Source organism: Nonomuraea sp. NPDC052116 (genome assembly GCF_040680035.1).
Classification (GTDB): domain Bacteria; phylum Actinomycetota; class Actinomycetes; order Streptosporangiales; family Streptosporangiaceae; genus Nonomuraea; species Nonomuraea angiospora_A.
In genome coordinates, this window is sequence record NZ_JBFAWA010000022.1 from 114,013 (window position 1) to 171,683 (window position 57,671).

The 57,671-nt window shown below is 71.6% G+C and carries 42 protein-coding genes (2 of these 42 only partly in view); 12 read left to right on the forward strand and 30 right to left on the reverse strand.

The window, feature by feature from the left end:
• The 3 genes in view from AB0L65_RS36525 to AB0L65_RS36535 are tightly spaced (each overlapping or abutting the next) and all read right to left on the reverse strand, a layout consistent with a single transcriptional unit that may run on beyond the window.
• Positions 1–451 carry the 5' end (the start) of an amidohydrolase family protein gene (locus tag AB0L65_RS36525; protein ID WP_364255005.1) on the reverse strand. Its footprint begins 776 nt before the window's first position, so only the first 451 of its 1,227 coding nucleotides appear in the window; it begins with the start codon at positions 449–451; the stop codon falls past the left edge of the window.
• Complete coding sequence (locus tag AB0L65_RS36530; protein ID WP_192791433.1) at positions 448–876, reverse strand: GAF domain-containing protein; 429 nt, start codon at positions 874–876, stop codon at positions 448–450. Before AB0L65_RS36530 ends, AB0L65_RS36525 begins: the two co-directional genes overlap by 4 nt.
• Positions 873–2,246 carry an MFS transporter gene (locus tag AB0L65_RS36535; protein ID WP_364255008.1) on the reverse strand — a complete coding sequence of 458 codons (1,374 nt, stop codon included), beginning with the start codon at positions 2,244–2,246 and terminating at the stop codon, positions 873–875. The genes AB0L65_RS36530 and AB0L65_RS36535 overlap by 4 nt, the downstream gene beginning before the upstream one ends.
• Before the next feature lie 113 nt (positions 2,247–2,359).
• On the opposite strand from AB0L65_RS36535, the gene AB0L65_RS36540 reads away from it, so the two are divergent.
• The 4 genes from AB0L65_RS36540 (at position 2,360) to AB0L65_RS36555 (ending at position 7,586) form a co-directional block, all read left to right on the forward strand.
• Positions 2,360–3,259 carry a MurR/RpiR family transcriptional regulator gene (locus tag AB0L65_RS36540; RefSeq protein ID WP_364255011.1) on the forward strand — a complete coding sequence of 300 codons (900 nt, stop codon included), beginning with the start codon at positions 2,360–2,362 and terminating at the stop codon, positions 3,257–3,259.
• 81 nt (positions 3,260–3,340) lie between these two features.
• Positions 3,341–5,143: an ABC transporter ATP-binding protein gene (locus tag AB0L65_RS36545; protein ID WP_364255014.1), complete on the forward strand. Its 1,803-nt coding sequence runs from the start codon at positions 3,341–3,343 to the stop codon at positions 5,141–5,143.
• Entirely contained in the window at positions 5,140–6,858 is a 1,719-nt protein-coding gene (locus AB0L65_RS36550) for an ABC transporter ATP-binding protein (protein WP_364255017.1), read from the forward strand. Before AB0L65_RS36545 ends, AB0L65_RS36550 begins: the two co-directional genes overlap by 4 nt.
• 47 nt (positions 6,859–6,905) lie before the next feature.
• Complete coding sequence (locus AB0L65_RS36555) at positions 6,906–7,586, forward strand: TetR/AcrR family transcriptional regulator (RefSeq protein WP_364255020.1); 681 nt, start codon at positions 6,906–6,908, stop codon at positions 7,584–7,586.
• 7 nt (positions 7,587–7,593) lie between these two features.
• Here AB0L65_RS36555 and AB0L65_RS36560 read toward each other — a convergent pair whose 3' ends face one another.
• The 3 genes from AB0L65_RS36560 to AB0L65_RS36570 form a co-directional block, all read right to left on the reverse strand.
• Complete coding sequence (locus tag AB0L65_RS36560) at positions 7,594–8,130, reverse strand: hypothetical protein (RefSeq protein WP_364255023.1); 537 nt, start codon at positions 8,128–8,130, stop codon at positions 7,594–7,596.
• Positions 8,131–8,204: 74 nt separating this feature from the next.
• On the reverse strand, positions 8,205–8,765 hold the full coding sequence (locus tag AB0L65_RS36565) for a hypothetical protein (protein WP_364255025.1): 561 nt from the start codon (positions 8,763–8,765) through the stop codon (positions 8,205–8,207).
• Positions 8,766–8,838: 73 nt separating this feature from the next.
• The gene (locus AB0L65_RS36570) at positions 8,839–10,125 is read right to left on the reverse strand and encodes an ArsB/NhaD family transporter (protein WP_364255028.1); all 1,287 of its coding nucleotides are present in this window, start codon (positions 10,123–10,125) and stop codon (positions 8,839–8,841) included.
• A 322-nt stretch (positions 10,126–10,447) separates the two neighbouring features.
• On the opposite strand from AB0L65_RS36570, the gene AB0L65_RS36575 reads away from it, so the two are divergent.
• Together AB0L65_RS36575 and AB0L65_RS36580 are read left to right on the forward strand one after the other, a co-directional pair.
• Positions 10,448–11,440, forward strand: a complete 993-nt coding sequence (locus AB0L65_RS36575) for a histidine kinase (RefSeq protein WP_364255031.1) — start codon at positions 10,448–10,450, stop codon at positions 11,438–11,440.
• Positions 11,437–12,093: a response regulator transcription factor gene (locus tag AB0L65_RS36580; RefSeq protein ID WP_185072310.1), complete on the forward strand. Its 657-nt coding sequence runs from the start codon at positions 11,437–11,439 to the stop codon at positions 12,091–12,093. Before AB0L65_RS36575 ends, AB0L65_RS36580 begins: the two co-directional genes overlap by 4 nt.
• A 17-nt stretch (positions 12,094–12,110) precedes the next feature.
• Here AB0L65_RS36580 and AB0L65_RS36585 read toward each other — a convergent pair whose 3' ends face one another.
• From AB0L65_RS36585 to AB0L65_RS36600, 4 genes are read right to left on the reverse strand one after another with little or no spacing between them, the layout of a single operon-like run.
• Positions 12,111–13,502 (reverse strand): glycoside hydrolase family 28 protein, encoded by a 1,392-nt coding sequence (locus AB0L65_RS36585; RefSeq protein ID WP_364255034.1) that lies wholly within the window; start codon positions 13,500–13,502, stop codon positions 12,111–12,113.
• A 9-nt stretch (positions 13,503–13,511) separates the two neighbouring features.
• Positions 13,512–14,507: a hypothetical protein gene (locus AB0L65_RS36590; protein ID WP_364255037.1), complete on the reverse strand. Its 996-nt coding sequence runs from the start codon at positions 14,505–14,507 to the stop codon at positions 13,512–13,514.
• Positions 14,504–16,996 carry a family 78 glycoside hydrolase catalytic domain gene (locus AB0L65_RS36595; RefSeq protein WP_364255040.1) on the reverse strand — a complete coding sequence of 831 codons (2,493 nt, stop codon included), beginning with the start codon at positions 16,994–16,996 and terminating at the stop codon, positions 14,504–14,506. Before AB0L65_RS36595 ends, AB0L65_RS36590 begins: the two co-directional genes overlap by 4 nt.
• A 15-nt stretch (positions 16,997–17,011) precedes the next feature.
• Positions 17,012–18,508 carry an alpha-L-fucosidase gene (locus AB0L65_RS36600; protein WP_364255043.1) on the reverse strand — a complete coding sequence of 499 codons (1,497 nt, stop codon included), beginning with the start codon at positions 18,506–18,508 and terminating at the stop codon, positions 17,012–17,014.
• Positions 18,509–18,640: 132 nt separating this feature from the next.
• Here AB0L65_RS36600 and AB0L65_RS36605 point away from each other — a divergent pair, with 132 nt between their 5' ends.
• Both AB0L65_RS36605 and AB0L65_RS36610 read left to right on the forward strand, forming a co-directional pair.
• A complete protein-coding gene (locus AB0L65_RS36605; protein WP_364255046.1) occupies positions 18,641–21,568 on the forward strand; it encodes a glycoside hydrolase family 2 TIM barrel-domain containing protein in 2,928 nt (975 codons plus the stop codon).
• 14 nt (positions 21,569–21,582) lie between these two features.
• Positions 21,583–23,241, forward strand: a complete 1,659-nt coding sequence (locus tag AB0L65_RS36610) for an acyltransferase (RefSeq protein ID WP_364255049.1) — start codon at positions 21,583–21,585, stop codon at positions 23,239–23,241.
• Here the strand turns inward: AB0L65_RS36610 and AB0L65_RS36615 are convergent.
• The 3 genes from AB0L65_RS36615 to AB0L65_RS36625 are packed head-to-tail and all read right to left on the reverse strand — an operon-like array spanning position 23,178 to position 28,764.
• Entirely contained in the window at positions 23,178–24,401 is a 1,224-nt protein-coding gene (locus tag AB0L65_RS36615; RefSeq protein ID WP_364255052.1) for a GDSL-type esterase/lipase family protein, read from the reverse strand. The genes AB0L65_RS36610 and AB0L65_RS36615 overlap by 64 nt on opposite strands.
• Positions 24,398–27,064, reverse strand: a complete 2,667-nt coding sequence (locus AB0L65_RS36620; protein ID WP_364255055.1) for a family 78 glycoside hydrolase catalytic domain — start codon at positions 27,062–27,064, stop codon at positions 24,398–24,400. Before AB0L65_RS36620 ends, AB0L65_RS36615 begins: the two co-directional genes overlap by 4 nt.
• Positions 27,058–28,764, reverse strand: a complete 1,707-nt coding sequence (locus AB0L65_RS36625) for a hypothetical protein (RefSeq protein ID WP_364255058.1) — start codon at positions 28,762–28,764, stop codon at positions 27,058–27,060. Before AB0L65_RS36625 ends, AB0L65_RS36620 begins: the two co-directional genes overlap by 7 nt.
• 338 nt (positions 28,765–29,102) lie before the next feature.
• Here AB0L65_RS36625 and AB0L65_RS36630 point away from each other — a divergent pair, with 338 nt between their 5' ends.
• Positions 29,103–30,974 carry a beta-L-arabinofuranosidase domain-containing protein gene (locus tag AB0L65_RS36630; protein ID WP_364255061.1) on the forward strand — a complete coding sequence of 624 codons (1,872 nt, stop codon included), beginning with the start codon at positions 29,103–29,105 and terminating at the stop codon, positions 30,972–30,974.
• A gap of 72 nt (positions 30,975–31,046) precedes the next feature.
• Here the strand turns inward: AB0L65_RS36630 and AB0L65_RS36635 are convergent, their stop codons facing one another.
• From AB0L65_RS36635 to AB0L65_RS36715, 17 genes are all read right to left on the reverse strand, one after another.
• A complete protein-coding gene (locus AB0L65_RS36635; protein WP_364255064.1) occupies positions 31,047–32,360 on the reverse strand; it encodes a glycoside hydrolase family 28 protein in 1,314 nt (437 codons plus the stop codon).
• A complete protein-coding gene (locus AB0L65_RS36640) occupies positions 32,357–34,411 on the reverse strand; it encodes a hypothetical protein (protein WP_364255067.1) in 2,055 nt (684 codons plus the stop codon). The genes AB0L65_RS36635 and AB0L65_RS36640 overlap by 4 nt, the downstream gene beginning before the upstream one ends.
• Positions 34,408–35,403, reverse strand: coding sequence for a DUF5605 domain-containing protein (locus tag AB0L65_RS36645; RefSeq protein WP_364255070.1), 996 nt, complete (start codon positions 35,401–35,403; stop codon positions 34,408–34,410). Before AB0L65_RS36645 ends, AB0L65_RS36640 begins: the two co-directional genes overlap by 4 nt.
• A 2-nt stretch (positions 35,404–35,405) precedes the next feature.
• Positions 35,406–36,794 carry a DUF5060 domain-containing protein gene (locus AB0L65_RS36650; RefSeq protein ID WP_364255073.1) on the reverse strand — a complete coding sequence of 463 codons (1,389 nt, stop codon included), beginning with the start codon at positions 36,792–36,794 and terminating at the stop codon, positions 35,406–35,408.
• The gene (locus AB0L65_RS36655; RefSeq protein ID WP_364255076.1) at positions 36,791–38,221 is read right to left on the reverse strand and encodes an ABC transporter substrate-binding protein; all 1,431 of its coding nucleotides are present in this window, start codon (positions 38,219–38,221) and stop codon (positions 36,791–36,793) included. Before AB0L65_RS36655 ends, AB0L65_RS36650 begins: the two co-directional genes overlap by 4 nt.
• Positions 38,218–39,399, reverse strand: coding sequence for a sialidase family protein (locus AB0L65_RS36660; protein WP_364255079.1), 1,182 nt, complete (start codon positions 39,397–39,399; stop codon positions 38,218–38,220). Before AB0L65_RS36660 ends, AB0L65_RS36655 begins: the two co-directional genes overlap by 4 nt.
• Positions 39,396–40,430 carry a sialidase family protein gene (locus tag AB0L65_RS36665; protein ID WP_364255082.1) on the reverse strand — a complete coding sequence of 345 codons (1,035 nt, stop codon included), beginning with the start codon at positions 40,428–40,430 and terminating at the stop codon, positions 39,396–39,398. The genes AB0L65_RS36660 and AB0L65_RS36665 overlap by 4 nt, the downstream gene beginning before the upstream one ends.
• Positions 40,427–41,467, reverse strand: coding sequence for an oligopeptide/dipeptide ABC transporter ATP-binding protein (locus AB0L65_RS36670; RefSeq protein WP_364255085.1), 1,041 nt, complete (start codon positions 41,465–41,467; stop codon positions 40,427–40,429). Before AB0L65_RS36670 ends, AB0L65_RS36665 begins: the two co-directional genes overlap by 4 nt.
• Positions 41,464–42,459 carry an ABC transporter ATP-binding protein gene (locus AB0L65_RS36675; RefSeq protein ID WP_355201091.1) on the reverse strand — a complete coding sequence of 332 codons (996 nt, stop codon included), beginning with the start codon at positions 42,457–42,459 and terminating at the stop codon, positions 41,464–41,466. Before AB0L65_RS36675 ends, AB0L65_RS36670 begins: the two co-directional genes overlap by 4 nt.
• Positions 42,434–43,564: an ABC transporter permease gene (locus AB0L65_RS36680; RefSeq protein ID WP_364255090.1), complete on the reverse strand. Its 1,131-nt coding sequence runs from the start codon at positions 43,562–43,564 to the stop codon at positions 42,434–42,436. Before AB0L65_RS36680 ends, AB0L65_RS36675 begins: the two co-directional genes overlap by 26 nt.
• A gap of 6 nt (positions 43,565–43,570) precedes the next feature.
• Positions 43,571–44,569, reverse strand: a complete 999-nt coding sequence (locus tag AB0L65_RS36685; protein ID WP_364255093.1) for an ABC transporter permease — start codon at positions 44,567–44,569, stop codon at positions 43,571–43,573.
• Between the two features lie 9 nt (positions 44,570–44,578).
• Complete coding sequence (locus AB0L65_RS36690) at positions 44,579–46,561, reverse strand: ABC transporter substrate-binding protein (RefSeq protein WP_364255096.1); 1,983 nt, start codon at positions 46,559–46,561, stop codon at positions 44,579–44,581.
• A 16-nt stretch (positions 46,562–46,577) separates the two neighbouring features.
• Positions 46,578–48,749, reverse strand: coding sequence for an Ig-like domain-containing protein (locus AB0L65_RS36695; RefSeq protein WP_364255099.1), 2,172 nt, complete (start codon positions 48,747–48,749; stop codon positions 46,578–46,580).
• Positions 48,750–49,777: 1,028 nt separating this feature from the next.
• Positions 49,778–50,800 carry a sugar-binding transcriptional regulator gene (locus tag AB0L65_RS36700; protein WP_364255102.1) on the reverse strand — a complete coding sequence of 341 codons (1,023 nt, stop codon included), beginning with the start codon at positions 50,798–50,800 and terminating at the stop codon, positions 49,778–49,780.
• Between the two features lie 544 nt (positions 50,801–51,344).
• The gene (locus AB0L65_RS36705) at positions 51,345–52,241 is read right to left on the reverse strand and encodes a nucleoside hydrolase (protein WP_364255105.1); all 897 of its coding nucleotides are present in this window, start codon (positions 52,239–52,241) and stop codon (positions 51,345–51,347) included.
• 56 nt (positions 52,242–52,297) lie between these two features.
• Positions 52,298–53,584, reverse strand: coding sequence for a hypothetical protein (locus AB0L65_RS36710; RefSeq protein ID WP_364255108.1), 1,287 nt, complete (start codon positions 53,582–53,584; stop codon positions 52,298–52,300).
• A gap of 204 nt (positions 53,585–53,788) precedes the next feature.
• Positions 53,789–55,108, reverse strand: a complete 1,320-nt coding sequence (locus tag AB0L65_RS36715) for a pectinesterase family protein (protein WP_364255111.1) — start codon at positions 55,106–55,108, stop codon at positions 53,789–53,791.
• Positions 55,109–55,271: 163 nt separating this feature from the next.
• Between AB0L65_RS36715 and AB0L65_RS36720 the strand changes: the two genes are divergently transcribed.
• From AB0L65_RS36720 to AB0L65_RS36730, 3 genes are all read left to right on the forward strand, one after another.
• Positions 55,272–55,736 (forward strand): hypothetical protein, encoded by a 465-nt coding sequence (locus AB0L65_RS36720; protein ID WP_364255114.1) that lies wholly within the window; start codon positions 55,272–55,274, stop codon positions 55,734–55,736.
• A gap of 166 nt (positions 55,737–55,902) precedes the next feature.
• Positions 55,903–57,186, forward strand: coding sequence for a sugar ABC transporter substrate-binding protein (locus tag AB0L65_RS36725; protein ID WP_364255117.1), 1,284 nt, complete (start codon positions 55,903–55,905; stop codon positions 57,184–57,186).
• Between the two features lie 101 nt (positions 57,187–57,287).
• On the forward strand, positions 57,288–57,671 hold the start of the coding sequence (locus AB0L65_RS36730) for a sugar ABC transporter permease (protein ID WP_355201073.1). The gene runs 477 nt beyond the window's last position; the window shows 384 of its 861 coding nt (coding positions 1–384); the start codon lies at positions 57,288–57,290; its stop codon lies beyond the right edge, outside the window.

Sequence of the window (57,671 nt, forward strand, 5' to 3'; positions counted from 1 at the left end):
CGTCCTGCTGGTGCTCGCCCCGGCCGCGGAAGTCGGCGTGGCCGCCGGTCTGGCTCAGCCCTTTGCCGCAGAACAGCAGCCGCGGCCCCCGGATCAGCCCCTCCGCCTGCGCGTCGGCCAGCCCGAAGTCGGCGCCGGACGCGTCGCGCACCGTGGTGAAGCCCCGGTCGAGCATCCCGCCCATGATCTGGGCGCTGTGCGCGGCGACGTAGGAGGGGGACATGGAGCCGAGCGTGCCGAGGTTCGCGGTGGAGGCGGTGACGTGCACGTGCGCGTCGATCAGCCCCGGCACCACGTGCGCACCGGCGAGGTCGATCACCCGCGTGCCGTCCGGCGCGCTCAGCCGGGGTCCCGTCTCGGCGACCCGGCCGTCCGCGCAGCGCAGGTCGCCCTCGGCGTACTCGCCGCTCGTCACGTCCAGGACCCGGGCATTACGCAGCAGCAGACTCATGCCGCACCTCCGCGAAGCGCCGGGACGGCGAGCGGCGCGAGCGAGCGCGCCACGGCCACCGACTCTTCGTCGTAGCTTCCCTCGGCGTCGAGGATGTTCAGCACGCCGAGCACCTCCCCCTGGTCGACCACCGGGACGTTGATGATCGTCCCGCAGCCCAGGCTCTCGATCAGCTCGTGGTCGGCGAAGATCTCCCGTACCGCGGCCCGGTCCTTGCCGAAGTACGGCTCGCGGCCCTCGATGCACCGCGCCAGCCAGCCCTGGGCGACCTCCACGGTCTTCTCCCCGCCCACCGGGTACTGCTCGGGATGGCTGGTGTGGACGCGGCGCAGCGCGCGCCGTTCCGGCACCCAGGCCAGGACCGTGAACAGCCGCACTCCCACCTCCCGCCGCACGGTCTCTTCAAGCTCGCTCAATCCGGTCATTTGCTCGCCTCCTTGGCGGGTTCCGTCAGCTCCTCAAGTGATCTCCCGGCCGTGGCCAGGCCGAACACGACCACGCACACCACCCCGACCACCAGCACCGCCGTCGTCAGGCCGAACACCCCGCCGAAGCCGAGGCTCGCCGCCGACAGCCCGATGATCGTCGGGGCCAGGATGCTGCCGACCCGCCCGAACGCGCTCGACAGGCCCGTTCCGGTGGCGCGGATCCAGGTGGGGAAGACCTCGGGGGTGTAGGAGTAGACGCCCGCGTACGTGCCGTTCAGGAAGAACGACAGCACCGCGCCCGCGAGCGTGATGGTGGCGGGCGTGTCCATCTGCGACAGCCAGAACGCGCTGACCGCCGAGCCGGACAGGTAGATCGCGATGGTGTTCTTGCGGTCGAGCCGCTCCGACAGCCAGGCCGCGGAGAAGTAGCCGGGGACCTGCGCCAGGTAGATGATGATCGAGAACTCGAAGCTCTTGGTCACCGTGATGCCGCGCTGCACGAGCAGGGTGGGGATCCACGAGAAGAACCCGTAGTACGAGAACGTGATCACGAACCAGATCAGCCACGTCACAGCCGTCCGCCTGGCCATGGCCGGGCTCCAGAGGAACCGGAGCGCGCTGAGCAGATTGACTTTGGCCGTGTTGGTGGCCGGCTGGGCGGCCGACTCGGGCACCGGCGGGAGCGGCTGTCCGGTGGCCCGCTCGACGCGGCGTTCGAGGTCGGCGACCACCGCCTCGGCCTCGTCCACGCGGCCGTTCTGCAGCAGGAAGCGCGGCGACTCGGGCAGCGAGCGGCGCCACCACAGCAGCATCACGATCGGCAGCGCGGTGATCACCTGCGCGATCCGCCAGCCGTCGTCCATCGTCGGCACCACGAAGCGGCCGATCAGGGCCGCCATCACGAACCCGAACGAGAAGAACCCGGCCAGCGCGCCGATGAACCATCCGCGCCGCTTCGCCGGCACGAACTCCGACAGGAACGGCGCGATGATCGCGCTCTCCGCGCCCGCGCCGGCCCCGGCCAGCACCCGGGAGCCCAGGAAGACCTCGTAGTTGGGGGCGAACGCGGCGACCACGGAGAAGGCGGCGTAGAAGGCGAGCGCGTACATCATGACCTTCTTGCGGCCGATACGGTCGCCGAGCAGGCCGGCGACGGTCGCGCCGAACAGGAACCCGAACGGGGTCGCGGACCCGATGAGGCCGAGCTGGCCGTTGGACAGACCCCAGGCGTCCTGCGCGCTGGGGAGCAAGAATGCCACGACGGCCGAGTCCATGCCGTCGAAGGTGTAGCCGAGGCCGCCGATGAGGAGGAGCAGGTAGTGAGGGCGGCTCAGCGGGAGCCGGTCCAGACGGGCCAACAGGGTCATTGAACAACACCTTCCCGAGGTCATGGCCCCTTCAGGTTGATTGCGCAGCAACATATAGTGCGAAATATCCGAAATGCAATGGTCTTTGCAGAATGGCAATGGAGAGTGACACGGTGACAGAGCAGGCCGCGGACAGCTTCGAGGAGTGGTTGCGGACCCGGGTGCCCCCGCGCGGGCTGCGCGGCAAGGCGGCCGCGGTGCTGGAGATCCTGCTCTCCCAGCCGCGGCGGGCGTCGTTCGAGTCCGCGGCGGAGCTGGCGCAGGTCGCGGGGGTGAACGTGGCGACCGTGACGCGTACGGCGCAGGCGCTCGGGTTCGCCGGGTGGCCGGCGCTCCAGCAGGAGCTGCGGGCGCGCTACCTGTCCTCGCTGAGCGCCGGCCAGGTGGCCGCCGAGCACCGTGGCACGGGCTCGCCCAGCTCCCGCTCGCTCCGGCGCGACCTGGACAGCCTCGCGCTGCTGAACCGCCGCCTCGACGATGGCGTCCTGCTCACGATCGCCGAGGCCGTGGCCGCGGCGGGCCGTACCGTGATCGTCGCCGACGGCAGCTACGCGGCCGTCGGGCTGGCCCTGGCCCACAACGCCCGCCTGGCGGGCTATCCCGTCACGGCCGTGACCAACGGCGACGCGGAGCTGGCCAACGCGGTGGCCGCGCTCGGCGCCGGGGACGTGCTGGTGGCGATCAGCTTCTGGCGCCTGTACGAGAGCACGGTCCTGGCCGCGAACGTGGCCCGCTCGCGCGGGGTGCGGGTGTTCGCCCTCACGGACGCGGCCAGTCCCGCGCTGGCCGAGGCGGCCGAGGAGGTGGTCATGGTGCCGGCGGAGGGGGAGGCGTTCTTCCCGTCGCTGACGGCGGGCATGGCCGTCGCCCAGGCCCTGGTCACCCAGCTCGCCGCCGTGGACCCGGCCCGCACCGGCGCCTCGATCGAGGCGGCGGAGGCCATGTGGACGCGCTTCGGCCTGCTGCACCGCCGCCCGGCCACCCCTACACCCCCCAGTCCGCCGAGGCCTTAGTTATGTGAGCCTTGCCTATTCGAGAATGCCTGTAACAAAATCGGTTCCAGGCGGAAACCCTCGAAGCGCGGAGGCTCACACATGACGATCACCGCCGAACCGGCGGCCCCCGTGGCGTCCCCGCCCGAGGACGGCGGGCCCGCTCCCGACCGCGCCGCGTTACTCGCGCTGCTCGCCCCCATCCGCCCGAGGCTGGTCGCCGCGGCCGTGCTCCAGGTGGTGTACGCCGTCTCGGCGCTCGTGCCGTTCGTGTGCGTGGCCGAGCTGGCCCGGGTGCTGCTGAGCGCGGCCCCCGAGGCCGGCCTGGTCTGGCTGATCGCGGGGATCGCGGTGGCCGGGCTGCTGGTCAGGTTCACGTCGTTCGGCCTGGCCGGGGCGATCACCCACTTCGCGGACGCCGACCTGCAGCTCCACCTGCGCCGCCGGATGGCCGCGCACCTGTCGCGGGTGCCGCTGGGCTGGTTCGGCGAGCGCAACTCGGGCCAGGTCAAGAAGGTCCTGCAGGACGACGTGCGCGAGATGCACCACCTCGTCGCGCATGCCCTGCTCGACCTGCTCGCCGCCGTGGTGACCCCGCTGGCCGCGCTCGCCTACCTGCTGTACGTCGACTGGCGGCTCACGCTCGTCGTGCTCATCCCGGTGCCGCTGTTCGCCGTCGCGTTCGCGGTCATGATGCGCGGCTACGACGAGCAGATGCGGCGCTGGAGCGAGGCGAACACCAGGATCAGCGCCGCCGTGGTCGAGTTCGTGCAGGGGATCGCGGTGATCAAGACGTTCGGGCAGGCCAGACGCTCCTACCGGCGCTTCGCCGAGGCCGCCGACGACTTCGCCGAGTTCTTCGGGGCCTGGGTGCGGCCCATGCTCAGGCTCAGCGGCGTCTCGAACGCGCTCATCTCACCCCCGACCATGCTGCTCGTGGCCACCGCGGGAGGCGTCGTGTTCGCCGCGAACGGCTGGCTGGCGCCGGTGGACGTGCTGCCGTTCGTGCTGGTCGGGGTGGCGCTGACGGCGCCGTTCCTCACCCTGGACATGGGCTCGATGCGGCTGCGGCGCGCGGCCGAGTCGGCGGGGCGGGTGGCCGCGCTGCTGGCGACGCCGCCGCTGCCCGAGCCCGCCGAGCCGACCCGCCCGCAGGGCCGCCGGGTGGAGTTCCACGACGTGTCGTTCTCGTACGACGGGAGCACGCCGGTGCTGCGCGGGGTGGACCTGACGCTGATGCCCGGCACCGTGACCGCGCTGGTCGGGCCGTCGGGCTCGGGCAAGTCCACGCTGGCCAAGCTGCTGCCCCGCTTCTACGACCCCGGCTCGGGCCAGGTGACGGTGGGCGGCGTGGACGTGCGCGACATCGGCTCCGCCGAGCTGTACCACCACGTCGGTTTCGTCCTGCAGGACGTGCAGCTCCTGCGCGCGTCCGTCGCGGACAACATCGCGCTCGGCCGCCCCGATGCGGGGCGCGAGGAGGTCGAGCGGATGGCCCGCGCGGCCCAGATCCACGACCGGATCACGGAGCTGCCGCGCGGCTATGACTCGGTGATCGGGGAGGACGCCCACCTGTCGGGCGGCGAGGCGCAGCGCGTGTCGATCGCCCGCGCGCTGCTGGCCGACGCGCCGATCCTGGTGCTGGACGAGGCCACCGCGTTCGCCGACCCGGAGTCGGAGTCGGCCATCCAGGACGCGCTGTCCACGCTGGTGGCCGGGCGCACGCTGCTGGTCATCGCCCACCGGCTGGGCACGATCACCGGCGCCGACCAGATCGCGGTGCTCGACGGCGGCCGGATCGTCGAGCGCGGCACCCATGACGAGCTCCGCGCGGCCGGCGGGCTCTACACCCGGCTGTGGGCGGCCCACGTACGCGACGACGATCGGGATTGGACCCGGGCATGATCGGAGAACTGGGCGCCGTACTCGGCCCCGAGCACGGGGCGCGCCTGCGCCGCAGCCTGCTCGCGATGATCGTGTACGGCGTGCTGCAGGGCACGTCGTTCGCGATGCTCGTGCCGGTGCTGCGCGCGCTGCTGTCCGGCGAGGCGGCCGGACCGTGGCTCGCGGCCTTCGCCGTCGTGGTCGCCGCCACCGCCGTCGCCTCCTACCAGCAGTCGCAGTACGGCTACGCCGTCGGCCTGGCCGCCCTGCGCACGCTCTACCACCGGATGGGCGACCACGTGGCCGGGCTGCCGGTCGGCTGGTTCAGCGCCGACCGGGTGGGCCGGCTCGGACAGCTCGCGGGCAAGGGTGTCATGGACGTGATGAGCGTGCCCGCCCACCTGCTCCAGGTCGTGGTGACCTCGGTGACCGCGCCGGCGACCGTGCTGGTGTGCATGTTCGTGTTCGACTGGCGGCTGGGGCTGGCGGCCCTGGTCACGGCGCCGTTCCTGTGGCTGGCGTTCCGCTGGACGCAGACCCTGGTGCAGCGCAGCGACACCGCGATGGACGACGCGGGGGCCGAGGGGGCCGACCGCGTGGTGGAGTTCGCCCGGCAGCAGGCGTCCCTGCGGGCGTTCGGGCGCACGGCGGACGGCTACGACCTGCTCGACGACGCACTGGTGCGGCAGCGGTCGGCGCTGCGGGGCCTGCTGCGGACCACGCTGCCCGGCCTCGGAACGGTCGCGCTGACCGTGCAGCTCGCCTTCACCGCGATCCTGCTGGTGGGCTGCTCGCTGGCGCTCGGCGGCGCGGTGGACGTGCCGGAGCTGGTCGGGGTGCTGGTCCTGGCCGTGCGGTTCACCGAACCGCTGCTCGCCGCCGCCGACGTGGGCGGCGAGCTGCGCATGGCGCGCGGCGCGCTGCGGCGCATCCGCGACGTCCTGACCACGCCGCCGCTGCCGTCCGGCGGCACGGCGCGGGCCGGCGAGCCGTCGATCGAGCTGGACGGGGTGAGCTTCGCCTACGACGAGCGGCCGCTGCTGCGGGACGTGAGCTTCACCGTCGCGCCCCGCACGGTGACCGCGCTGGTCGGGCCCTCCGGGTCCGGCAAGACCACGCTCACCCGTCTCATCGCCCGCTTCTGGGACGCCTCCGCCGGGTCGGTCCGGGTCTGCGGGAACGACGTGCGCGACTACCCGCCCGAGGACCTGATGGCCCAGCTGTCGATCGTGTTCCAGGACGTGTACCTGTTCGAGGGCACGCTGGAGGACAACATCCGGCTGGGGCGGCCGGACGCCACGGACGAGGAGGTCCGCGAGGCGGGCCGGCTGGCGCGCGTCGAGGAGATCGCCGCGCGGCTGCCCGGCGGCTGGCAGGCGAGGGTCGGCGAGGCCGGGGCGACCCTCTCCGGCGGTGAGCGCCAGCGGGTGTCCATCGCCCGCGCGATCCTCAAGGACGCGCCGATCGTGCTGCTGGACGAGGCCACCGCCGCGCTGGACCCGGAGAACGAGTCCGCTCTGATGGACGCGCTGGCCACGCTCGCCCGCGACCGGACGCTGCTGGTGATCGCGCACCGGCTGACCACGATCGCCGCCGCCGACCAGATCGTCATGCTGGAGGGCGGCGTGATCGCCGAGCGCGGCACCCACCAGGAGCTGCTGGACGCGGGCGGCCGGTACGCTGCGTTCTGGGAAGAACGCGCGCGGGCCCGCGGCTGGCGCCTCGTACGCGCCTGACCGGTGGACGGCCCGGCGCGACGTGATCGACGGCGGTAGGGGGCTCGATGGGTGAGGAGACGACGGCGCGGGAGTGGCGCGTGCTGGGCCGCCCGCGTGGCCGCCCGCCGCGCATCACCCGGCCCGACATCGCCGACGCCGCGCTGGCCGTCGGGTTCGACAACCTGACCCTGGCCACCGTGGCCGACCGCCTCCGGGTCGCCCACTCGGCCCTCTACCGCCACGTGGCCGACCGCGAGGAGCTGGTCGTCGTGGCCATCAACCGCGCGATCGGCAAGGCGGACTGGCCGGAGCCGACCGGCGAGTGGCGCTCGGACCTGGAGGCGCAGGCCGGGGCGCTGTGGGCGCTGCTGGAGGCGCATCCCGGCCTGATCAAGGAATTCCTCAAGCTCAAGCGCTTCCCCGACGAGGTGATGCACCGCTTCGGCGCGGCCGTCCAGCGCCTGATCGGCTACGGCTTCGCGGTGGAGGACGCGTTCCTCGCCGTCGACATCGTCTTCGACCTGGCGATCGACGTGTTCGGCAGGGGCCAGCAGCTGGACGCGCCCGCGGGCGGCTCCGCCGGCACGGCCAAGGTCCGTGAGAGCTCGGCCGACGCCTGGGCCGAGGCGGTCGGCCCGGAGGTGGCGCCCGTCATGCGGCGGGCGCTGTCGGAGCCGGCCTCCGTGTGGTTCAACCGCAAGCTCGGCCTCGTCCTGGACGGCATCGCCTCCGGCCTGGCCCCCTAGATCGTCCTTACAACCAGCTGGCGCGGACGGCGGCCGAGGCGTCGTCCGGCGGGGCCGCGAGGGCGCCGGAGTGGACGCCGTCGAGCAGGCGGGCGACGGTCTCGACGATCTCCTCGGCGCGCTCGCGCAGGCCGGTCACGTCCGCCGGGCTCACCTCACCGCGGTCCACCCCGACCTCGTCGAGCACACCTTCCAGATCGGCCAGCCGCCCGCTCAGCCACTTCAGCGGCTCGCCGGAGAGCTCCTTGTCGAACACCCGCCGCCCCGGCTCCCACCCGTCGATGCCGGGGTGATGGTGGGTGCGGTCGAAGCTGCCGGGCGCGCTGTTGACCGACTCCAGCAGGTCCACCCGCCACAGGGGGCGTTCGACGGTGATGGGCCGGGCCGAGTAGATCGATCCGTTCAGCTCGCCGGGATGCAGCTTCCGCAGCTCCAGGCGCACGCCGCGCTCGGCGCCCTCCTGTCCCCTGATCGGGTCGGGGTCGACGAAGTAGATGTCGCTGACCGCCACGCCGATCCGTTCGAAGCCGAAGACGTAGAGCATGGGGAACCACTCCTTCATGAAAGCCGGGAGTCGGGACCTTCATGGACGTACCCACTTGAAGCCCCGGCGATCGCTCAGTGGAGCCGGTAGCCGATCTGCCCCGCCGGTTCGGCCGGGCCCCTGCTCAGCAGCAGCGTGCCGAGCCAGATGAGCGCCATGCCGACCGGCGTCAGGGCCGGTTGGAGCAACCCCCCGATCAGCACCGCCACGCCCATGGCCGTGACGGCCGCGCTCAGGACCGTGACCCGCCGCAGCGCCGCGAGCACGGACGCCAGCGCGACCAGGGCGGCGAAGGCGGCCCCGTAGACGAACGGCTCCCACGCCGCGACGCGCGGGCTCTCGAACCTGTTGTAGAGGTCGACGGCGAGACCGACGACGTTGGCGGCCGTGCTGAGCAGCGCCACCGCCGTGGCGGCGTCCGCCGCCGCCCGCCACCCGGCCGTCACGGGCCCGGCCATGCGGCGCAGCCCCAGGAGCAGGACGCCGAACATCAGGAACCCGGCCAGCAGGACCACGTGCGCGGCCGCCCACCACGGCCCGCCGACGGCGTCGGCGCCGGGGAGGCGCGTGAGGAGACTGCCGGCGAGCAGCGCGGCGGGGGCCGCGGTGAAGGAGATCTGGGTGAGGCGGTTCATGAGGCCCACGATGCCTCCTCGGGTCAGGGGCGCTCATCGGTGATCGCCCCTGACTTTCCCCTGATCTCCCCGGTCAGGCGAAGTAGCGCAGCCAGACGTACGCCCAGGCCATCAGCGTGCTGATGACGGTCACGACGATGCCGTACCGGGTGAACTGCCAGAAGGTGATCTTGTGTCCGGAACGCGCGGCGATGCCGAGGGCCACCACGTTCGCGCTGGCCGCCACCGCCGTGCCGTTGCCGCCGAAGTCCGCGCCCAGCGCGAACGCCCACCACAGCGCCTGCCCGGTGCTCGGGTCGGGGATCTGCGCGACCACGCCCTCCACGATCGGGGCGGTCGTGGCGACGTACGGGATGTTGTCGAAGAACGCGCCCAGCACGCCCGAGCCGAACAGCAGCGCCGTCGCGGCGACGAAGTAGTCGTCGCCCAGCGCGCCCAGGGCCCACGTGCCGATCGCCCCGATGACACCCGTGTGGACCAGGCCCGCGACCATGACGAACAGGCCCATGAAGAAGACCAGCGTGGACCACTCGACCTCGCGCAGCACCTCGTTGACGTCCGTGCGCGAGACCATCAGCATCACCCCGGCCCCCACGAGGGCCACGATCGACGGGTCGACGTGAGCCACCGCGTGCAGCGCGAACCCGGCGATCACCAGGCCCAGCACCACCAGGCAGCGGGTCAGCAGCCGCGGGTCGGTGATGGCCCGCCGCTCGTCCAGCGCCATCACCGCCGCGGCGTGCCCGGCGTCATAGTGGAACGACCCGCGGAAGAGCACCCGCGTGAGCAGCACGAACACGGCGAAGACGACCACCACGATCGGCGCCATGTGGACGAGGAAGTCGTTGAACGTCAGTCCCGCCCGGCTGCCGATGATGATGTTGGGCGGGTCGCCGATGAGGGTCGCGGCGCCGCCGATGTTGGAGGCCAGCACCTCCGCGATGAGGTACGGCTGGGCGGGGATGCGCAGCCGGTCGCACACCATCACGGTGACCGGCGCGACCAGCATGATCGTGGTGACGTTGTCGAGGAAGGGCGAGGCGATGGCGGTGATCGCCATCAGCATGACCATCAGCCGGTACGGCCTGCCCTGCGACCGCTTGGCGGCCCAGATGGCGAGGTAGTCGAAGACCCCCGTCTGCTTGATGATCCCCACGATGATCATCATGCCGAAGAGCAGGAAGATGACGTTCCAGTCGATGCCTTCGTGCTCGGAGAAGAACACCTCCGCGCCGGGGACCAGGCCCAGGACGGCCATCAGTCCGGCGGCGATGAGCACCACCTTGACCTTGTCGGCCTTCTCGGTGGCGATGAAGAAGAACGCGACCAGGAAGATCGCGAGGGCTACGTATGCGCTCATCCGTCAAGCCCCGGCGGCCCGGACCGGGCGGCGGGGCATGACGATACAAGGTGGGATTGGCGGCACACGACTATCGACCTCCGGAGTCGGAACGGGTTCGGGCTTGGTGAGCCGCCGCTCCAGGATGATCGTCTCGTCGCGCGCGCCGCTTCGAGGACATCCTTCGCGGGCGGCGGCTCCGTCCCAGTCTCGTGGTCCGGGCGGGCCCGGCACCATCGGGTCCAGCACCCATACCGGGAGGGACGGAGCATGTAGGGACGTCCCGCAGGATGGGGGTCAGGCCGGATCGACAACCGGACCGGGAGACAAAGAGGCTGGTGAAATGACCGAGAGGGCGAAGAGGACGACCGGGAGCCCGGCACAGGCGCTGTTCCGGCGGCTGTTCATGATCAACGGGCTGGTGTTCGCGGTGGCCACGCTCGTCCTCGCGATCTCACCGGCCACCGTGTCCGCGCCTCTCGTGCTGGCCGAGGTGCCGGTGCTGATCGTGGGCCTGGCGCTGATGCTGGCCGCCAACGCGCTGCTCCTGCGCCGCAGCCTGGCCCCGCTGGACGCGCTGACCACGCTCATGCAGCGCGTGGACCTGCTGCGTACCGGTGAGCGGCTGACCGACGGCGGCAACAGCGACCTCACCCACGTGATCGCCACGTTCAACGCGATGCTCGACCGCCTGGAGGCCGAGCGCAGCGCCAGCAGCGGCCATGCCCTGGCCGCCCAGGAGGGTGAGCGGCGGCGCATCGCCCGTGAGCTGCACGACGAGATCGGCCAGAGCCTGACCGTGGTGCTCCTCGGCCTGAAGCGGGTGGTCGACCGCGCGCCGGACGACCTGCGCGAGGACCTGCACGGCGTGCAGGAGACCGTGCGCGCCAGCCTCGACGAGGTCCGGCAGGTCGCCCGCCGGTTGCGGCCCGGCGTGCTGGAGGACCTCGGGCTGCACGCCGCCCTGAGCGCCCTGTGCAGCGACGTCTCGCAGATGAGCGGGGTCCAGGTGACCCGCGCCGTCCAGCACGACCTGCCCGAGCTGGGCGCGGACGTCGAGCTCGTGCTGTACCGGATCGCCCAGGAGAGCCTCACGAACATCGCCAGGCACGCCCGCGCCACGCGTGCCGAGCTGTCACTGGCCACGCACGACGGGCGGCTGACCCTGCGCGTCACCGACGACGGGCAGGGCGGCGCGCGCCAGGACGGGGCCGGGATCCGGGGCATGCGCGAGCGCGCCCTGCTGATCGGCGCCCGCCTGACCGTCGACTCCCCGCTGGGGGAAGGCACCCGCGTCCACCTGACCATCCCGAACGATCGGAGCCCAACGCGGTGAGCACTGCCAAGACCAGGATCCTGCTGGCCGACGACCACGCGCTGGTCCGCCGGGGACTCAAGATGATCCTCGACGCGGAGCCCGACCTGGAGGTCGTCGCCGAGGCCGCCGACGGCGCGGAGGCCGTCGCGGCCGCGTCGGAGGACGCGGTGGACCTGGCCATCCTGGACATCGCGATGCCGCGCATGACCGGGCTCCAGGCGGCCCGCGAGATCTCCCGCCGCGCGCCCGGCATCCGCATCCTGATCCTGTCCATGTACGACAACGAGCAGTACTTCTTCGAGGCCCTCAAGGTCGGCGCCTCGGGATACGTGCTCAAGTCGGTCGCCGACCAGGACCTGCTGGAGGCGTGCCGGGCGACGATGCGCGGCGAGCCGTTCCTGTATCCCGGGGCGGTCACCGCGCTCATCCGCGACTACCTGCAGCGTTCGCGCGAGGGCGAGCGCATGCCCGAGAGCATCCTGACGCCCCGGGAGGAGGAGATCGTCAAGCTGATCGCGGAGGGCAACTCGGCCAAGGAGATCGCGGAGACGCTCGTCATCAGCGTGAAGACCGTGGACCGGCACCGGGCGAACATCCTGCAGAAGCTCGGCATGCGCGACCGCCTCGACCTGACCCGCTACGCCATCCGCGCGGGCCTCGTCGAGCCCTGATCAGGGGCGGAACCGTCTCATCCCCCGGAGTCCACGCGGCGGCCGTTGATCCACACGTCGCGCAGCACGAGTCCCGTCACCTCGCGTACGACGTCGTCCTCGGCCATCTCCTCGAACACGCTGCCGGTCACCCGCACGCCCTTGATCGGGTTGCCCGGGTTGCCGATCAGGTTGAACGCCCTGGGTGCCCGCCCGGCCCGCAGGCGGCGCACGTCGATGGCGCCCACGTCGGGGAAGTACGGGCCGGTGTCCTTGTTCTCGTAGTTCAGGGCCACCTCGATCACCGCGTCGGCCGCCTGCCCCACCGTGATGTCCCTGAAGTAGACGTCCCTGACGTAGCCGCCGCGGTCGGGGTTGGTCTTGACGCGGATCGCGCGCTCCAGGCGGGGGCTGCTCATCGTGCAGTTCCAGGCGTAGACCCAGCGCACGCCGCCGGTGGTCTCGCTGCCGATCGTCACGCCGCCGTTGCCGTCGCGCATCACGCAGGAGTCCACGAGGACGTTCAGGGAGGGCGCGTTCACCCGGCGGCCGTCGGCGTTCTTGCCCGCCTTGATCGCCACGCAGTCGTCGCCGGTGTTGAACTCGCACCGCTCGATGAGCACGTCCACGCAGGACTCGGGGTCGCAGCCGTCGTTGTTGGGGCCGTTCGGGCTGTCCACGGTGACCTCGCGGATCGTCACGTTGGTGCACAGGACCGGGTGGATGTTCCACATGGGGGAGTCCTTGACCGTCACACCCTCGATCAGGACGTTGCGGCAGCGGTAGAGCTGGATGAGGTTGGGGCGCAGGTAGTGGCCTTCCCCGAACACCCGCTCGGCCACCGGCACGCCCTGCTCGGCCATGGCGGCCAGCAGGTTCTTGTCGGGACGCTCGGACGGCGGCGGGTCGCCCGACCAGTCCCACCAGTGCGTGGCGTCGGCCTGGCCGTCGATCGTGCCGCCGCCGGTGATCGCGACGTTCTCCCGCTCGTAGGCGTAGACGAACGGGGAGTAGTTCATCAGCTCGACGCCCTCGTAGCGGGTGTGGACGACCGGCAGGTAGTCGGCGGGGTTCCGGCTGAACCGGATCGTGGCGCCCGCCTCCAGGTGCAGCTTGACGTTGTCGGCCAGGTGGATCGCGCCCGTGAGGTACGTCCCCGCGGGCACGAGCACACGCCCGCCGCCCGCCGCCGCGCAGGCCGCGATCGCCTGCCTGAAGGCCTCGGTGCACATCGCGGTCCCGTCGCCGACCGCCCCGTGGCGGGTGACGGGGAAGGTGCGGCGGGGGAAGCGGGGCGGCCTGATCCGCCGCCGGATCCGCGGCACCCTGGCCCAGCCGTCCAGGTCGGGGGCCGCCTCCGCCCGCCCGGCCAGCTGGGGGGCCAGCACGGCGCCGGCCGCCACGGCCAGGAAGCTCCTGCGGGAGTTCATGGTGCGCTCCTATCCATGGGCCAGGGAGATGCCGCGCCGCTCGACCAGCGTGTGCTCGCCGACCTGGTACGGCTCGACCCGCCGTACCGCCGTGTAGAAGTGGTGGGGCCGCCCGCCGTGGGAGACGAGCGCGGGCTTGTGCGCGTACGTGTCGTCGGCCGAGCCCGGCGGGCCCACGTCGATGAGGATCTCGCCGCTCTTGCGCCAGGTGCGCAGGTCGCGGGAGACCGCGAAGCTCTCCCTCGCGTGCCCGTCGAACGAGAGCCCGAAGTAGAACATCACCCACCAGTCGCCGTCGCGCAGCACACACGGGTCGGAGGCGAAGCGCTCGTCGAACTCGCCCGGACCGCCGTGCGGGACGACCGGACCGGGCTCCGGGCGCTCCCAGCGTTCGAGGTCGGGGGAGACGGCGTAGCCGATCTGCTCGCGCCAGCCGTCGTAGGTGCGGTTCTTGGCGTTGTAGAAGCAGTAGTAGAGGCCGTCGTGGCGGAGCAGCCACGACTTGTACAGGCCGCCGCGCTCCCACGCGCCGCCGTCCTGCGGACGTAGCACCGACCCGACGTCCACCCAGGTACGCAGGTCGTCACTGGTCACGAACCCGATGACCGCCGCGCCCATCTCCATGCCCGCCTCGGGATAGGCGTGGTACGTGCCGACCGCCCGGCCGTCCAGCCGGCTCACCTGGCCGGGGGAGCCGAGGCGGTTGTCGCGCACGATCGACGTGAGCGCCGCGTTGTAGCCCCGGTACGGGTGCGCGGGGTCGCGCGGCAGGATCACCTCGCCCGGCGTCCACGACACGAGGTCCGCCGATCGGCTCAGCGCGGTCTGGTAGCCGGTCCCGTCGAAGCCGACGTACGTCATCAGGTACTCGCCGCCGTCGGAGCACACGAACGGGCAGTCCACGAAGAGGCTGTCGAACCTGCCCGGTTCCCGCGACCCCTCGACCAGCAGCCTGCCGGCCTTGTGCGGGGTCCTGACGCGGGTGGCGTCGTACGTGCCGATCACCTGCCTGCCCCGAACGTCCAGCGCCCGGCCGGCACCTCATAGGCACGGGCCCCGAGCTTGACCGCCGCGTCCGGCACGGCGTGCCGGGCGAGCCCGAGGTCGGGCAGCCGCACCTCGGCCGACGAGCCCGGCGGGACCGCCACGTCGAGCGTGAACTCCCCGTCCGCGCGGGTCCAGGACACCTCGACCCCGCCGTACGGGGTCACGGTGCTCGCCCGCACCGACTCCAGGTCGCCGGGGGCGGCGGGCTCGATCAGCAGCCGGCGGAAGCCGTTCGAGCCGGGGGCCTGGCCGATGCCGCCGAGGCCGCGGTAGAACCAGGCGTCGACGGCGCCCAGCATGTAGTGGTTCTGCGACAGGCCCCTCGTCGGCCCGTCCCACGCCTCGGTGAGCGCGGTTGCGCCGTGCCGTACCTGGTAGCCGTAGCTGGGATGGCTCGTCGAGGTGGCGAACGCCCACAGGGCGTCGTGCCGTCCCGCCCGGCCGAGCACCCTGAACAGGGCGGGCAGCGCGATCTCGCCGACCGTGATGCCGCCGCCCGCCACCGCCTCGGAGATCCGGTCCAGCACCCGCTCGTCGGTGATCACGCCCATGTCGAGCGCCAGGATCTCCGACGCCTGGCTGCGGGACCCGGCGAAGGTGCGGGAGAACGCCGCGGTGATCTGCTCGGTCAGGGCCCGGTAGCGCTTGGCGTCGTCGTCGCGGCCCAGCACGCCGGCGGCGCGGGCCAGCGTGCCCGCGGCCCGCCAGTAGCCCCAGGTCGAGACCAGCGGGACGGGCGTCGAGTCGTCCAGGCCGATCCAGTCGCCCAGCCCGTGGCCGAGGACGCCGTCCTCGGCCTTCGACGTGAGGTAGTCCACGTAGCGGCGCATCGCGTCGTAGTGCGTCTCCATCGCCGACGGGTCGCCGTACCAGCGGTAGAGCTGCCACGGGATGCGGACGATCGCGCCGCCCCAGTTGGGGTCGTCCCTGAAGGGTGCGTCGAACACCAGGAACTCCGGCGCGATGTCCGGCACCAGCCCGTCCCCGGTCTGCGCCTCGGCGATGGTGACCAGCAGCTCGCGGTAGTAGGCGGCCACGTCGTAGTTGTAGGCGACGACGTCGAACAGCAGGTGGGTCTGCTCCAGCCAGCCCAGCTTCTCCCGGTGCGGGCAGTCGGTGAGGACGCTGTACATGTTGCCCCGCACCGCGCGGTCGATGATCGTGTGGATGTCGTTGACCAGGGCGTCGGAGGTCTCGAACGCGCCGGTGGGGGTGTTGTCGGCGCGCAGCACGAGCGCGGTCACGGCCTCCGGGCCGACGTGCTCGGGCAGGCCCTGGACCTCGACGTAGCGGAAGCCGTCGTAGCGGAAGCTCGGGTGCCAGGTCTGCGGGCCGTCCTTGGTGACGTACGTGTTGAAGATCGGCGCGCCGGTGGTGGGCTTCGACTGGATGACCCGGCCGTAGTCGTCGAGCTGGTCGCCGGGCACGAGCCGCAGGTGGCGGCCGGCCGGGAGGTCCAGGCTCAGCTCGGCCCAGCCCGCGACGACCGTGCCGACGTCAAAGACCGGCGTGCCGTCGGTGGCGGCGAGCCGGGCGGTCGCGGGCAGCCGTTCGGTGACCCTGATGGGCGGGCAGGCGCGCGACCTGAGCACGTCCTTCGTGCCGGGGACGACGGTGGCGGGCTGCCAGGCGGAGGCGGTGCGGCGGGCGTCGTGGTCCTCGCCGCCGTACCAGTGGGAACGCACGGTCGGGCCCTCGGCGGCCCGCCAGTCGGGGCCCGTGGCGAACCGGCCGAACGAGCCGTCGGCGTAGTCCAGTTCGAGCTGCGCGATGGCCCGCGGGGCGGCCTTGGAGCCGAAGAACTTCATGTACCGGTCCTGGTGCGGGAAGACGTGCGCGATCCCCGGGCCCAGCTCGACGCCGAGCGTGTTGCGGCCCTCGCGCAGCAGCTCGGTCACGTCGTGGGTGGCGTACACGACCCGCCTGCCGAAGTCCGTGTACGGCGGCTCCAGCACGGCGTCGGTCACCGGCCCGCCGTTGACCGTGGCGACGTAGACGCCGAGGCCCGCCACGTGCAGCCGGGCGCGGACGACCGGCTGGGCCAGGACGAACTCGCCCTTCAGCAGCGGCAGCGGCCTGCCCTCGCCCGCGCGCGGGTTGCCCTCGTCGTGCCAGTCGGGGTGGGTGATCCACGAGGCCGTCCAGTCGTCCGGGCTCAGCAGGCCCAGCTCGAAGCGGGCGGGCGGGCTCCAGCCGGACCATCGGCCGTCGCCGTCGCGGATCCGCACCCGCCAGCGTGCCGCCGTCCGGGAGGTCAGGGGCCGCCCGTCGTACACCACGCGCTGGTCGGCCGACTCGACCTCGCCGGTGTCCCATAAGTCGGGCTCGACCCGTACGTGGTAACCGGTCTGCGTCGTGGTGCCGGTCAGCTGCCAGCTGAGTGTCGGGCGGGTGATCTCGATGCCGAGGGGGTCGATCAGGTCGCACGTTCGCAGGTTGGTCACCATGGCGGGATCTCCAGGTCAGGTGATTTTGAGCATGTACGCGGCCTTCGTGGGTGGCGTCGGGGGCAGGTCGGCGTAGAGGGCCTCCTCGGCCAGCCGCCAGGCGACGGGGCCGTGGCCCAGGAGCTCGACCCGGGTGGGGCGGCGCTCCAGCAGCCCTTCGCCGGTGCCCATACTGGTGATCGCGGCCGTCCCCTCCTCCGGCCAGGCGAGCAGCGTGGCGTACACCGCGTCGCCGTGCCGGGTGAAGCGGATGTCGCCCGGCCGGTAGGCGCGGTCGGCCTCGTTGTAGCCCTCGTACCCCTTGGTCTCGCCCAGGCCCGTGGCGCCCTCGGCGGCGCGCTTCCACGGCGTCGTGCCGTACACGCCCTCGCCGCACACCCGCAGCCAGTCGCCCACCTCGCCCAGCAGGGTGCGGGCGTGCGCGTCCACGGTGCCGTCGGCGCGCTGCGGGACGTTGAGCAGCAGGGTGCCGTTCTTGCTGACCACGTCGATCAGCGTGTGCACGACCTGCTGGGACGTCTTGCGCGGGTGGAACATCGGGTCGTCGTCCGAGCAGTCGAACCACTCGCCGTCGCTGGTGTCGAACTGCCAGGGGTACGGCTGCGCCGCGTCGAGCTGGCGGCGTTCGCAGTCGAGGACGACGGCGGTGCGGTCGGCGTCGGGGACGTCCTTGACGGTCACCAGGCCGCCGGTCGGGCAGGTGTTGTAGTAGTGGGCGAGCAGGTCGAGGCCGCGCGTGCTGACCGGCTCCGACTCGACCACGCTGCCCGCGTCGAACGGCAGGCGGCCGTCGTCGAGGTAGACCAGGTCGGGGCGGTAGCGGTCGATCGCCTCGCGCACGCGGGCGTAGAAGCGGTCGGCCACCTGGGGCGGGGGCTTGGCGCCCGGGGCGTGCCTGGCCGGGTAGAGCTCGGCCGGGTCGAGGCCCTCCCACCAGGTGCCGGCGCCGTCGTCCCTGGTCAGCCCGCCGTCGTGCGGCTCGCCGGTGGCCGGGTCGGCGCCGTGCGCGACGTCGAGCCAGCGCCAGGTCCAGTTGTTGTGGAAGCTGAGCCCGAACGGCAGCCCGGCCGCGCGGGCCGCCCGCTCCCAGGCGCCGACGATGTCGCGGCGCGGGCCCACGCGGGTGGCGTTCCAGGCGTGCTGCCCGGAGTCCCACAGGTCGAAGTTGTCGCAGTGGGCGGCCAGGGCGACGAAGTAGCGGGCGCCGCTGGAGACGTACAGGTCGATCAGCTCGCCGGGGTCGAAGCGCTCGGCGCGCCAGCGGTGGAAGAGGTCCTTCGCGCCGCCCGCGCCGAAGCGGGCGCGGTGGTGGGCGTGCTGGCGGTCGGCGCGGCGGCGCTCCCAGGGCCCGGAGGCGGGTTGCATGCCGTAGAGGTGGCGGGCGTACCAGTCGCCCGAGCTCGCCACGGACTGCGGGCCCCAGTGCGACCAGATGCCGAACTTGACCTCCCCGAACCACTCGGGGATGGGGTGACGGCGAAGCGACTCCCAGTCCGGCAGAAACCCGCGCATGGCCCACCTATCTTATTGAAACGATTTACCTAGGATATATTTATTCAATGGCGGATGTCAATGCATAAAGAGCTGGCAGGCGGGAATCTTCGCGTATAGGGTTAAAACGTTTTGTCGCGGAAGGGCGTGCGGATGGTTGACTTCCACGAAGATCCCGGGCCGGGCTCCGGGCGGCGGACGGCACGCGCGGACTTCCTCTCCGACGCGCCGCGCCTGTCGCTCAACGGCCGGTGGCGCTTCCGGCTCTCCGACACGGCCGAGGGCACCGGCGCCTCGCTGCCCGACCCGGGGCTCGACGACACCGGCTGGGAGACGATCCGGGTGCCGTCGCACTGGGTCCTGGAGGGGCACGACCGCCCGCTCTACACCAACACCGCCTACCCGTTCCCCATCGACCCGCCGCACCTGCCCGACGGCAACCCCACGGGCGACTACCGCCTCCGCTTCGACCTGCCCGAAGACTGGCCCGAAGACTGGCCGGGTGGCAAAGCCGTGCTGCGCTTCCAGGGGGTGGACTCCTGCGGCACGGTGTGGCTGAACGGCTCGTTGCTCGGCCACTCGAAGGGGAGCAGGCTGCCGTTCGAGTTCGAGGTCACCGGGCTCGTCCGGCCGCGCGGCAACCTGCTCGCCGTACGCGTGCACCGCTGGTCGTCGGGCAGCTACCTCGAGGACCAGGACATGTGGTGGCTGCCGGGCATCTTCCGCGACGTGGAGCTGCTGGCCCGCCCCTCCGGCGGCATCGACGACTTCACCGTCCGCGCCTCCTACGACGCCTCCGACGGCTCCGGCACCCTCCTCGTCACCGCCGACGCCCCCGGCCTGGTCGAGATCCCCGAGCTGGGCCTCGCGGTCGCCACCGGGCAGGAGGTCACCGTCCCCGGCGTCGAACCGTGGAGCGCGGAGCGCCCGCGCCTCTACCGCGGCACCCTCACGGCGGCCGGGGAGACGATCGACCTCCCGATCGGGTTCAGGACCGTTGAGATCGCCGGCGGGCGGCTGCTGATCAACGGGGCGCCGGTCCTCTTCCGCGGCGTCAACCGGCACGAACACCACCCGGAACGCGGCCGGGCCCTCGACCGCGACACCATGATCCGCGACATCGTGCTGATGAAGCGGAACAACGTCAACGCCGTGCGCACCGCCCACTACCCGCCGCACCCGGAGTTCCTGCGGCTGTGCGACGAGTACGGGCTGTGGGTGGTGGACGAGTGCGACATCGAGACCCACGGGTTCATCTACGCCGGTTGGGAGGGCAACCCGCCGGCCGAGCCGATGTGGCGCGACGCCCTGCTCGACCGGGCCCGGCGCATGGTCGAACGCGACAAGAACCACCCCAGCGTCGTCATCTGGTCGCTGGGCAACGAGAGCGGGAGCGGGCCGGCGTTCGGCGACATCGAGCGGTGGATCCGGGCCCGCGACCCCGGCCGGCCGCTGCACTACGAGCGCGACCCGAGCTACCGGCACTCCGACTTCCACAGCCTCATGTACCCGTCGCTGGACGACCTGGAGCGCATCGGGCGGCGCGAGGAGGAGCCGCCGGACGGGGTGGCGCCGGGGTCGGCCGACGACGTGCGCCGTCGCGGGCTGCCGTTCCTGCTGTGCGAGTACGCCCACGCCATGGGGAACGGGCCCGGCTCCCTGGCCGACTACCAGGCGATCCTGGAGTCGTACGAGCGGTTCTGCGGGGCGTTCGTGTGGGAGTGGATCGACCACGGGCTGACGGGGCACGACGCGCAGGGGCGCCCGTACTTCCGGCACGGCGGGGACGTCGACCACCAGCCGAACGGCGGGCGGTACTGCCTGGACGGGCTGCTGTTCCCCGACCGCACGCCGTCCCCGGGGCTGGCCGAGCTGCGCAAGGCGATCGAGCCGGTCGGGATCGCGGTGGACGTGGGGGTGGCGGAGGTGGTGGTCGCCAACAAGCACGACCTGATCGACCTCGGGCACCTGGAGTTCCGGTGGTGGGTGGAGGTGGACGGCGTCCCTGCGCCGGGGGGCGGGGTGCTGCGGGTCCCGGGGTGCGGGCCGCGGGAGACGGTGCGGGTGCCGTTGCCGGAGGTGGCGGTCCGCACCCTGGAGGGCGAGACGTGGATCACGATCGAAGCCGCGCTCGCCGCCGCGACCGGCTGGGCGCCGGCGGGGCACGTGGTCGCCTTCACCCAGTCCCGCCTCGGCCCCACCCCCCACCACCGCCCGCCCCCTCCGCCCACCTCCCCTCCGACCCTCACGGGGTTGCGGTTGGGTGGGGCGGTGTTCGAGCCCAGGACAGGGCGGTTGGTCCGGCTGCACGGGGTCGAGCTGGACGGGCCGGTGCTGGACGTGTGGCGGGCCCCGACCGAGAACGACCGCGGCCAGGGTCCCAGGAACGCGCTCGCCGCCGACTGGGAGGCCGTGGGGCTCGACCGCTTCCTGCACCGGACCGGCGCCCTCGAAAGCCCGGACGACCGCACGCTCGTCGTCCGGGGCCGGAGCGGCCCGGCCACCCGGACCCTCGGCTTCCGCACCACGTACACCTGGCAGTGGCGCGACGGCGCGCTGCACCTGCGGATCGAGGCCGAGCCCGTCGGGGACTGGCACGACACCGCGTACGGCCACCTGAACGTGAGCCCGCCGCGCATGGGCGCCAGGTTCGCCCTGCCCGGCGGCTACACCGACGTCACGTGGTTCGGGCGGGGCCCCGGCGAGTCGTACGCGGACAGCCGGGACGCCGCGCGGGTGGGCCGGTTCGCGCTGGCGATCGACGCGCTCCAGACCCCGTACGTGGTGCCGCAGGAGAACGGCAACCACGTCGAGACCCGCTGGCTGGAGCTGTCCGGCCCGGGGCTGCCGACCCTGCGCGTGGACGGCGAGCCGCACCTGGACTTCACCGCCCGCCGCTGGACCGGCGAGGCCCTGCAGGCGGCGGGCAGGCCGCACGACCTGCGCGACTCCGGGCGCGTCTGGCTGAACCTGGACCACGGGCAGCAGGGCCTCGGCAGCGCCTCCTGCGGCCCCGCCCTGCCCGAGCGGTACCGGCTGCCGGTCCGCCGCCACTCCTGGTCGATGACGTTGACCGCCTGAGAGGATTTGTTCGCATGACGAAGTTCGACTTCTGCCCGTGGCTGTTCTGGGATCACGCGACGGAGGAGGACCGCCGCGCCCAGGAGAGCCACCTGGCGGAGCTGCGGGGCAGGTTCGAGCTGGAGGCGGCGGGCAAGGTGTTCGTCTCGCCGCTGGCGGCCGTGTACGCCGACCGCCTGCGCATGGGCGACCACTGCTACATCGCGGCCCACGCGTACGTCACCGACGACGTCGTCATGGGCGACGACTGCACCGTCAACCCGTACGCCGTGGTGCGCGGGAACATCGTGCTCGGCGACGCCGTGCGGATCGGCGCGCACACGTCCCTGCTCGGCTTCAACCACGGCACCGCCCCCGACCGCCCGGTCTTCCGCCAGGCGATCACGTCGAAGGGCATCCGGATCGGCGACGACGTGTGGATCGGCTCGAACGTGGTCGTGCTCGACGGGGTGACCATCGGCGACCACGCCGTCGTCGGCGCGGGCGCGGTGGTCACCAAGGACGTGCCCGCCTGGGCCATGGTCGCGGGCAACCCGGCCCGCCGCATCCGCGACCGCCGGAGCCCAGTGGGCGGCGGGCCATCCGCGGCCGGCCGGCCCTCCGCCACCGGCCCGGGGGACGATCTGGAAGGGCTGCTCGCCGGGTTCGCCGCCCGCGCCAGGGAGCAGGTGGAGGACGTGCTGGGGCGCTGCTGGACGGGGGAGCGGTACGTGGACCGCCCGGACGCCCCGCCGACCGTCCGCGCCTGGTGCGACGCGGTGGAGATCGCCGACCTCCTCCTGGGCGGTCCGCCCCCGACCCCGGCGCGGGAGGAGATCGTCGCGTTCCTGCGGGACCGCCAGGACCCGGCCACGGGCCTGGTCCCGGAGCTCGGCGCCTCCGGGCCGCCGGAGCTGGACGGGGTCACCGCCTATCACGTGCTCTGCGTCGGCTACGCGCTCGACCTGCTCGGCACCCGGTTCCGGCACCCGGTCCACGCCGTCGCGAACGTCACCTCGCAGGACCTGATCGCCTCGCTCGACGCCCTCGACTGGGAGCGCAACGCCTGGACGGCGGGCTCGTGGGTGGACGCGTTCGGCACCGGCCTGCACCGCAACCTCGCCGACTTCGGCGTGCGCGGCGAGACCGAGACCCTGTACGGATGGCTGCTCACCCGATGCAGCCAGGCCCACGGGATGTGGGGCGAGCCGGACCCGGACGCGGGCTGGCTGCAGGTGGTCAACGGGTTCTACCGGCTGACGCGGGGGACGTTCGCGCAGTCCGGGGTGCCGGTGCCGTACCCGGAGCGGGCCGTCGACACCGTGCTCGCCCAGGCCCGCGACCCGCGCTACTTCGGCCCGGACACCGGCAACGCCTGCAACGTGCTCGACGTCATCCACCCGCTGTGGCTGCTGGGCAGGCAGACCCGGCACCGCCGCGAGGAGGGCACGGCGTGGGCCAGGGAGCACCTCGTCCGGGCGGTCGGCGGCTGGCACGACGGGGCGGGGCTCAGCTTCGCCCTGACCGGGGGGAGCGGCGCGGCCCGCACGCCGGGGCTGCAGGGCACCGAGATGTGGCTGGCCATCATCTGGCTGCTCGCCGACTACCTCGGCGTCTCCGACGCGCTCGGCTACCGCCCCCGGGGCATCCACCGCCCGGAGCCGGCGGCGCGCCTGCCCAGACCCGGCCGCTGACCGGCGGCGTCGAGCAACACGCGCGGTTCCAGCGCGGCGGCCATCGCCCGGTGGCCCGCCGCGCTCGGGTGCAGGTGGTCGCCGCAGTCGTAGCGGGGCAGCAGGCGGCGGGGGTCGGCGGGGTCGCGCAGCGCCGCGTCGAAGTTGGCCGGCCCGTCGAACACGCCGCCGTCCCGTACGAACGCGTTCACCGCCTCCCGGGCCCGCTCGCCCGCGGCCGTGTGGTATTCCGCGCCCGCGAAGGGCGGGAGCGTGCCGCCGATCACGCGTACCCCGGCGGCGTGCGCCCGCTCGACGATGCGCCGGTAGGCGGCGACGAGCGGCTCCGCCCGCGCGCCCGCCCCGAGGTCGTTGACGCCCGCCAGCAGGATCACAGCGGCGATACCCGGCTTGGTCAGTACCTCGGCCGTCAGCCGCGCCTCGGCGTCGCGGCCCGTCCCGGAGGCCAGCACCCGGCCGCCGGACACGCCCTCGTTCACCACGGCGAGCGGCCACGACTCCCGCAGGGCCCGGTCGGCGAGGAGGTCCGGCCAGCCGTGGCCGGTCTCGGAGCCGACCCCGGTCGTGATCGAGTCCCCGAGCACCGCCACCGCCGACACCGGTTCGGGTGCGGTGACGATCAACGCGTCCAGCCAGTGCCAGACCGCCACCCCCTCGATGTACGCGGATCCGTCCTCGTCGGCGGTGTGGTCGCCGGGGAGCGACCGGTAGGCCGCGTCGTCCGGCGGGGCCGTGGCCCGGTTGCGGCCGGTCAGGACGCCGCCGTCGCCCCGCAGGTGCAGGCTGACGGCCAGGCGCTGCCGGGGCGCCACCGGGCCGGGCAGCGGGTCCCCGAGCGCGGTCGCGCCCGGGGCCAGCGTCACCTCCGGCCGCCCGCCGAACGTCACCGTCCGGTTCGACCCCGGCACCAGCGCCGCCCCGGAGCGCGGGACGCCCACGCGGACGTGCCCGAACGTCACCGGCCGGTCCCCGAGCGCGTTGGTCAGGCGTACCCGCAGGCCGGTCCCGCCCGCGCTGGTCCGCACGAGGTTGCGTACGGTGAGATCCCGCAGCCCGGCCCCCGCCCGCTCGGCGGCGGCCGCCCACGTGGTCACCGGACGGCCTCCCCCGGGCTGCTCGGTGGCGGTCGCCCACGTGGTCACCAGGCGGCCGTCCGTCATCGCTCCCACGCCGCGGTGAACTCGTAGCGGCCGGACGCGACCCGGCACACCAGCGCCTCGCCGTTGACCTCGCCGGGCACGGGCGCGCCGGACTCGCGGACCGACGCCGGATCGGTGGTCGGCACGTGCACCGCGGCCTCGGCCCCCGGCGGGATGCGGACCTCCAGCCGGAGCGTGTTCCCGTCCACCTCCCACCGGCTGCCCAGCCGGCCCAGCGGCGTGTCGTACGAGGCCGCGGCCCACTGGAGCCGCCCGCCGGGCAGCGGCCGGATGAGCGGGCGGCGGAACCCGACGGACCCCTCCTCCTGGCCGATCCCCGCGACCCCGCCGTACAGCCATGCCCCGACGGAGCCCAGCGCGTAGTGGTTGAAGGAGTTCATGGCGACGGGCCCGAAGCCGCCCTCCTCCGTCCACCCGTCCCACCGCTCCCAGATCGTGGTCGCGCCCCGCTTGATCGAGTAGCCCCACGACGGGTAGCGGTCGTCGTGCAGCAGGGAGTAGGCCAGGTCGTGGTGGCCGTGCGCGGACAGGACCGGGCCGAGCAGCCCCACCCCGGCGAAGCCGGTGGTCAGGCGTCGCCCACGCCGTTCCAGGTCGGCCACCAGGTGCCCGACGGCCGAAGGGACGAGGGGCTCGGGGATCAGGCCGTGCGCGAGGGCCAGCAGGTAGCCCGTCTGCGTGTCGCCCGTGACCTGGCCGTCCGCCGACACGAACGCCCGGACGAAGGCGTCCCCGATCCTCGAACGCAGCTCGGCATAGTGGGCGGAAGCGGCCACGTCGCCCACCACGGCGGCGGCCTTCGAGGTCAGCTCCGCGCTCAGGGCGAAGTACGCGGTGGCCATCACCTCGCGCGAGGTCCGCACGCCCGCCTGCAACCAGTCGCCGTAGTGGCTGCCGGTCCGGTTGCGCCAGATCAGGTCGGGATTGTGGCGTTCGACGTGGTCCACCCAGCGTCGCATGCTGGGCAGGCTGTCGCGCAGCACCCGCTCGTCCCCGTACACCCGGTACAGGTGCCACGGGACGACGGTGGCGGCGTCGCCCCAGCCCGGCGTGCCGTGCCGCTCGGTCATGACGTGCGGGATCACGTCCGGCACCGCGCCCTCGCCGGTCTGCGCGTACCGCAGGTCCGCCAGCCAGCCGGTGAAGAACGCGGCCACGTCCGCGTTGTAGCAGGCGGTCGGCAGGAACACCTGCGCGTCGGCGGTCCATCCGAGGCGTTCGTCGCGTTGCGGGCAGTCGGTCGGCACGGAGACGAAGTTGCCGCGCTGGCTCCACCGGATGTTGCTCATCAGCCGCCGCACCATGTCGTCCGAGCACGAGAACTCGCCCGCGACCGGCGTGTCGGAGTGCAGCACCCGCCCCACGACCTCGACGTCCGCGTGGCCGCTGACCTCGACGTACCGGAAGCCGTGCACGGTGAAGCGCGGCTCGAACGTCTCCACTGCCGCCCCGGCCGCCACATAGTGGTCGGTGGCCTCGGCCGAGCGCAGGTTGGCGGTGTAGAGGCCGCCGTCGTCGTCCAGCGCCTCGCCGTGGCGCAGCGTGACCCGGGCGCCCTCGGGGGCGCCGCGCACCACCAGGCGGACCCGGCCGGCGATGTTCTGGCCCAGGTCGACGATGGTACGGCCGTCGCCCCGGCGGACGTCCACCGGCACGAGGTCCTGGGTGACGCGGACGGGCTCGGCGGCGGACGGGACGAGGACGTCGTGCGCGGTGTCCACGACCCCCGCGGGAGCCCAGGAGGCGTCGTCGAATCCGGGCAGGTCCCAGCCGGGCTGTTCGAGGCGCGCGTCGTACCACTCGCCCATGAGCAGGTCGGCGTGGCGCAGCGGCCCGGTGCTCTCCCGCCAGCGCCCGTCGGTGCCGACGACCGTACGGGAGCCGTTCTCGTGCTCGGCCACGATCTGGACCAGCAGTTGCGGGCGCCGGCCGTACCGCTGCGCCTGCTGCCGCATGTCCCAGCCGAGGCTGCCGGACCACCAGCCGTCCGCGAGGATCGCCCCCACGCAGACGGGGCCGTCGCCGGCCAGGTCCGTGACGTCGTACACCTGGTACGGCACCCGCTGCCGGTAGTCGGTCCAGCCCGGCGTCAGCTCGCCGTCGCCGACCCGGTGGCCGTTGACGCGCAGCTCGTACAGCCCTCGGGCGCTGCACGCGATCCGCACGGCGGTCGCCGGAGGCAGGTCGAGCACGCGCCGGAAGTACCGGGGCGCGGGCAGGCCCGCGGTGCGGGCGGAACGCGGCTCGCCCTCGTCGGTGGGCGGCTCGAACGGCGGCTCGGTCTCGGGATCGTGCCCGATCCACGCCGCCACCCACTCGTCCTGGTGCATCACCCCGGTGTCGAACCACGACTCCGCCGCCTCGCCGGGCCGCGTCTCGACCCGCCACGTGTAGCGCGTGAACGACGCCAGCGGCGCGCCGCCGTAGTCGGCGCTGACGTCCTGGCCCTCGACCCAGCCGCTGTCCCAGACCAGGGCGCCGCGCGCGTGGACCCGGATCCGGTACGCGTTCTGCGCGTCGCCGCGCCGGTCCGAGGCCAGCCGCCAGCTCAGCCGGGGCACCGGCGTGCCGATGCCGAGCGGGGTGCCGCGGTGCTCGCAGCGCAGGTCGTACGGCCGCAGCGAGTCGCCTGCGGGCACCTCGGGGAGAGACCAGTTCACCATGCCCACTCCTTCGCCGGCCGGGCCAGCTCGTAGTCGCGCCGGGGCGCTGTCGGATGGACCTTGCGCCCGCTGTACATCGGCCGGGCGGTCCCCTCCGGGCTGATGCCGATCACGTCGTCCCCCCGCCAGCGCACCCGGTACTCCCGCCCCGCCGCCACCTCGGTGGTCGCCGTCTCGGGCACGGGGAACGTGACCGTGACGCGCTCCCCTCGCCGTGGCGCCGGGATCGACAGGTAGCCGTCCGGCGCCCACGCCCCGGCCTGGGTCCCGTCGAAGTCCCCGCTCTCGCGTGCGACGCGCACCTTGGCGTACCCGGCCCAGTCGGGCACCCGCATCCGCAGCTCGCGCAGGTCCTCGTGGACGTCCAGGTCGACGCGGCCCTCGTGGGGGAGGTGGCTGAGCACGGTGACCTGCCGGGTGGCCCGGGTGAGGAGCAGGTTGACCCGGACGGCCATGGGGTCGGCGGTGACGATCGAGTTCCAGCCCCAGAACAGGCCGCGCAGCCCCGAGCCGACGCAGCACGCCTGCACGTCGGCCGTGTGCCCGCGGCCCAGCTCCACGTCGCAGACGAAGTCGTTGGGCGCGCCGTAGCCGGCGAAGGCGCCGCGCACCCGCTCGCCCACGTTTATGTGCGTCACCCAGCCCGGCTCGTCCCCCGACGCGTCGGGCGCGGACTCCACCCAGCTCAGGTCCAGGAGCTGCGACTCCACGAGGTGGTTGCGCAGGAACCGCTCCACCACGCCCCAGTACGCGGTGTGGCCCGACCCGGCCAGCGTGGTCCCGGTGCCGATCAGGTCCACCAGGGAGCAGCTCTCGTGCTCGTAGCGCTGGTCGGCCAGGTCGCCGGGCGTCCAGCCGAACGCGGTGGCCTGCCCGAGCGCCCAGTCGTAGGCGCGGCGGACGTACGCGGTCAGCTCGTGGTCGCCGACGTGGCGGGCGTAGCGGGCGAGCCCTTCGAGCGTGCCGAGCCGGGTGTGGAAGTGGGCGCTGCGGTACGCGCGGGCGGGGTTGAAGGAGCCGTCCTCGTTGAAGACCCCGCTCTTGCGCACGATCAGCCGGGCGAACCATCCGCACAGCTCCAGCGCGTCCTCGTTGCCCGTCGCCTGGTGGTAGCGCAGCAGCGGCATGATGAGCCGGCCGCTGAACGAGGCCGGGTCGGGGGCGAGGTGGAGCGCGATCGCGTTCGGCGAGGGCCAGCCGCCGGGGGTGTACTCGGAGGCGGGGTAGAACCACACGTCCCGCTCCTTGATCGCGATCCGCTTGAGCGCGGCCACGTGCCGGTCGGCCAACCTTCTGGCCTCGGGGTCGCCGTCGGAGACGTACCAGGTGGTGAGCGAGAGGAGGACCGCCCGCTGGTCGATCAGGTTGGCGTTCGGAGGCCAGCCCACCTCGGGGCGGGCCAGGCGGTAGCTCAGCCCGTCGTCGCCGAAGAAGCCGATCAGCCGCCGCCTGAACCCCTCCTCCACCTCTCGCCAGGTGTCCTTGCCGGTCATCTGGCGGGCGAGCACGCAGGCGTCCAGGAGCCGTCCGTGGCTGGAGCCGTAGTCCCAGTCGCCGTGCCGCAGCGCCGCGGGGCGGGCCAGGAGGTCGGCGCTGAAGTACGGGATGCCGTCCATGTCCTGGTCGGGCAGTCCGGCCACCGCGTTCATGGCCAGCTCGGCCCGTTCTTCCAGCAGCACCGTGTCGGGGATTTCGGGCATGGGCGTCCTTTCGCATAAATATTCATACATGCATAGACGTCCCATCAAGCGTGCTTCGTCCCTCCCGCCCCGTCAAGGTGCACCCCCGCACTTCGGCCGAGGTCCTTCTGGGGAAGGGGGTGGTCGGAGGTACGCGCCCCCGCCCTGGGGTGCGCTCGGCGGCGACGCACGGCCCCGCTCCAAGCGGTGGCGCACGATGGGCGGTCGGTGGTGGGTGGGCGTGCTTTCGTCTCCTCCCCCAAAGGACGGCAACCCCGGTCGGCGGGTCCCGGATGCACAGGGGGGGCATAAATATTCGACACTTGTTGGATATTTTACCCTGAGGCAGGATGAGCAGTATGAGCGATGATCGGATGTCTTCGGTCGTACAGCCCGGTCCCGACGCGACGGTGGCCCTGCGTCCCGTGGCGGGCGGGCGGGTCGAGGGCGGGTTCTGGGGGGCGCGGCAGCGGGTCAACCGCGAGGTCACGATCCCGCTGGGCGGCGAGCGGGTACGCGAGTCCGGCGCGTTCGACAACCTCAGGCAGGCGGGCCCGCATCGCGGCAAGGTGTTCGCCGACTCCGACGTCTACAAGTGGCTGGAGGCGCTCGCCTGGGAGCGCGGCCGGGCGGACGACGACGACCTCGCGCGGCCGTACAAGGAGGCGTCCGAGCTGGTCGCGGCCGCCCAGTGTGACGACGGCTACCTGCACACCCACACCCGGCTCACCGGCGCTGAGCGCTACTCCGACCTGGCCTCCAGCCACGAGCTCTACTGCGCGGGCCACCTCATGCAGGCGGCGGTGGCGGGGAGCCGGGCGGTCGGCGACCGTACGCTGCTGGGGGTCGCCACCCGGTTCGCCGACCACCTGGCGGCGGCGCTGCCCACGGACGCGCTCGACGGCCACCCCGAGGTCGAGATGGGCCTGGTCGAGCTGCACCGGGAGACCGGCACGCGCGCGTACCTCGACCTCGCCGCGCGCCAGGTCACCACCCGCGGCCACGCGCTCATCCCGCTCAAGGGTCACCACGGGCCCGGCTACCGGCAGGACCGGGTGCCGGTGCGCGAGGCCGCCACGGTCGAGGGACACGCCGTACGCGCCATGTACCTGGCCGCGGGAGCGGCCGACGTCGCCGTGGAGACCTCCGATCTCGAGCTGCTCGCCGCCCTGGAGCGGCAGTGGCACGACATGGTGGCGACCAAGACGTACCTCACCGGCGGCCTCGGCTCGAACTGGTACGGCGAGGCGTTCGGCGGTCACCACGAGCTGGCCCCGGACACCGCCTACTGCGAGACCTGCGCGGCCATCGGCAGCATCCAGTGGTCGTGGCGGATGCTGCTGGCCACCGGCGCGCCCGCGTTCGCGGACCTGATCGAGCGCACGCTCTACAACGCCGTCCTGCCCGGCGTCTCGCTCGGCGGCGACCGCTTCTTCTACGTCAACGCGCTGCGCGTGCGCGCCGGCGCGGACCCCGACGACCTGCGCTCGCCGGCGCGCGGCCGCCAGGACTGGTACGGCACCGCCTGCTGCCCGCCCAACGTGATGCGCCTGCTCTCCTCCCTCGACCACTACCTCGCCACCAGGGACGGCGACGGCGTCCAGCTCCACCTGTACGCGCCCGGCACCGTGCGGGCGGGCTCCGTGGTGCTGGAGGTGGCGACCGGTTACCCGTGGAGCGGCCGGATCGACGTCGTGATCAGGGAAACCCCCGACCGGCCGTGGACGCTCTCGGCCCGCATCCCGGCCTGGGCCGACGCCGCCGGCGTGGACGACCGGCCGGCCGAGCCCGGCACCTACCACCGCGTCCGCAGGACCTGGCGGCCCGGCGACCGGATCGTGCTCGACCTCGGGGTCCGGCCCCGGCTGACGGTGGCCGTACCACGCCTGGACGTGGCCCGCGGCCAGGTGGCCGTCGAGCGAGGCCCGCTGGTCTACTGCCTGGAGCAGGCCGACCACCCCGGCGTCATCGTGGACGACCTGTGCGTGGCGGGCGCGGACCTCCGCGACGGGCCCGCCGTCACCGGCCTGCCCGACGAGGTGGTGCCGGTCATCGCGCGCGGCCGGGCCCACGTGCACCGGGAGGAGGACGGCGGCTTCCCCTACCGCACCGCCGCCGCCCCCCGCGAACCGGAGCACGCGGGCCCGGCCGACCTCACGTTCGTGCCGTACTACGCGTGGGCGAACCGGGGGGCGGGCCCGATGACGGTCTGGGCGCCGATGCACGGCTGACACATGATCTCCGGGCGCGCGCGGCTTGACCACGGCCGTCGCCGCGCGCGCCCGGCCGTACCTCCCAGAGACCTACTCCTGAGACGCGTCGGTCACCGTGACGCCGGTGACCGACAGGTTCTCGACGTGCTGTGCCACGTCGGCCCGGAGCACCCCGGTGAACGAGCTGTCCCTGATCGTGATCTCCCGTAGCGGCTGCTCGGGATACCCCCGCAGCAGGTACGCGCTGCGCGTCCGGTCGCTGCGCAGCCCCGCGACGTTGATGTTGCGGATGAGCGGCGCCTCGTCGCCGTTGTGCCCGTCGCCGTGGTAGAGGTCGATCGAGACCGCCTCCTTGGTCAGCCCGCTGATCTCGATGTCCTTGACGAAGACGTTCTCCACGAAGCCGCCGCGCACCGAGTTCGTCTTGATGTAGAGCCCGAAGTACAGGCCGGGCCCGCCCCAGCGGCAGCGGCGGACGAAGACGTTGCGGATCCCGCCGGTCGTGTCCGTGCCGATCGCGACCGAGCCGTACCGGTGACGCATGTCGCAGTCCTCGATCAGCACGTCCTCGCACGGCACCCCGACCCGCCGCCCGTCGGGGCCGCGCCCCGCCTTGATCGCGATGCAGTCGTCGCCCACGTCGAACACGCACCCCGAGATCACCACCGAGCGGCACGACTCGGGGTCGCAGCCGTCGTTGTTGGGGCCGCGCGAGTGGATCGTCACGTTCCTGACCAGGACGTTCTCGCAGCGTACGGGGTGGATCTCCCACATGGGGGAGCGGACTATGCGCACGCCCTCGACCAGCACGTTGCGGCACAGGTACGGCTGGATCAGGTTGGGCCGCAGGTAGTGGCCCGCGCCGAACACGCGCTCCTCGACGGGCACGTTCCGCGCGGCCATCCGCTGCAGCGCGGCCCAGTCGTCGGCCTCGTGCGGCGTGCCCGGCCGCCAGCCGAACTCCGGCGTGCCCACCCACGGCCACCAGTGCTCGGGCCCCGCCCCGCCGTCGAGCGTCCCGGCGCCGCTGATCGCGATGTTCTCCTGGCCGTAGGCGTAGATGAAGGGGGAGTAGTTGTAGCACTCGATGGCCGAGAACCGGGTGTAGACGGTGGGGAGGTAGTCGGCGGGGTCGGTGCTGAACAGGATCGTCGCGCCCGCCTCCACGTGCAGGTCCACGTTGCTGAGCAGGTGGACGGCGCCGGTGGTGTACGTGCCCGGGGGCACCCGCACGTGGCCGCCGCCCGCCTGGTGGCACGCCTCGATCGCGGCGTGGAACGCCCCCGTCCACGTGCCCCCCGACCCGCCGAACTCCGTGAGGTCGAACCACCGGTCGGGGAACTCCGGCGGCCGCACGCGCTCGCGCAGCTCGTCGGCGTACCGCCACGCCTCTTCCTCGTTCATGCCACCTTCCTCATGCGCAGCGCGTGGTAGAGGGGCAGCGCGATCACCCAGGACGGGTTCCACGTGTTCGCCTCGCCCTTGCGCTGCCAGTTGGTCTGGAAGAACCCCTCGCCCTGCTCGCCGGGCGTCCCGAAGCCCCAGTCGCCGGGCTCGCGGCAGATGCCCTGGCCCATGGCGTGCAGGATCGTCTCGGCCCTGGCCGCGTACCGGGGCCGGCCGGTCAGCAGGCCGAACTCCATCAGCTCGGAGGTCGGGAAGAACACGTCGAGGTGGTGGTTCTGCACGCTGACCGACGGCCAGCCGCACGCCTCGAACCCGCGCCGCTCGAACGTGCTGCCCGCGTCGAACTCCGGCGACCACACGTAGACGAACGTCAGCAGCCAGTCCGCCGCCGCCTCCGCCCACCGCGCGTACAGGTCGCGGCCGGTGAGCCGGTAGAGCTCGAAGGCGGCCAGGAAGTAGTACATCCCGGCCTCCTTGTCCTCGCCGGAAGCGTCCAGCGTGGCGTGCGCGAACGGCCGCTCGAACGTGGCCGCGTGCAGCCGGTGATAATGCTCCAGCACCTCCTCGGCCCGCCGCAGCCACACCCGCTCGCCGCCCAGCCGGTACGCGCCCAGCATGGCCTGGACGCAGGCGATGCCGGCCGCGCTGACCATCGCCGAGAACGGCCGCCCGTCCGGCGTCCAGCCGATCGGGACGATGCCCTCCTGTTGCCTGGTCCGCCAGAAGAAGGCGGCGGCCTCCTCCACGGCCTCCTCCCACGCGGGCGGGACCGGCAGCCCCGCCTCCCTGAAGTGCAGCGCGATCCCGGCCAGGTCGGCGACCGTCTCGCCGTGGGCGCGGCTGGAGACGAAGTCCGCGCCGTCCTTGCGGAACGTCTCCCACCGGCCGTCGTCGAGCAGGAACCGGCCGTGCCGCAGCCCCGGGGTCGGCGTCCGGCTGCCCTCGACGTAGAAGTCCGCCGCCCGGCGGGTCCGCTCCGGGCGGCCGAGCAGGGCGTCGCACAGCGCGAGCTTGAGGCACTGGCCGGTCCAGCCGTACAGGTACGACCGGGGCCGCCCGTGGCGGGTGCCCTCGTAGGCGAGGTAGCCGTGGCCGGTCCAGCGCGCGTCCATGGCGTTGGCCTTGAGCCGGACGATGTCCTCCCGGCCGAGCGGGCGGGCGCTCTCGTCCTCCTGGTGGAGCCGCGCATGGACGAGCTTCCTGAAGCCGTGGCCGCGCGGCTCGACCGGGCCCCAGTCGAGGGTGTGCCTGGTGATGATCGTCTCGCCCGGGGCCAGGTTCCGGTAGCCGATCGGGTCGTCCACGACCTCCGCCTTGCTGACGTAGCCGACGTCGGGCCTGCCGTCGAACATGATCACGCCGGTCATGGCCGCCACCGTCAGGCCCGGTTGTCGTACGACGCCGAGGGAGTCGTAGGTGACCTTGCCGTCCGCGTCGCGGCGGGGCTCCGGGTGGGCGAACAGGCTGACGTACCGGCCGGACCAGGCGGCGTTCACGGCGGGGATGGGCAGGCGGTCCTGCTCGCACACGAAACCGCCGCCCGGCTCGATGCGGGGAACCTTGCGGCCGGGGTCGGAGGAGGGGTTGCCGTTGTAGAGGACGCCGGGCATGGTGACGTTCGCGTCGTCGGTGGGGAGGGGGAGCAGGAGGCCCGCCGCCACGTCGGTCGCCTCGTGCGGGGAGTCGTTGTGCCAGGTGGCGGTGAGGGTGAGCAGGCCGTCGGGGGTGAAGGCCAGCTCCAGCCGGGCCCCGAGCGGCCCCGTCCGCGCCGTCACCACCAGCGCCTCGCCCCCGGGCGCGAGGTGGACGGAGCCCGGGTGCTCGATCCGCCAGGGGCGGCCGGTGGAGGCGGTGAGCAGGCCGCGCAGCGGCGCCCGCAGGTGCTGGCCGTCCGCGTCGCGGTGGCGCAGCCGCACCTCGGGGCCGCCCGCACCGGCCAGCACCTCGACGACCTTCCCGCCCGGCTCGGTGAGGGCGGCGACGACGCCCGCCGCGGGCGCCCGCCCGGGTGGTGCCGGGGCGGGCGTGCCGTTCGAGGGGGCCGTCACGGGCGCCGCCTGAGGCGGACGGCCTGCGCCCCGGTGGCCGGCAGCGGGACCGTCAGCGTCCCGCCCTCCTGGACCCCCAGCGAGCCGACCGTCATCTCCCACGTGTCGATCACCTCGACGTCGTACCGCCCGCGCGGCACCTCGTACTCGCGCACCGGGAACCGGTGCTCCCCGCAGTACTCCAGGTAGAACTCGCCGGGCACCTCCAGCATCGGCGCGTCCCGGTCCCGGTACCGCGCCGCCTCGGGCGTCTCCGCGATCACCTCCCGCAGCAGCCCCAGCCGCGCCACGGCCGCGCCCGCCAGCGTGCCGCCCGCCTCCGACCAGGTCAGTCCCTCGTCGTCGAGGTACGACTCCCCGTGCGTGACGTACCGGCGCCGCACCGACCCGTCCCATGCCTGGGCGACGACCTCCTCGGGGGTCAGGCTGTGCCATGGATCGTCCGAGTCCCCCTCGTACCCGCACATGTCCATGAGCACCGGCTTGTGGTGGTCGCGTGTCAGCACCCAGGCGTCGCGCGGGCTGCGCGCGGCCACGCTCCCATGCGTGAACGCGCGCCGCCACAGCAGCGGCGAGCCCGCCTCGGCGGTGATCGACAGCGGGTGGTGCCCGGGGTCCTCCTCGGCGACCAGGTCCGCGAGACGTACCCAGTCGTGTTCGGAAATTTCGGGGAAAAGGGTGGGGTCGGCGGCCAGCGACCACCACACGTTCGCGTGCGCGGCCAGCCGCGGCACGACCTCCGCCACCAGGCGGGCCGCCGCGTCCACGTCCCCGATGCCGTCGGAGGGGTGCAGCAGGACCAGCTCGGCCGTCACGCCGATCGCGCCCAGCTCCGCCACCCGCTCCTCCAGCGAGTCCAGCGAGCACCGCGTCGCGAACGCCGCCATCCGCACCCGGTCGAACGGCGACGACTCCAGCGTGGCCAGCGTCCGCGCCCGCCGCTTCTCGCCGTACAGGTGCCAGCCGAGTGCGGTGGTCGCCAGCGAAATCATGATCACACCCTCGTCATTCGCAGCGCCAGGTACGGCCGGCTTGGCAGCCCGACGCGCACCCGGTCCCGGTGCACCCCGTCCACCGGGATGATCGTCATGTTCCAGGCGTCGATCAGCTCCACCTCGTAGTCCCCTTCCGGGAGTTCGACGGTCGCGGAGGAGGGCCGGCGCCGGCCGAGGTAGCGCAGGTGCACGCCGTCGCGGCGGGCCTCCACGATCTTCCGTAGGAACGCGATCCTGGCCGGGCTCTCCCCGTACAGTCCGCCGCCGTTGCCGATCCACGCCCGTGCCTGGAAGCCGGCCAGGCTCTCGCCATGCCCCACGTAGCCGCCGCGTGTCACGCCCTCCCAGAACCGGTCCACCAGCTCGGCACCGCTGACGTTGCCCCAGCGTCTGCCGATGTTCCCCTCGTAGGAGATCTCGTCGATCACCACCGGCTTGGGGCAGGCACGCAGCCACTCGTCCGTCAGTGTGGCGTCCCAGTGCTGGATGCTCTGGTGGGTGATCCACGGCTTGGTGTTGTCGTACAGGGACGCCACCTCGTACATCCGGGTGCCGTTGTGGATGGAACGCAGGTGCTCGTACGGGTCCAGCCGCTGGATCGTGCGCAGGATGTCGTCCCAGTCGCGCACGGTCTTGGCCCGGTTGAAGTCGTACTCGTTGGCGGCCGACCACCACACGTTGCGGTAGGCGGCCAGGCGGGCGATGACGTGGCGCAGGTAGGCGTGGTCGGTCTCCCGGCCCATGTCCTCGACGCCGCGCAGGCCGCCGTCGTACGGGTGGAAGAGGATCACGTCGGCCTCGATCCCGAGGTCCCGCAGGTCGCGGATCCTGGCCTCCAGGTGGCGGAAGAAGGCCGGATTGAACCGGTTCTTGTCCAGCCCATCGGGGTCCCGCCCGGCGAACGGCACCTCGGGGGGCGCCATCTGTCCCGTCGGCAGCACGCACATGCGGAGCTTGTTGAACGGCGAGGCCGCCAGCGTCCGCAGCGTCTCGCGCTCGCGCTCCTCGTCCAGGTCGTGCGTCCAGTGGTAGCAGGTCGTCCCGAACGGCAGGTACGGCGTCCCGTCGGCGTACGCGAAACCCGTCCCCACGGCCCGCACGGGACCGTGGTTGCCGGCGGACGCGGGCGTCACCTCGAAGCCGCCTGCGTGCCCGTCCAGCTCGCTCACGTTGCTGACGGTCGTGAACCGCCACGGACCCACCGCGTCCGGCATGAACCGGACGCGGTAGACACCGTCGCCGTCGTAGAAGCCCTCGGCCTCCACGACGCGGTTGCGGTACTGGTACCGGGCCGACAGGCGCACCTCCGCGAAGGGGTTGCCGCCCGCCGGTCCGGCCAGTTCGATCTCGTGGACGTCCCAGCGCTCCACGGTGTCCGGAAAAATCACCAGTCCTTCCCAGCGGCGGCCTGCGCCTTGATGTAGGCGGGGATGTCCTGCTGCTCGGAGACGGTCAGCGACTGCTCGGCCGTCATGCCGTCCCGCAGCACGTGCTGGCGGAAGACCGAGTACAGCGGCAGGTCCCAGAACTCGGTGTTCTGGTAGTTCGACACGGTGGCGTTCTCGCCCCAGTACACGCCCGAGGTGTCGATGCCGGCCAGTTCGGGGACGCTCTTGCCGAAGTTCGACACGACATTGTCGGTCTGCAGCACGGCCTTGATGCCCTGCTTGGACAGCTCGGTCTGGGCCTCCTCCGAGACCAGCCACTTGACGATCTGCAGCGCCTGCTCCTTCTTCGCCGAGGTCGGCGGGATGAACGCGGCCCGGGTGTTCGGCTGGTAGATCGCCTTGGAGCCCCGCTTGAGCACCGGGATGGAGGTGACCCCGATGTCGACGTTCTTGGCCTGCTCCTTGAACGACTCCTCGTCCCCGTCCTCGATGAACAGCTCGCTGCCGGCGTACATGTTCAGCCGCGACAGCGTCTCGACCGCCATGGCCAGGTGTCCCGGCCGGCTCATGTCGCCCTTGAAGAAGTCGGTGACGGTGGTGAAGTCGTTGCGCGGGATCTCCAGGAAGCGGTACAGGTTCTCCACGTACTGCTTCCAGCCGTTGCCGCTGATGCTGACCTTGACCTCTTCGGGCTTCGGCTCCTCGCTCGCGGTGGGCTGGAACGGGTAGAGGCCGAGCTGGTTGAACTCCAGGTACTGGTCGGGGTGCTGCATGTAGCCCTTGTAGTGGTCCAGGCCGTCGTCCCTGGTCAGCTTCTTGGCCAGGTTGTACGCCTCGTCGTACGTCATGCCGAGCTTGGGGTACTTCACCCCGAACTTGTCGAAGATCTTCTTGTTGTAGAGCAGCACGTGCTCGTCGATGAACAGCGGCACGCCGTAGACCCCGCCGTCGGAGCGCGACTTGACCAGCTCCACGCTGGCCTTGTTGAGCTTGCTCAGGTCGATGCCGGCCTTCTGGAGGTCGGGGGTGAGGTCGCCGACCCAGCCCATCGGCTCCAGGTCACGGTCGATGCGGGACTTCGGGTCCTCGATGATGATGTCGGGGGTGACCCCGGCGCTCTTGAGGTTCTCGTAGCGTACGGGGAGGTCCCACGTCGCGTACTTGATCTTCACCCCGGGGAACGCCGCCCGCAGCTTGTTCCCGATGATCTCGTCGAAGACCCTGGTCCCCTGCCTGTTCCCGTCGACGCTCGACTCGAACGGCTTGTAGTTGGCGGCGAAGATGAACAGCTCGTCGTCGCAGACGCTGAACGGCTGGTTGTACTTGTTGGGGACGTTCTTACACTCTGCGGCCGAAGCGTTCGCGGGGGTGGCGACGACGGTCAGAGCGAGCGCGAGCAGCGCGAGCCCGCGGGTCTTGTGGTTCATTCGGTCTCCCCGTTGGAAGGCGTGTAGCTGCACTGGCGCACGACATTCCGCCGGACGCCGTTCCTGAATTCGGTGATCGTGTGCTCGGGCCAGTTCGACAGCAGGCCCACGGCGTCACGCAGGTAGGACTCGTTGAAGACGACGTGCCGGATGTTGTTGCGGTTGTAGGAATAGACCATGTGGATGAAGCCGTCGCTGCTCTGCGTCATCACCGGATAGGTGAACTGCGGCCCCGACTGCGCCTCCACGTCGACGGAGTTCTCCCAGGTCCGGCCCTTGTCGGGGGACAGCGACACCCGCATGGGGGAGCGGTGCTCGACCCAGGGGTTGTAGGCCAGCACCAGCTTGCCGTCGTCCAGCTTGAGCGCGGCGATCCGCGAGTTCGGGTTGCCGATGGGCTCGGCCACCGGCGCGCTCCAGGTGCGGGCGAAGTCGGTCGACACGCTCTTGTAGATCGCGCCGTCGCCGGTGCGCAGGTAGGCGACCAGCTTGCCCGGCTCCACCTCGACGACCGTCGGCTGGATCGAGCTCTTCGCCGTCTTGATCCAGCTCGTGTGCTCCTCCGGATACGCCTTCCACGTGCTCATGTCCTGGCTGAAGACGTAGAAGCCGGAGCTGGACCCCGCCTCGTCGTAGATCGGCAGCAGCACCTCGCCGTTGGACATGCGGATCGGGTTGGTGCCGACCATCCACCCCCACTCCTTGCGGATGGAGGTCGGCTGACTCCAGGTGTGGCCGCCGTCGTCGGAGGTGATCAGCCGGATCGGTGCCTGTTCCCAGCCGTGCCCCTCGATCGTCACGAAGAACAGGTAGAGACGCTTGCCGTCCGACCACAGCACCGGGTTGCCGTCGGCTTTGCCCGGCTCGTCGAACACCACCTCCGGCTTGGACCACGTCTTCTTGCCCACCGCCAGGCGCGACAGGTACAGCGCCTGGTTGGGCGCTCCCTCCGAGGTGCCGCCGTAGTAGACGGTCAGGATGTCGCCCGCCGGCGCCTGCGCGATCGCGGCCGCGTGGACCTTGGGCACGTTCGGGTCGGGGGCGGCCACGTCCTGGCGGCAGGCGTACGAGCCGGTCGGCTCCACCCGCACCACGCCGCCGCCGTCATCGATGACGTACGACGGGACGGCCACGGCCACCGCCAGCGCGCCGTACAAGATGCTCTGCCTGAATCTCATGGCTGGCTGATCTCCAGATATTTGATGGTCTTCCGCAGGTAGGAAAAGGCGACGTGGAGGCGTCCGCCGCCGCCGTCGATGACGCTCGGGTAGGAGTAGCCGAGCTCGTTCTGCCAGTACTCGGGGTCGGCGTCCTGGAGCACCCGCCGGTGCGGCCACCGGGCTCCGCCGTCTTCCGATACCGCGAGGACCAGCGGGGTGCGCAGCGCCTTCCTGCGCCGCTCCCCGTTCTTGGTCACCCATCTGAACTGGTCGCGCTCCAGGCTCGCGTCGTTGTAGACGAGCGCGAGCCGGCCATCCACCCTCGTGAGCTGGACGGAGGAGTCGTTGTTCGGCAGGTCGGTCCGTTCGGGAGCCGACCACGTACGGCCGTCGGCGGAGGCCGAGGCGTGGACGCGGCCCGCCTTCCGGTCCCTGAACAGCGCGAGCAGCCGGCCGTCCGGCCGCCGCGCGATCGTCATCTGCACCAGGTCGCGGCTGCCGGGGACCGGGTGCTCGGTCCAGGTGCGCCCGCCGTCCTCGCTGACCTCGACGACGCTGCGGTCGCCGGAGGCGCCGCAGTGGTAGGCGGGCAGCAGCCAGGTGCCGTCGTCCAGGATCAGCGGCGGGTGCCGCACGAAGATCCCGGGCTCGGCGAGCAGCACCCAGGGCTCGCTCCACGTACGTCCGGCGTCCGCCGAGGTCCTGGCCACGACGTGCGCGCTCTTCTGGTCGTACGGCTCGCTGGAGGTGTGCAGCAGCCAGAGCAGCCCGTCCGCCTCGAACAGCACCGGGTTCTGCTCGCTGCGCTCCGGGTCGGCGGCGATCACCTGGGGCGATTCCCAGCGGTCGCCGGCCAGCCGCGACAGCACCACGTTTGTGCCGGGGTGGCCCTCCTCCGGGCCGCTGAACCAGGTGCACAGCAGGTCGCCGCCCTGGGTGCGCAGCAGGTTGGCCGCGTGGTTGTCCGGGCCGTGCGGCGCGGGCAGCAGCGCCTCGCGCACGCCCGGAATCGATGGCCTGACGACGCCGTCGAAACGGGGATCACTCATGCCTTCACCTCCCGTACGTCCGGGTCCGGCACGCCGCGCAGCTCCAGCTCCTCGGCCAGGTGGCAGGCCACCCGGCGGCCCCCGACCTCGCGCAGCGGCGGCGGCTCCGTACGGCAGGTGTCCCTGGCGTACACGCAGCGCGGATGGAACGGGCAGCCCGGCGGCACGTGCGCCGGGTCGGCGATGTCGCCCAGCAGCTTGATCCGCTCCCGGTGCCGCTTGGCCGCCGGGTCCGGGTCCGGCACCGCCGACAGCAGCGCCTCGGTGTACGGGTGCAGCGGTCGCGTGTACAGCTCCTCGGTGGGGCCCTGCTCGACGACCTTGCCGAGATACATGACCGCGACCACGTCCGAGACGTGCTCGACGATGCCCAGGTCGTGGCTGACGAACAGGTAGGCCAGGCCCGAGTCCTCCTGCAGATCCCTCAGCAGGTTCAGGATCTGGGCGCGGACCGACACGTCCAGCGCGCTCACGGCCTCGTCGGCCACCACCAGCCGGGGCGACAGGGCCAGCGCCCGCGCGATCCCGACGCGCTGCCGCTCGCCGCCGCTGAAGGCGTGCGGGTAGCGGTTGGCGTACTCGGGACGCAGGCCAACCCGGTCGAGCAGCTCGCCGACGCGCTCGTCGATCTCCTCCTTGGAGCCGTACCTGTGCGCCCGCATCGGCTCGCCGATGATCTCGCGAAGGGTCTTGCGCGGGTTGAGCGAGGAGTGCGGGTCCTGGAAGATCATCCGCACCTGCGCCCGGTACGGCTTGAGCTCCTTCTCCTGCAGCCCCGCCACGTCGATGACCGAGCCGTCCGGCTGCCGGTAGAGCATGCGCCCGCCGGTCGGGTCGTGCGCCCGCACGATGCACCGGCCGAGCGTGGTCTTGCCGCAGCCGGACTCGCCGACCAGGCCCAGCGTGCTGCCCGGCTCGATGGCCAGGTCGACCTCGTCCACCGCCTTCACCGCGCCGACCTGGCGGCCCAGCAGCCCGCTGCGGATGGGGAAGTGCTTGGTCAGCCCCTCGATGCTGAGCAGGGGTTCCGTGCTCACGCTTCCTCCTCGTAGAGCAGGCAGGAGACCTCGCGGTCGGCCATCGGGACCCGGCGCGGCAGCACGACGTCGCACTTCCCGGCCACGACGGAGTCGCAGCGCGGGTGGAACGGGCAGCCGTCCGGCCGCGCGTACGGCGGGGGCACCATGCCCTTGATGGCCGTCAGCCGGGTCCGCGAGGCCCGCCCGAGCCGGGGCATCGAGCGCAGCAGCGCCCGCGTGTACGGATGCCGGGGTGCGGCCAGCACCTGCTCGGCCGCCCCGTACTCCACGACCCGGCCCAGGTACATGACCGCCATGCTGTCGGCCACCTGCGCGGCCACCCCCAGGTCGTGCGTGATCATCATGATCGCCATGCCGAAGTCCGCCTGCAGGTCCCGCAGCAGCTCCAGGATCTGCGCCTGGGTGGTCACGTCCAGCGCCGTCGTCGGCTCGTCGGCGATGAGCAGGCTCGGCCGGCAGGACAGCGCCATCGCGATCATCGCGCGCTGCCGCATCCCGCCGCTCAGCTCGAACGGGTACGCGTCCACCCGGCGCTGCGGCATGGGGATGCCGACCCGGTCGAGCATCTCGATCGCGCGCCGCCGGGCGGCGGCCTTGCCGACGTTCTCGTGCAGCCGGACCGCCTCGACGATCTGGCTGCCGATCGTGTGCACCAGGCTCAGCGAGGCCATCGGCTCCTGGAACACCATCGCGATGTCCCGCCACCTGACCTGCCGCAGCAGCCGGCGGTTCGCGCCGACCAGCTCGACGGGGCCGCCCTCGCGGTGGAGCGTGATCCGCCCGCCCTCGATGTGACCCGGCGGGTCCACCAGGCGCAGGATCGAGCGGGCCATGACGCTCTTCCCGCAGCCGGACTCGCCGACGATGGCCAGCGTCTCACCCTTGCGCACCCGCAGGTCCACGCCGTCCACCGCGCAGACCACGCCGTCGTCGAGCAGGAAGTGGGTGCGCAGGTCCTCGATCTCAAGCAGCACGTCGTCTGCGGCCACGCCGGACCCTCCTGTTCCCGTACGGGTCCGCCGCGTCACGCAGACCATCACCGAAGAAGTTCATGGCCACCACGACGATCACCACCGCCACGCCCGGTGCCAGCAGCCAGGGGGCGTTCGCGACCACGCGGATGTTCTGGGCGCCCTCCAGCAGCACGCCCCAGCTCACCGCCGGCGCCTGCAGGCCGAGCCCGAGGAAGCTCAGGCTCGTCTCGCCGAGGATCATGCTCGGGATGGCCAGCGACAGCGACGCGATGATGTGGCTGGCGAACGACGGGATCATGTGCCGGAAGATGATCGACAGCCGGCCCACGCCGTCCAGCCGGGCGGCCATGACGAAGTCCTCCTCGCGCAGCGACAGGAAGCGTCCGCGCACGTCCCTCGCCAGCCCGGTCCACCCGATCAGCGACAGGATCACCGTGATGGCGAAATACCTGGTCAGCGGCCCCCAGTCGGTGGGGAGCGCGGCCGAGAGCGCCATCCAGAGCGGCAGTGTCGGGATCGCGATCAGGAACTCGATGACCCGCTGCACGGCGTTGTCCACGCCGCCCCCGAAATATCCGGATATGCCGCCTATGAGCATGCCGAGTAAGAAGCTGGCCGCGACCCCCACCAGGCCGATCGACAGCGACACCCGGGCCCCGTGGATGAGCCTGGACAGCAGGTCGCGCCCGTTCTGGTCGGAGCCCAGCAGGAAGACCGGCTCGCCCTTGGTGACCGGGCCGATCAGGTGGAGGTCCGACGGGATCAGGCCCAGCAGCTCGTACTCGTCGCCGTGCACGAACAGCCCGACGTCGATCCGCTGGCCGGGGTCCTCGGTGTAACGCTGCTCGTACGTCTTCGGGTCGCGCTCGGTGCGGTAGCCGTGCACGTACAGGCCGAGGTCGCCCGAGAAGCGCAGCGCCTGCGGCGGCGCGTACGTCATCGACGTGTTCGCGGTCGAACTGGACATCGGCGCGAAGAACTCCGCGAAGATCGCCACGAAATACACCGGCACCAGGATGGCCATCCCGGCCAGCGCGAGCCGGTGCCTGCGGAACTGCCGCCACATCAGCCGCCACTGCGGCAGCGTTCCCACTTCCTTGGTCGGTCGCCTGAGGAACATGCGGCGCTACTCTCTCTTGTACCGTTTGCGGATTCGCGGGTCCCACCACGCCAGCGCCAGGTCGCTCAGCACGGTTCCGATCACGGTCAGCGTGCTGAGGATCATGATGAAGCTGCCGACCAGGTACATGTCCTGGTTCATGACGCCGTTGAGCAGCAGCGGGCCGCCGGTCGGCAGGCTCATGACCACCGACACGATCGTCTCCCCGCCGATCAGGCCGGGCAGCAGCCAGCCGACCGTGCTGAAGAACGGGCTGAGCGACATCCGCACCGGATACTTCAGCAGCAGCTTCCACTCCGGCAGGCCCTTGGCCCTGGCCGTGTGCACGTACGGGCGGTAGAGCTCGTCCAGCAGGTTCGCCCGGGTCACCCGGATCATGCCGGCGGTGCCCGACACGCCGATCACCACGATCGGCACCCACAGGTGGCCGAGCAGGTCGAGGACCTTGCCCAGGTTCCAGGCGGCGTCCTGGAACTCGGGGGAGAACAGGCCGCCGACGCTCTGGCCGAAGAAGCGGAAGCCGACGTACATGAGGACCAGCGCCAGCATGAACTCCGGCACCGCCATGCCGATGAACCCCAGGAACGAAAAGCCGTAGTCGCCCCACGAGTACTGCTTGACCGCGCTGTAGATGCCGATCGGGAACGCGATCGCCCAGACCATGAGCAGCGAGCTGATCGACAGCACCGCCGACAGCGCGACCCGCTCGCCGATGAGCGTGGAGACCGCCTGGTTCCAGGCAAACGATTGACCAAAATCGCCGTGCAGGAGGATCGCCGTGATCCAGCGCCAGTACTGCAGCAGGAGCGGGTCGTCGAGGCCGTACCGGTGCCTGAGGTTGGCGATCTCCGCAGGGGTGATGCCCTCGCCGCCGGCCTGCGCGTTGGCCACGAGCGTCGAGACGTAGTCGCCCGGCGGCAGGTTGATGATGACGAACGTGACGATCGAGATCGCCCAGAGCGTCACCACCACGTACACCAGGCGGCGGCCGAAGTAGCCCAGCACGTCGGCCCCTCAGAGGGAGTACTGCTCGGGCTGGGTCGGCCCGGGGGTGGTGGGTGCGCTGGCCATCGAGTCGGGCACGTTCTTGAAGCTGTTCGACACGATGCCGTACTCGTCCGGGTACGTGCTGATCCCGATCGCGTAGAACTGCTGCGCCGCGATCTCGACCACCTTCTTGGCGGACTCGATCGCCTTGGTGGTGTCGGGCTCGGTGCGCATCGTGGTGAACGCCTCCAACTGGTCGCGCACCTCCTTGGGCGGCTCGTCGCCGGCCTTGCCCTTGCTGCCGTACCACTGCGCCCAGCGGATGGCGTAGCGGGCGCTGCCGGAGTTGCTCGGCACGTAGTAGTGGTCGCCGCCGGTGCCCGTGATGATGTCGAAGTCGCTGCAGGTGTACGTGGAGGCCTGCGGCTGGTTCGCCATCGTGCGCTCGGTGAACAGCGTGCCCGCGACCGGGTCCACCCGCAGCCCGACCCCGACCGCCTCCCAGCCCTTCTTCACGAACTCCAGCGCCTCGGTGTGGTGCGGGAACTCGGTGCTGGCCATGACCGTGACGATCAGCGGCTTGCCGTCGGGGCCCAGGCGCTTGCCGTCGGCGTCCTTCTTGGTCAGCCCGGCCTTGTCGAGGTGCTCGTTCGCCTTCGCCGCGTCGAACTCGGTGTACTGCTTGCCGAACGCCTCGTTGTGCACCACGTTCCGCTTGGACGGCGCGGCCTGCCACGGCTCGCCCTGGCCCGCGTACACGCCGTCGATGATCTCCTTGCGGTTGATCGCGTACGACAGCCCGATCCTGAAGTCCCTGTTCTGGAACAGCTTGCGCAGCTCGTCGTCCGCGATGTTCTGGTTGAACTGGATGATCATCGTGTTGCTGAGCCGGCTCGGCACGTCGAACAGCCGGTACTTGCCCTTGGCGGCGTTCTGGGAGACCAGCGGCTTGTTCTCCGGCGTGTTGAAGTTGCGCAGCTGCATGCCGATCTCGCCGTTCATGATCTTCAGCAGCTCGACCTGGACGTCGCCCAGCACCTCCGCCCGGTAGCGGTCGATGTACGGGAGCTGGCGCCCCTGCTGGTCGACCTTCCAGTAGTACGGGTTGCGCTCGGCCACCAGCGCCGTGCCCTTGCCGATCGGGCTGCTCACCTTCCAGGCGTGCAGCGTGGGCTGGTCGGCGTTGTGCCACGGGTCCTGCTTCTGCATGAACAGCTGCGTCCAGTCCTCCAGCTGCTCGTCCTTGGCCAGCTGGTCGACGTCCGGGTTGTACTTCTTGTGGAACTGCTTGAGGTAGTGCTTGGGCAGCAGGAACCCGATCGGGCCGGGCCGCTCGAACGTCGCGACCGCGATCTGGAACAGCAACCCCGCCTTCGGCTCCTTGTAGACGTAGCGGACGGTCCGGTCGTCGACCTTCTCGACCTTCACCCGCTCGGTGGTGCTGCCGTTCTCCAGGTAGAGGTCGTAGATGCCGGTGGTGTGCAGGTCGTGGTACGTGGCCACGTCCTCGAAGGCGAACATCAGGTCGTCGGCGGTGCACGGCTGGCCGTCCGACCACTTGAGGCCCTCGCGCAGGCGGAAGACGTATTCCCGGCCCCCGTTCTTGACCTCGAACTCCGCCACGTTGGCCACGATGTCGTCAGGGCCCTTCTGGCCGTTCGTGCCGGGCTTGAGCCTGACCAGGGGCTCGTACCCGAGGGTGTTGGTCAGCCAGTCGATGTCGTCGTCGCCGACGAGGGCCGAGGCCCAGGTGCCGCCGTACCTGCCCGGCTCCTTCAGCGGCGTGACGACGAGGGGGTTCTTCGGCAGGCGCTGCTCCAGCGGCGGCAGCTTGCCGCTCTTGACCAGCTGCGCCAGCGCCGGGGACTCCTTGGCGGACATGTCGGCGGCCTGGACGGCGCCGCCCGTGTCGGGGCTGGTGTCGAAGAAGCTGCAGCCGGTGGCGGTGGTCAGCAGGAGAAGGCCGCCGCCGCGGAGGAGGTTCCTCCTCGTGAACGGTTGGTGGGTCATGGGGGGTACTCCAGTTCTAACGATTGACCTTCACCAGGCTGAACCTGGCCGTGGTGTAGGCGTGGACCGCGTTCGCCTCCTGGTTCCCGTCGACGGCGAGGCCGATGTAGAACCGGCCGGTCCGCATCGCGATGCGCTCGTAGCCGATGCGGTCCCAGTTCAGTGAGTTGGACGACAGGAAGGCCTCGAACTCGTTGTCCCCGGTCGGCAGGCTCCGGCAGACCAGGCGCAGCCAGTACGGCTTCTTCGGGTTCAGCGGGTCCTCACCGGCGGCCGGCCAGATGCCGACGCTGGGCTGCTTGCCGTTCGAGGCGACCCTGATGGCCTTGGCGCGCATGCCGGCACCGTCGTCACCGCTCGCGGACAGGCCGATGCCGGCCATCATGAACGGTGAGTTCGGCGCGAGGTCCTGGCGCACCATGATGCCCGCGACGGCGTCGACGTGCCCCATGCTGATGCTGTCCACCCGCGCGGTGATCTCGATGACCTCGCCCTGTTGGCTGAACCCGACGGCCTGGTAGGCGAAGTGGAAGGAGTCCTTCCAGCCGGCGATCTTCCCGGACCCCTTCAGCGTGAACACGCCGTCCTTCAGCGCCGTGCTCCCGGGGATGGCCACCTCGCCGATGTCCTTCGCCGTCCACGGCTTGTGGGTCATGGTGCGGGTGACGTGGATCGGCACCAGCGACGAGGTGGTCGCCGACCCTGTGCTGTCGGTCGCGCGCGCCGTCAGCGAGTAGGTGCCGTCGGTCGCGTCCGCCCAGGTCGCCTGGTACGGCGCCGCGGTGGCCTCGCCGATCTTCTTGTCGCCGTGGAAGAACTCGACCTTGGCGATGGACGCGCCGTCGAGGGCCTTGGCGTCGGCCTGGACGACGACGGACTGCTGGTCCGTGGCCGCCGCGAACACCTGGTCGATCTTGGGGGAGAGAATCGCCACCTCGGGGTTGCCGGCCCCGGCTCGCTGGATGGAGTTCAGGTAGCGCTCCAGGTTCGTGTACCCGCTGCCGTCCACCGTCTTGGCGTCGTCGGCGTTCTCCGGGTTCAGCCCCTGGGCGGTCTCCCACTCGTCCGGCATGCCGTCGTGGTCGCTGTCGGCGGGAGCGGGCACCTCGGGCGGTGCCGGCAGCCAGCCGCCCACGTCCTTCTGGGAGTTGATGTGGCGCCCCGTGCCGGTGCGCGCCTCGTTGATCAGCCTGGCGTCGATGGCGTCCCGTCGAGGCAGGGTGGCTCCGGCCTGTTCCAGGACCGTCGCGAACGCCTGCTGCGCGGGCTGCTCCGTGATGCCGTTCCCGAACTCCACCGGCCTGGGCCGCAGCGTGATGCCGCCGGTCGGGTAGGTGATGCCGAGCGTGTTGTCGGCCGTGAGGTCGGCGTGGCCCTCGACCGTGTTGCCGCTGACGTGCCACTCGCCGAACCGGCCGGGGGCCACGATCGTTCTGGCGATCGGGGGCAGCGTGTTGGGGCCGGGCTTGTAGTAGTTGCCGATGATGTTGATGCCGTTGGCCCACTCGCCGCCGTAGCAGGTCGTGATCCCGGGGTTGTAGATCACGTTGTTGCGGTGGTCCACCGCCAGGCTCATGCCCTCGGTGAAGCTGAAGCGCGGGTTGCGGCCGTTCTCGTGGATGAGCAGGTTGTGGTGGTAGGTGATGGTGTCGCCGCCCCACAGGCCACCCATGCCGTGCCGGCCCTTGGGGTGCACCGAGTTCACCAGGCCCTCGGAGATGATGCACCACTGGACGGTCACGTTGGTGTTGCCGTAGACGGAGAAGCACTCGTCCACGCCCCAGCTGAAGGAGCAGTGGTCGATGATGATGTCCCGCACGCCACGGGCGCCGAAGGTGTCGATGGCGGTGCCGAGTTCGTCGCCGCCGCGGAAGCGCAGGTGGCGCAGGATGATGTTGCTGCCCTTGATCTGCGTCTCGTTGCCGATGACGGTGATGCCGTGACCGGGGGCGGTCTGGCCGGCGATGGTGAGGTTCGAGCCGGTGATGTCGAGGCCGCCCTTGATCCTGATGTTCCCGGAGACCCGGAAGACGACCGTCCCGTCGGACTTCGCCACCGCCTCACGTAACGACCCGGGGCCGTCGTCGTCGAGGGTGGTCACCTCGTACACGGCGCCGCCCCGGCCGCCGATGGTGTACATCCCGGCCCCCTCGGCGCCGGGGAAGGCGGGCACACCCTTCGCCCTCACCTTCGGCGCGATGGTGGGGGTGGGGCTCGGGCTGGGCGGTGCCGCCACGCCGGAGGTGCCCGCCCATGCCACGGCGGGCGGAACCAACGCCGCGGACCGCACGAAATCCCGGCGACTGAATTCTGATTGCTGGCGATCGAAGCCTTCGGCCTCGCTCATGCGAAACGCTCGCTTTCTGCCCCGAATAGACAGGGCTGTGCCGTCTTTCGGCACGACTCCGGACCACGCTGTCGCTAAGTGAGAATTTTTATTCAGCCATGAATGGAGTGGATTCATCACATCGTGAACGACACCGTTGTGACTGTCAAGAGCGCTTTCCAACCCGCCAGATCCAGCGTCAACCCCCGCAACCGGCCCACCCGAACCCACCCACCCACCTCACCCCACCCTCACCCGCCCGGCCCGCCCGGCCCGCCCCGCCCGGCCCGCCCCGCCCCGCCCCGCCCGGCCCGGCCCGGCCCGGCCCGGCCCCACGAGCCTGACGGCGTCCGGCGCCACGAGACTGAGGGTCTTCCCGCACGAGGCCGACGCTTTTGGGCGCGCACGCCGACGGCCTCCGCCACGCGGGATCGCCGACCCCCACCCAAACCCGGCGACCTCCTGCACCTGAGCCCGGCGACCTCCGCCGCCCAGGCCCGGCGACCTGCAGCACGCAAGCCCGACGACCCCCACCGCCCAAGCCCGGCACCCCCTCCGGCGCGCAAGCCAGGCGACCTCCGCCGTGCGACCTACGGCCTTTCCCGCACGCGGCTCGGCGCACGATGCACAGCGCCCAGCAGAAGCGTTCCCCGTGCCCCTGCGCTCATCGGCCCCCAGCACGCCATGGGGCCCTCAGCACCTCGTTCACCTTCAGCAGGCCATGGGGCCCTCAGCACCCCGCGCACCCTCAGCACCCTGGGGCCCGCTGCACTCCATGGCTGGCCCTCAGCCCTCATCGGACCTAGGCTCCTCACCGGCCCTCAAGCAGCCGCGCGCAACTGGGCACAGCAAGACTGCCCCCAGCAAGACCGCCCCTGACCAGGCGAAGGTCAGTCCTTCAGGAGTTGCTCAGCCACACCCACATCCGTGATGAGCGTGTTCACCCAACCCCCACGCAACGCCGCCCGAATGGCCGCCGTCTTCCGGCGACCCCCAGCGATGGCGATCCGCCGCGGCACCCGCAGCAGATCAGCCGCCGAGATGCCAAGAATGCGCTCCTCGAGCGGCGAGGCGATCAGCCGCCCCTCGGCGTCGAAGAAGCGCAGGCACACGTCACCCACCGCCCCCAACTCCCGCAACGTCTCGAAGTCCTCCTCCGAGATGGCGTTCCCGCTGTCACGCAGCAGCGGCGACGGGTCCAGGCTCCCGATCCCCACCAGCACCGTGGTCAGCCGCGACCAGGCATCCACGACCTGCCGTACGACGTGATCGTCCGAAAGCGCCTGCCGGGCGGCGGCGGACCCGACCAGGCCGGGCGCGGGCAGGAAGACGGGCTCGGCGCCCGTGAGGTCGGCCAGATGGGCGGCCAGGCGGGTGGCCTGGACCTGCGCGGACCCCTTGCCCACCCCGCCGATGAGCTGGACGACCTCCTCCGCCACCTGCACCGGACGGCGCTGCATGGCCTCCACCGTGGCCAGCAGGCTGGCGCTCCAGGACGAGATGCCCAGGTACTCGCCGCCGATCAGCGTGGCGTCCAGGTAAGTGGCGCCGGCCGAGCCCAGCGCGGCCACCACGTCGTGGTTGTCGCCGGTGGCGTCCACGACGATGATCTGCTCCACGCCGTACTTGCGCTCGAGATCCTCCTCCAGTAATGCGTGCACGCCGCTGGGCACCACGACCACCGTGCGTACGATGCCGATCTCCGCGGCCTCCTTGAGCAGCCGCGACACCCGCGGTTGCGAGATGCGCAGCTGAGCCGCGATCTGCGGCTGGCGCACCCCGTGCTCGTGGTAGAGGCGGGCGACCCGTACCAGGAGCCGCATGCGTTCCGACTCCTGGCCGAGCCGGCGACCGCTGAACCTCATGGGCTCACCGCCGGAGCGGCCCTTCTCGAACTGACTGTCAGCTCCCACGATCGCTGGCCTCCGCTTCGGCTCCGCCGCTCATGCTGGTCCGGTGGCGAGCCCGGGCCACTGCCGAGTGCCATTCTGCTAGCCCGCGGCGACGCTCGCACCACGATGCCCCGGGTACGTGGCACGCGCCACGACCCGCCACCCAGGACAGCACCCGACGGGACCGTACACCGACCGCGCCCCCGCCACCCCCACCTGCCAGCCACGCCGCCCCAGCACCGTCGCCCCGCCGCCCGGTCGCCGCAGCCGCCCCAGCACTGTCCCCCCGCGCCCAGGTCGCCGTCGCCGGTTCAGCACCACCGAAGGACCCGTTCGACGTCGCCGCTCCAGCACCATCTGCCCGCCGCCCGTTCGACCTGGTCGGCGCCGCGCCGAGGCCCCCGAACTACCCCAGCACCGTGTGGAGCCCACTCCTACGGCCCAGGGTCGCGAGCCGGGCGAGCCCTGCCCGAGCCGCAGACCGCCGGCAGGGTGCCCGACCGCCCCGCTCCCGCTCCCGAACGTCGGCGAGCCCACATCGCACCCCTCCCTCCCACCATCGCGCCTACCGCCGGGCGAAGGCCTGCAGCTTCGCGAAAAAGTCCTCGAAGATGAACCGCGCGTCGATCGAGTCGTACGTACGGATCGCCCGATTTTCGAGAGAGAAGTCGTACGACCCGTCGTGGCGGAAGTTCGGGGCGGGGCGCTCCACCCACGTCCCGCAGTCGGGGTGGAGCATCAGCCCGATCGCGGGCGAATCGCCGAGCGCGCGGAACTCGATCGACGGCCCGCTGTGCTGCTCGTTCCACTCGACGAGCTGGCGCACGAGGTACTCGCCGATCTCGCCGTACGGCGCCACCTTCGCGTCGAGCTCGGCGTATCCGACCGCCGTCATCCGGTACGTCGGCGCCGGGACCTGCCAGACCCTGACCGCCGAGGAGAACACGACGTTGGCCGCCACGATGTCGTTGGACAGGTTGAACTCCGGCCGGGCGGGCAGGCCGCCGCGCCCGTCGTACCCGTTGCCGCCGATCCAGATCACGGTCACGTCCCGCTCGGCGATGCGCGGCTCCAGGAGCAGGGCCGAGGCCATGTCGGTCAGCGGGCCGAGGAAGGCCACGTAGAGCGGCTCGGAGACGTCCCGCATGGCCTCTTCGATGATCAGGTCCGCGCCGGGAGACGGGACCGGGGTGACCACGTCGGGCAGCGCGTACGGGGCGCCGTCCTCGACCCTGACCGTGCCGTCGAGCTTCATCAACCGCAGCAACAGGTCGATTTCCGCACGGCTTTCCTCCAGGCTCGACCGGGTGCGGCGATTGCCGAAATGCGCGGCGATCAGCCCGCGTATATCGAGGCTCGGTGAGAGCAGGGCGTGCACGATGGCAAATTGGTCGTCCGCCTCGTTTTTGGCGTCGGTGTTGACGATCACTCTGCGCCGGTGGGAAAAGGTACGGCCCGCCATGCACACCCTTCCATCTACCTTGAATATCTATTCAAGTACGTATCTATATTCCGATATTATGTTGTGACATTTGTGGTGTCAAGGTCCCAGAGGATGACGGACAGCGCGAACGGCGAGATGGTGTGGTCGTCGTGCGTGGCGTCCTCAAGGAGATCCCACCGTCCGTGCTCGGGCCGCCCGCCGGCGAGCAGCGCCACCCGGTCGCGTACCGGGGCCTGGTAGACGCGGTGCCCGACCCCGTTGAAGCAGCACTCGTCGAACCGGTTGAGGATCTGCACCTGCCCGCGTCCCGGACCGACGGACGCCAGCACGTACATGTCGAGGAAGTCGTCGGAGGCGGCGGCGTAGAAGCCGGGCAGCGCCTCCTTGGTCTGCTCCCAGTCGCCGGTCGTGGGGCGCGGCTTCGGCGAGGCGGGACGCAGGAAGAACGGCAGCGACCCGGCCGTGGGATAGCTGCGGGTGACGCGCGGGTCCAGCGCCGCGAACACCGTCGTCGTCCAGCCCCCGCCCGACAGGCCGATCATCTCGACGGAGGCCGGCCGGTACGTGGCCTGCGCGTGGTTGAGGGTGACCGTGAGCGGTTCGAGGAAGAAGGTGAGCGCGGAGAACTCGGTGCTCTCCCAGGGCGGGAGCTCGCGGTGGGAGGGGTTCGGCAGCAGCTTCGCCGGGTCCTTGGGGTCGGCGATCTGCTGCTGGTTCCAGTGCTGGAACGGCATCGCGTACGCCATCACTCGGTAACCGCGGTCGAGCAGGGCCTGGACGGTGCGGAGCATGGTGTCGAACGGCTCGCCGTGGCCGTTGTGGTAGAGCGCGAGGCGCCGGTTCCACCCGTGGCGCGGGACGATGTCGTACACCTTGGCCGAAACCTGGTAACCGAGGGGGACCGTCAGCCGGTCGATCCGGCGAACACCCGTCAGGGAGGCGAAGTCGGGAGCCGACACGCCGGTCTCGACGGTGGGGAGCGTCTTCGGCTGCCCCGCGCCCTTCCAGATGTAGTCGATCATGCTCTTGCGTTTGGCGGCGATGTCGGCGGCCGACGCGATTCCGATCAGCGGCTCGATGTCGACGCCGGCGACGGCGGTCGGCAGCGTCTTGTACTCGGGCCCGAACCTGGCCGCCACCTCCTGATTGACCGGCGCCACCGGCCGCGGCACCCCCTTCCCCCCGCGTACCCCCTCATCCAGCCCACCCGCTCCCGCCGCCCTCCCGCTGCCGGCGCGGCCCACGACCCCGGCCCCCGCACCGGTACGACTCGCCGCCTCGGCCGGCCCTGCGACGACGGCCGCCCCGATACCACCCAGCACCCCGCCCAGCAGAGCACGCCTACTCGCCAACTTGTCCATCTCATCCATTCCTTCCACTACGTCAAACCCGTGATCTCAGCCCCCGCCACCACCCCGACCCGGTTACCGGGAGGTGCACCGCCCCAGCTCGGTGGCCGGTGGCGCACCGTTCCTGGCTCGGTGGCCGGTGGCGCATCGCTCCGGTCCGGTGGCTGGGAGGTGTGCCGCCTTGGTTCGGTGGCCGGAGGTGCGTCGCTGCCCGGCTCAGCGTGGCCGGGGATTCCAGCCGCCCAGGACGAACGACGGGTCGCTCCACTTCTCCGCCTCGGCGGTCGTCAGCTGCCGGGAGCAGGGCAGTCGTTGCGCGGTGTCGATGGGGCGGCCCGTGGTGAGGTCGGTGCTGCCGTACTCCAAGAAGGAGAGAGTCTGTGCCTGCGCGCAGTCGTTCGGGTCGATGGCCCAGCCGACGGGGGCGATGTGGCCGTCCATCTTGGTGTCGATGAACACCGCCTGGCTGTGCGTGAACCGCCACACAGCGCTGCGGCTCAGCACTACCGAGCCGTCCAGAACGCCGGGGGCGCGCGTCAGCTTGGTGCGGACGAACACCGCGCCCGGCCGGGTCGCGTCGTTGCGGCTCTGCGAGATGTAGCCGGCATCCGTCGACTCCAGCACCGAGTCCTGGATGAACACCGTGCCGGTGCCCCACACGAAGTCGGTGTCGCCGCTGATCCGGCTGTCGGTGACGAACCCCTTGCCCTGCAGGCGCAGGGTGTCCTGGTGGCTGCGCAGGTCCACGCGTTCGAGTGCGATCCGCTCGTTGTTGCCCCGGAACGCCTCCGCCTGCGAGCCGCCGTCGGGGGTCGTGTTGTGAAGTGTGAGGTTCTGAATCCGGAAGTCCGCCGCGTCCACCCCGAACATGGCCCGCCAGCAATTGTGCAGGTCCGAGGTCTCCAGCACGCGGCGCGGGCACACATCGGCGGGGCCGCCCTGGCGCAGCGCCGCGTCGCCGTTACGCAGATCGTTGTTGGGGTACTGGATCACGGTCCGGCCCGCGCCCGCCCCGCGTACGGTGATGTGCGGCCGGTCCTCGCGTACGTAGACGATCTCGGTGTAGACACCCGGTCGGACGTCGATCGTCACAGGTGACTGATTGCCGGTCGGCACGGCGTCGACGGCGCCCTGCACCGTACAGAAGTCCCCGGTCCCAGCCCCGGAAACCGTCAGGTGCCGGCTCTGAACCCCCTGCTTCCGGGTTTTGAAGCCCCACCTTCCGGCTTCCTGCACCCCGCCGAACCCCGCGAACACCTCGGGGTCGACGGTGACGTAGTACTCCTGTCCGTACTCGAGTTGCCGGTGCAGGTACACGTTGGCCGTGTTGCCGTCGATCATGATCGATTCGTACGAGAAGTCGTGCGGCAGGCCCGTGTCGGAGACGGCGGCGCCGATGTTCTTCTTGTCGGCTTTGGCCGCGGCGGCTTCGACCCGATCGACCAACGTGCCGTCGGCGACCCGGCGCACCTCGATCGCGCCTGAGGAACCCAGCGTCGGGGGTGCCGGGAAGCTGATCTTCAACGGCGCGTCCACGCAGGTCCCCCTCGCCCGCCCCGGCACCGAAAACCGCACCCCCGCCCCACCGCCGGCGTCTGGTCCGCCGAGGGTTCTCGCCCCATTGGGCGCATCCCGTCCGCTGAGAGCCCCCGCCCCATCGGCCACGGTTGGTTCTGCGAGGGTCCCCGCCCTCTCGGTCGTGCTCGGTCCGTTGACGCTTGCCGCCCCGATGGCGGCTGCAGCTCCGCTGGTCGTCGCTCTGTCGATGACGGTTGTGGCACTGCTGCTGGTGGTCGTGGCTCCGTCGACAGTGGCTGGGGCCCCGTTGGTGGTGGCCGCTGCCGCTGTAGTGGTGGCTGTCGTTCTGGTGCTGGTGGTCGCTCCGCCAGGGTTGGTTGTGGTTCTGGTGCTGGTGGTCGCTCCGTTGGGGGTGGGTGTGGTTCTGGTGCGGGTGGTCGTCCCGTCGGTGGTGGTTGTGGCTCCGCTGGTGGGCGTTGCGGCGGTGGTGGATGCGGCTTTGCTGGTGGATGCGGTCCCGGCGCTGGCTAGGGAGGTCGTTCCCGGGGAGGTGAAGGGTGGGGGAGTGAGGGATAAGGCGAGCGCTGTGGTGAGGAGCGCGGTGATCGGGGCCTTCACATTCACCTCTCTGAGAGCGAATGGATAGTTGGCTTTGAATATATATGTAGACGCCTCGACAAGATCGGTCAAGAGTGGGAGGTCTTGTCGGTTCGTGGGGGTTCGTGGCATGCTGGGCGGCCATCGTGGATGTGACACGTGTAGAGTCGGCGCTTGACCTGGTCAGCGGCCGGAAGGCTTGAAGGAGCAAAGCCATGAAGAAGAGCCTGGCCCTGGTGAGCCTCCTGGCCGTGCTGGCGGCCGGGTGCGGATCCGGAGGAGGCGGGGGCGGGGGAGATTCGGCGTCGAAGACGCTGCGGTTCGTCGGGCCCGAAGATCCCAAGACGTTCCAGCCGGTCATCGACGGGTTCCAGGCCAAGAACCCCGGCGTGAAGGTCGCGTACACGCAGATCCCCTTCGACCAGCTCAACAGCACGCTGCAGCAGCGGCTGGCCGCCAAGGACGACACGATCGACGTCTACACCGTCGACCAGCCGCGCGTCGCGGCGCTGGCCACCCGGGGGTTCCTGGTCGACCTGAGCGACTGGAAGGACCGGGTCAAGCAGGCGGCCCTGCCCGCCCAGTACGAGGTCAACGAGCACAACGGCAAGCTCTGGTCCGTCCCCATCTGGACCTCCGACCAGTTCCTCTTCTACAACAAGACCCTGCTGAAGAAGGCCGGGATCACCCCGCCGCCGAGCGACCCCGCCAAGCGCTGGACGTGGGAGCAGACGATCGAGGCGGGCAAGAAGGCCCAGGCCGAGGGCGGCGCCCAGTGGGCGTTCATCCCCGAGCAGATCGAGCAGTACTACCAGCTCCAGAGCCTGGCCGAGTCGCTCGGCGGCGGCTCCGGGATCACCGGGCCCGACATGCTCACGCCCGACCTGACCACCGACGGCTGGGTGAAGGCGATGACCTGGTACCGCGACCTGTTCGCGAACAAGCTGGCGCCGCGCGGGGTCGGCTCGTTCCAGACCTCGCCGCTGTTCAGCGAGGGCAAGGTGGCCTTCTTCGCGGGCGGCCCGTGGGACGTGGGCGTCTTCTCGGGGGCCAAGGACCTCGACTGGGGCGTGGCGCCGTACCCCTACTTCAAGGGCGGCAAGCAGGTGACGCCGACCGGCTCGTGGTCCTGGGGCATCAACCCGGCCTCGGAGAACCAGCCGCTCGCTCGCAAGTTCCTCGAGTACGCCGCGCTCGACCCCGAGGGCAACCTGCTGACCACGAAGGCCACCACGATCATCCCCTCGAACCGGGCCGCCTTCGAGAAGTACGTCCCCACCCTCGACGCGCTGGGCGGTGACAAGAGCAAGGGGGTCGGCGAGATCCTCACGTACGACGCCGAGCACACGGCGGTCGCGCGGCCCAGGTCGGTGGGGTACATCCAGTTCGAGGACATCATGACCAAGGCGTTCGCCGACATCCGGAACGGCGCCGATCCCAAGACCCGGCTCGAACAGGCCACGCAGGAGGTCAAGACGGCCTGGGCCCAGCTGCGATGACGGACGCGTCGGACGGGCACCACCTGTCGTCTGGAGGCGGAGGTGGAGGCGGAGGCGTGGCGGGCGGGCGGCCGTCGTCTCGGCGTAAGCGGAGCGGCCGGGTGGTCGGGCGGCCGGTGCTGGTGTCGCTGGCGTTCCTGGCGCCCGCCCTGGTCGCGCTCCTCGTCCTCCGGCTGATCCCCGCCGTCATGGCGTTCGCCAGCAGCCTGAGCCACACCAGCCTGGTCACCGGCGAGACCACGTTCGTCGGCCTGGGCAACTACGCCACGCTCTTCGCCGACCCGACGTTCCTCCAGAGCGTCCGCGTCACGCTCGTGTTCAGCCTGATCGTCAACCCGCTGCAGATCGCCGCCGCCCTGGCCCTCGCGGTCCTGTTCACCCGCCGCTTCGCGGGCGTCCGGTTCCTGCGGGTGCTGGTGATCCTGCCGATCGCGGTGCCCCCGGCGGTCTCGGCGGCGATCTGGAGCGTCGCGTACCGGCCGGAC

Excerpts from the sequence above, each read along its gene's own strand:
- AB0L65_RS36565 (WP_364255025.1), bottom strand. The coding sequence starts at position 8,765 with ATGAACCGCCTCACCCAGATCTCCTTCACCGCGGCCCCCGCCGCGCTG.
- AB0L65_RS36600 (WP_364255043.1), bottom strand. The coding sequence starts at position 18,508 with ATGCGCGGGTTTCTGCCGGACTGGGAGTCGCTTCGCCGTCACCCCATC.
- AB0L65_RS36665 (WP_364255082.1), bottom strand. The coding sequence starts at position 40,430 with ATGAGTGATCCCCGTTTCGACGGCGTCGTCAGGCCATCGATTCCGGGC.
- AB0L65_RS36725 (WP_364255117.1), top strand. The coding sequence starts at position 55,903 with ATGAAGAAGAGCCTGGCCCTGGTGAGCCTCCTGGCCGTGCTGGCGGCC.
- AB0L65_RS36655 (WP_364255076.1), bottom strand. The coding sequence starts at position 38,221 with ATGAACCACAAGACCCGCGGGCTCGCGCTGCTCGCGCTCGCTCTGACC.
- AB0L65_RS36660 (WP_364255079.1), bottom strand. The coding sequence starts at position 39,399 with ATGAGATTCAGGCAGAGCATCTTGTACGGCGCGCTGGCGGTGGCCGTG.
- AB0L65_RS36630 (WP_364255061.1), top strand. The coding sequence starts at position 29,103 with ATGAGCGATGATCGGATGTCTTCGGTCGTACAGCCCGGTCCCGACGCG.
- AB0L65_RS36615 (WP_364255052.1), bottom strand. The coding sequence starts at position 24,401 with ATGACGGACGGCCGCCTGGTGACCACGTGGGCGACCGCCACCGAGCAG.
- AB0L65_RS36575 (WP_364255031.1), top strand. The coding sequence starts at position 10,448 with ATGACCGAGAGGGCGAAGAGGACGACCGGGAGCCCGGCACAGGCGCTG.
- AB0L65_RS36550 (WP_364255017.1), top strand. The coding sequence starts at position 5,140 with ATGATCGGAGAACTGGGCGCCGTACTCGGCCCCGAGCACGGGGCGCGC.
- AB0L65_RS36570 (WP_364255028.1), bottom strand. The coding sequence starts at position 10,125 with ATGAGCGCATACGTAGCCCTCGCGATCTTCCTGGTCGCGTTCTTCTTC.
- AB0L65_RS36605 (WP_364255046.1), top strand. The coding sequence starts at position 18,641 with ATGGTTGACTTCCACGAAGATCCCGGGCCGGGCTCCGGGCGGCGGACG.
- AB0L65_RS36690 (WP_364255096.1), bottom strand. The coding sequence starts at position 46,561 with ATGACCCACCAACCGTTCACGAGGAGGAACCTCCTCCGCGGCGGCGGC.
- AB0L65_RS36560 (WP_364255023.1), bottom strand. The coding sequence starts at position 8,130 with ATGCTCTACGTCTTCGGCTTCGAACGGATCGGCGTGGCGGTCAGCGAC.
- AB0L65_RS36610 (WP_364255049.1), top strand. The coding sequence starts at position 21,583 with ATGACGAAGTTCGACTTCTGCCCGTGGCTGTTCTGGGATCACGCGACG.
- AB0L65_RS36705 (WP_364255105.1), bottom strand. The coding sequence starts at position 52,241 with ATGGCGGGCCGTACCTTTTCCCACCGGCGCAGAGTGATCGTCAACACC.
- AB0L65_RS36710 (WP_364255108.1), bottom strand. The coding sequence starts at position 53,584 with ATGGACAAGTTGGCGAGTAGGCGTGCTCTGCTGGGCGGGGTGCTGGGT.
- AB0L65_RS36625 (WP_364255058.1), bottom strand. The coding sequence starts at position 28,764 with ATGCCCGAAATCCCCGACACGGTGCTGCTGGAAGAACGGGCCGAGCTG.
- AB0L65_RS36620 (WP_364255055.1), bottom strand. The coding sequence starts at position 27,064 with ATGGTGAACTGGTCTCTCCCCGAGGTGCCCGCAGGCGACTCGCTGCGG.
- AB0L65_RS36595 (WP_364255040.1), bottom strand. The coding sequence starts at position 16,996 with ATGGTGACCAACCTGCGAACGTGCGACCTGATCGACCCCCTCGGCATC.
- AB0L65_RS36530 (WP_192791433.1), bottom strand. The coding sequence starts at position 876 with ATGACCGGATTGAGCGAGCTTGAAGAGACCGTGCGGCGGGAGGTGGGA.
- AB0L65_RS36585 (WP_364255034.1), bottom strand. The coding sequence starts at position 13,502 with ATGAACTCCCGCAGGAGCTTCCTGGCCGTGGCGGCCGGCGCCGTGCTG.
- AB0L65_RS36645 (WP_364255070.1), bottom strand. The coding sequence starts at position 35,403 with ATGATTTCGCTGGCGACCACCGCACTCGGCTGGCACCTGTACGGCGAG.
- AB0L65_RS36680 (WP_364255090.1), bottom strand. The coding sequence starts at position 43,564 with ATGTTCCTCAGGCGACCGACCAAGGAAGTGGGAACGCTGCCGCAGTGG.
- AB0L65_RS36635 (WP_364255064.1), bottom strand. The coding sequence starts at position 32,360 with ATGAACGAGGAAGAGGCGTGGCGGTACGCCGACGAGCTGCGCGAGCGC.
- AB0L65_RS36535 (WP_364255008.1), bottom strand. The coding sequence starts at position 2,246 with ATGACCCTGTTGGCCCGTCTGGACCGGCTCCCGCTGAGCCGCCCTCAC.
- AB0L65_RS36545 (WP_364255014.1), top strand. The coding sequence starts at position 3,341 with ATGACGATCACCGCCGAACCGGCGGCCCCCGTGGCGTCCCCGCCCGAG.
- AB0L65_RS36555 (WP_364255020.1), top strand. The coding sequence starts at position 6,906 with ATGGGTGAGGAGACGACGGCGCGGGAGTGGCGCGTGCTGGGCCGCCCG.